At 44.4% G+C, this 57671-nt stretch carries 42 protein-coding genes and 1 pseudogene (1 of these 43 only partly in view); 25 read left to right on the top strand and 18 right to left on the bottom strand.

Translation table 11 applies throughout. The features are described 5' to 3' along the window. Together NBH07_RS15845 and NBH07_RS15840 are read left to right on the top strand one after the other, a co-directional pair. Positions 1-72: the 3' end of an AAA family ATPase gene (locus tag NBH07_RS15845; RefSeq protein ID WP_005867516.1), read on the top strand. The gene continues 966 nt to the left of window position 1, outside the view; 72 of the gene's 1038 nt are visible here — the last part of the coding sequence; the start codon falls outside the window, past its left edge; its stop codon occupies positions 70-72. After that, on the top strand, positions 65-616 hold the full coding sequence (locus NBH07_RS15840) for a hypothetical protein (RefSeq protein WP_005867515.1): 552 nt from the start codon (positions 65-67) through the stop codon (positions 614-616). Before NBH07_RS15845 ends, NBH07_RS15840 begins: the two co-directional genes overlap by 8 nt. Before the next feature lie 262 nt (positions 617-878). Here the strand turns inward: NBH07_RS15840 and NBH07_RS15835 are convergent, their stop codons facing one another. Next, complete coding sequence (locus NBH07_RS15835) at positions 879-4043, bottom strand: DUF6383 domain-containing protein (protein ID WP_009016878.1); 3165 nt, start codon at positions 4041-4043, stop codon at positions 879-881. Between the two features lie 818 nt (positions 4044-4861). On the opposite strand from NBH07_RS15835, the gene NBH07_RS15830 reads away from it, so the two are divergent. Both NBH07_RS15830 and NBH07_RS15825 read left to right on the top strand, forming a co-directional pair. Further along, positions 4862-7564, top strand: coding sequence for a S9 family peptidase (locus tag NBH07_RS15830; RefSeq protein WP_009016877.1), 2703 nt, complete (start codon positions 4862-4864; stop codon positions 7562-7564). Between the two features lie 315 nt (positions 7565-7879). Beyond that, on the top strand, positions 7880-8212 hold the full coding sequence (locus NBH07_RS15825; RefSeq protein ID WP_008772819.1) for a type II toxin-antitoxin system PemK/MazF family toxin: 333 nt from the start codon (positions 7880-7882) through the stop codon (positions 8210-8212). Here the strand turns inward: NBH07_RS15825 and NBH07_RS15820 are convergent. Then, positions 8209-9186, bottom strand: a complete 978-nt coding sequence (locus NBH07_RS15820; RefSeq protein WP_005867510.1) for an ATP-binding protein — start codon at positions 9184-9186, stop codon at positions 8209-8211. The genes NBH07_RS15825 and NBH07_RS15820 overlap by 4 nt on opposite strands. A gap of 18 nt (positions 9187-9204) precedes the next feature. Continuing rightward, on the bottom strand, positions 9205-9780 hold the full coding sequence (locus NBH07_RS15815) for a response regulator (protein WP_039848538.1): 576 nt from the start codon (positions 9778-9780) through the stop codon (positions 9205-9207). A 158-nt stretch (positions 9781-9938) separates the two neighbouring features. Here NBH07_RS15815 and NBH07_RS15810 point away from each other — a divergent pair, with 158 nt between their 5' ends. Further along, positions 9939-12302, top strand: a complete 2364-nt coding sequence (locus NBH07_RS15810) for an ABC transporter permease (protein ID WP_009016875.1) — start codon at positions 9939-9941, stop codon at positions 12300-12302. A gap of 19 nt (positions 12303-12321) precedes the next feature. Here NBH07_RS15810 and NBH07_RS15805 read toward each other — a convergent pair whose 3' ends face one another. The 3 genes from NBH07_RS15805 to NBH07_RS15795 are packed head-to-tail and all read right to left on the bottom strand — an operon-like array spanning position 12322 to position 15525. After that, positions 12322-13584, bottom strand: coding sequence for an LVIVD repeat-containing protein (locus tag NBH07_RS15805; RefSeq protein WP_009016874.1), 1263 nt, complete (start codon positions 13582-13584; stop codon positions 12322-12324). A 20-nt stretch (positions 13585-13604) separates the two neighbouring features. Continuing rightward, a complete protein-coding gene (locus tag NBH07_RS15800; RefSeq protein WP_039848537.1) occupies positions 13605-14987 on the bottom strand; it encodes a porin family protein in 1383 nt (460 codons plus the stop codon). Then, positions 14974-15525 carry an RNA polymerase sigma factor gene (locus tag NBH07_RS15795; protein WP_008772825.1) on the bottom strand — a complete coding sequence of 184 codons (552 nt, stop codon included), beginning with the start codon at positions 15523-15525 and terminating at the stop codon, positions 14974-14976. Before NBH07_RS15795 ends, NBH07_RS15800 begins: the two co-directional genes overlap by 14 nt. Before the next feature lie 101 nt (positions 15526-15626). On the opposite strand from NBH07_RS15795, the gene NBH07_RS15790 reads away from it, so the two are divergent. Continuing rightward, positions 15627-16445 (top strand): hypothetical protein, encoded by an 819-nt coding sequence (locus NBH07_RS15790; RefSeq protein WP_005859539.1) that lies wholly within the window; start codon positions 15627-15629, stop codon positions 16443-16445. On the opposite strand, the gene NBH07_RS15785 is transcribed toward NBH07_RS15790, so the two are convergent. The 9 genes from NBH07_RS15785 to NBH07_RS15745 form a co-directional block, all read right to left on the bottom strand. Further along, positions 16398-17510, bottom strand: a complete 1113-nt coding sequence (locus NBH07_RS15785) for a DUF4249 domain-containing protein (protein ID WP_009016872.1) — start codon at positions 17508-17510, stop codon at positions 16398-16400. The genes NBH07_RS15790 and NBH07_RS15785 overlap by 48 nt on opposite strands. Positions 17511-17514: 4 nt before the next feature. Then, on the bottom strand, positions 17515-20271 hold the full coding sequence (locus tag NBH07_RS15780) for a TonB-dependent receptor (protein WP_009016871.1): 2757 nt from the start codon (positions 20269-20271) through the stop codon (positions 17515-17517). 140 nt (positions 20272-20411) lie between these two features. After that, positions 20412-21434, bottom strand: coding sequence for a DUF4249 domain-containing protein (locus NBH07_RS15775; protein ID WP_009016870.1), 1023 nt, complete (start codon positions 21432-21434; stop codon positions 20412-20414). Between the two features lie 3 nt (positions 21435-21437). Further along, entirely contained in the window at positions 21438-24101 is a 2664-nt protein-coding gene (locus tag NBH07_RS15770; protein ID WP_156682809.1) for a TonB-dependent receptor, read from the bottom strand. 13 nt (positions 24102-24114) lie between these two features. Further along, positions 24115-24960: a FecR family protein gene (locus NBH07_RS15765; protein WP_005867493.1), complete on the bottom strand. Its 846-nt coding sequence runs from the start codon at positions 24958-24960 to the stop codon at positions 24115-24117. Positions 24961-25161: 201 nt separating this feature from the next. Continuing rightward, positions 25162-25971, bottom strand: a complete 810-nt coding sequence (locus NBH07_RS15760; protein ID WP_005867490.1) for a porin family protein — start codon at positions 25969-25971, stop codon at positions 25162-25164. A gap of 88 nt (positions 25972-26059) precedes the next feature. Then, positions 26060-26572 carry an RNA polymerase sigma-70 factor gene (locus NBH07_RS15755; RefSeq protein ID WP_005859552.1) on the bottom strand — a complete coding sequence of 171 codons (513 nt, stop codon included), beginning with the start codon at positions 26570-26572 and terminating at the stop codon, positions 26060-26062. Positions 26573-26721: 149 nt separating this feature from the next. Next, on the bottom strand, positions 26722-27774 hold the full coding sequence (gene trpS, locus NBH07_RS15750; RefSeq protein WP_005867488.1) for a tryptophan--tRNA ligase: 1053 nt from the start codon (positions 27772-27774) through the stop codon (positions 26722-26724). 82 nt (positions 27775-27856) lie between these two features. Beyond that, positions 27857-28159 (bottom strand): PAAR domain-containing protein, encoded by a 303-nt coding sequence (locus NBH07_RS15745; protein ID WP_009016867.1) that lies wholly within the window; start codon positions 28157-28159, stop codon positions 27857-27859. A gap of 99 nt (positions 28160-28258) precedes the next feature. Between NBH07_RS15745 and NBH07_RS15740 the strand changes: the two genes are divergently transcribed. Both NBH07_RS15740 and NBH07_RS15735 read left to right on the top strand, forming a co-directional pair. Next, complete coding sequence (locus NBH07_RS15740; protein WP_005859559.1) at positions 28259-29200, top strand: DMT family transporter; 942 nt, start codon at positions 28259-28261, stop codon at positions 29198-29200. Between the two features lie 129 nt (positions 29201-29329). Further along, positions 29330-30592 (top strand): DUF4933 domain-containing protein, encoded by a 1263-nt coding sequence (locus NBH07_RS15735; protein WP_039848536.1) that lies wholly within the window; start codon positions 29330-29332, stop codon positions 30590-30592. A gap of 7 nt (positions 30593-30599) precedes the next feature. Here NBH07_RS15735 and NBH07_RS15730 read toward each other — a convergent pair whose 3' ends face one another. Then, on the bottom strand, positions 30600-31772 hold the full coding sequence (locus tag NBH07_RS15730) for an ATP-binding protein (protein ID WP_009016865.1): 1173 nt from the start codon (positions 31770-31772) through the stop codon (positions 30600-30602). A 929-nt stretch (positions 31773-32701) separates the two neighbouring features. Beyond that, complete coding sequence (locus NBH07_RS15725) at positions 32702-33709, bottom strand: winged helix-turn-helix domain-containing protein (protein ID WP_229040590.1); 1008 nt, start codon at positions 33707-33709, stop codon at positions 32702-32704. Between the two features lie 192 nt (positions 33710-33901). On the opposite strand from NBH07_RS15725, the gene NBH07_RS15720 reads away from it, so the two are divergent. From NBH07_RS15720 to NBH07_RS15655, 14 genes are all read left to right on the top strand, one after another. Next, positions 33902-34120: an NVEALA domain-containing protein gene (locus tag NBH07_RS15720; RefSeq protein ID WP_009275352.1), complete on the top strand. Its 219-nt coding sequence runs from the start codon at positions 33902-33904 to the stop codon at positions 34118-34120. 8 nt (positions 34121-34128) lie between these two features. After that, positions 34129-35178, top strand: coding sequence for a TolB-like 6-bladed beta-propeller domain-containing protein (locus tag NBH07_RS15715; RefSeq protein ID WP_009016862.1), 1050 nt, complete (start codon positions 34129-34131; stop codon positions 35176-35178). Positions 35179-35190: 12 nt separating this feature from the next. Then, on the top strand, positions 35191-36045 hold the full coding sequence (locus tag NBH07_RS15710) for a DUF1573 domain-containing protein (protein ID WP_009016861.1): 855 nt from the start codon (positions 35191-35193) through the stop codon (positions 36043-36045). A gap of 206 nt (positions 36046-36251) precedes the next feature. Then, positions 36252-36482 (top strand): NVEALA domain-containing protein, encoded by a 231-nt coding sequence (locus NBH07_RS15705; RefSeq protein WP_005859565.1) that lies wholly within the window; start codon positions 36252-36254, stop codon positions 36480-36482. 187 nt (positions 36483-36669) lie between these two features. Continuing rightward, on the top strand, positions 36670-37722 hold the full coding sequence (locus NBH07_RS15700; protein WP_005859567.1) for a BF3164 family lipoprotein: 1053 nt from the start codon (positions 36670-36672) through the stop codon (positions 37720-37722). Between the two features lie 95 nt (positions 37723-37817). After that, positions 37818-38678, top strand: coding sequence for a signal peptidase I (lepB, locus tag NBH07_RS15695; RefSeq protein ID WP_008779164.1), 861 nt, complete (start codon positions 37818-37820; stop codon positions 38676-38678). Between the two features lie 6 nt (positions 38679-38684). Further along, positions 38685-40094, top strand: coding sequence for a transglutaminase domain-containing protein (locus tag NBH07_RS15690; RefSeq protein ID WP_009016860.1), 1410 nt, complete (start codon positions 38685-38687; stop codon positions 40092-40094). 2 nt (positions 40095-40096) lie between these two features. Further along, positions 40097-41905 (top strand): O-antigen ligase family protein, encoded by a 1809-nt coding sequence (locus NBH07_RS15685; RefSeq protein WP_009016859.1) that lies wholly within the window; start codon positions 40097-40099, stop codon positions 41903-41905. 100 nt (positions 41906-42005) lie between these two features. Then, complete coding sequence (locus NBH07_RS15680) at positions 42006-43073, top strand: efflux RND transporter periplasmic adaptor subunit (RefSeq protein ID WP_008772846.1); 1068 nt, start codon at positions 42006-42008, stop codon at positions 43071-43073. Positions 43074-43100: 27 nt separating this feature from the next. Beyond that, on the top strand, positions 43101-46166 hold the full coding sequence (locus NBH07_RS15675) for an efflux RND transporter permease subunit (RefSeq protein ID WP_009016858.1): 3066 nt from the start codon (positions 43101-43103) through the stop codon (positions 46164-46166). Beyond that, positions 46163-47656 (top strand): TolC family protein, encoded by a 1494-nt coding sequence (locus NBH07_RS15670; RefSeq protein ID WP_008779160.1) that lies wholly within the window; start codon positions 46163-46165, stop codon positions 47654-47656. Before NBH07_RS15675 ends, NBH07_RS15670 begins: the two co-directional genes overlap by 4 nt. After that, the gene (locus NBH07_RS15665) at positions 47646-50876 is read left to right on the top strand and encodes an efflux RND transporter permease subunit (protein WP_008779159.1); all 3231 of its coding nucleotides are present in this window, start codon (positions 47646-47648) and stop codon (positions 50874-50876) included. Before NBH07_RS15670 ends, NBH07_RS15665 begins: the two co-directional genes overlap by 11 nt. Before the next feature lie 52 nt (positions 50877-50928). Further along, positions 50929-52275 carry a glycoside hydrolase family protein gene (locus tag NBH07_RS15660; RefSeq protein WP_008779158.1) on the top strand — a complete coding sequence of 449 codons (1347 nt, stop codon included), beginning with the start codon at positions 50929-50931 and terminating at the stop codon, positions 52273-52275. A 44-nt stretch (positions 52276-52319) separates the two neighbouring features. Then, positions 52320-52676: a DUF6078 family protein gene (locus NBH07_RS15655; RefSeq protein ID WP_005859585.1), complete on the top strand. Its 357-nt coding sequence runs from the start codon at positions 52320-52322 to the stop codon at positions 52674-52676. 105 nt (positions 52677-52781) lie between these two features. Here NBH07_RS15655 and NBH07_RS15650 read toward each other — a convergent pair. Then, positions 52782-54501: pseudogene (locus tag NBH07_RS15650) on the bottom strand (PD-(D/E)XK nuclease domain-containing ATP-binding protein). 360 nt (positions 54502-54861) lie between these two features. On the opposite strand from NBH07_RS15650, the gene NBH07_RS15645 reads away from it, so the two are divergent. Genes NBH07_RS15645 through NBH07_RS15635 form a run of 3 tightly spaced genes read left to right on the top strand, consistent with a single transcriptional unit; the run spans position 54862 to position 57566 of the window. Further along, positions 54862-55278, top strand: a complete 417-nt coding sequence (locus NBH07_RS15645) for a hypothetical protein (protein WP_005859592.1) — start codon at positions 54862-54864, stop codon at positions 55276-55278. Then, a complete protein-coding gene (locus NBH07_RS15640; protein ID WP_229045736.1) occupies positions 55275-55925 on the top strand; it encodes a hypothetical protein in 651 nt (216 codons plus the stop codon). The genes NBH07_RS15645 and NBH07_RS15640 overlap by 4 nt, the downstream gene beginning before the upstream one ends. A 3-nt stretch (positions 55926-55928) precedes the next feature. Further along, on the top strand, positions 55929-57566 hold the full coding sequence (locus NBH07_RS15635) for a S8 family serine peptidase (RefSeq protein ID WP_009016855.1): 1638 nt from the start codon (positions 55929-55931) through the stop codon (positions 57564-57566). The last annotated feature ends 105 nt before the right edge of the window (positions 57567-57671 follow it).

Genomic DNA, 57671 nt, shown 5'->3' with positions numbered 1-57671 from the left:
AGCAATCCGATTCTGGAGGAATATGCAGCCTTTTACGACTTGGAACAACAATTCATCAGCAAATATGAGTAATTTTCAGGAAAGCGGCATAAATTTCAAGTTTCAATCTCCCAAATGGAACGTTGTCAAGTACGACGAACATTTGGCGCACAAAAAAGTAAGCAATGCCTTGCAGCCTACCAAAGCGGTGGACTTTTTAGGTATTCATGACAACAGACAGTTGTTTTTGGTAGAAGTAAAGAATTACAGAGGGCATACACACGATGCAGAGACTCAGGAAGTGCTTCAGGCAAAAGGCGAGGAATTAATGCGCAGGATTGCTGTCAAAGTTAGGGACACAATCGCCACGGTAACTAATTCTGCTCGTTTTTCGACCAATGATGAGGATTTTTTTACCCGGATTAATCAGTTGCTACTTGATAATCAGAAAAAGATAGTCATTATTGCCTGTATAGAACTAGACATTGCTGGTGAAAAAGAACACAAAGCCCGTATGAGTGTCTGGATGCAAAAATTAAAGCAAAAGTTGGCATGGTTACATGCGGCTAAAATTTCCATCAATCCGATTGAAAATATCTCTGCTGTCTTGCCGGATACGGAAATCTTGTTCGTGTAATCTCCCGGCAAACTTTAGTGACCTTTGTTGCCGGTCTTTTATTAGTCCGTCTTTTTCTCTTCTGTGGATTCCCCAAAAGTAAGCCCCGATCGAATAAACGACCGGGGCTAATTCTTTTCCCGCTTTCCTTCCTCACGGAAGTACTAAGGGATGAACTTTAATTTATTACTTTAGTATTAATATTAATCCATTCCCGCTTGTTCGCCCTCACGGGATACTTGGGCCGAGGCCCTCACGGGAACTTAATATCGTCATTATATTTTTATTTAACTATTGTCTTAACAGCGTTCTCGCCTTCTACGGCTACTGCGATGATTCCAGCAGGAACAGCGATCGTAGCGTTGTCGGAAGCAAGAATAGTCTCGGCTACTACCTTACCTAAGATATTAGAGATAACCACCTTCTTACCGGCTGCGCCTTGGATCTCTACGATACCATTGCCACCTATTACCTTAACACCGGCAGCGCCATCAGCTACAGACTCGTTGGAAGTAGGATCACCAGCAGTGATCGTGAACTTCATGGCGCTATTCTTATCAGTACCCCAAGCCAATTTGTCGTTGAGGCCATATAAGTAACGACCTTTCTCCTTAACGGAACGGATCACATACATACCCTCATCGTCAGCGCATTGGATAATCTGAACCTTGAAGTTATCCAAGCCGCCTAATACGCCTTCGTCGTCAGCATTTTTAGCAACTTTCACTTCCTTACCCTTTACTACCGTAGAGATCGTATCGTTGTTTGCCTCGATAGAAGCAGACTTGAAGATAGCCTTAGTAGCTTTTTCAGCCCATTCATATTTCTTGTCGTACATGCCGTCCGCTACATAATAGTCCACAGAATCCTTCGGATTGAACAAGAACAAGCTTCTATTAGGATCTTCCGTACCCTTAGAGATATAGAAAGAAGGAACGATCGCTTTCGTATCGGTTACGCGCAAATAGAATGAGTATTGCTCATTATTCACTACGATACCCTCTTGGTTCTCGTTCAAGGAGATATAGTTGCCTAACTCGCTTACCAATGAGATATGGCCATTCTTAGCGGGATAGCTGATTTCCGGAGCTTCCTCGATCAAGTAAGTCTTTAATGTCATGTCTTGATTATTACCCGGCAATGCATAAACTACGGATGGAGTTGTATACACATACTCGTCATTGTTATACTTAACAGCTACTACTGATTTCGTAGTCTTGCCAAATACAGTTGTAACATTCGCATTCGTACTTGATACAGGAATCAAATAAACAGAGCCATCAGCAGCTTGTTTAATAACGAACTTAGCCGCATCTGCCGCAGCCATAACGTCTGCACCGTTAACATGGGTACTAGTACCTGTACCTTGCGGGAAATAGGCATTAGTCTCTATACCATCATTGATATAGCGCAATTGATAAGCATAAGCATAGCCTTTATCGCCCTTAGCCTGTACGGTCACGTGGTTACCTCTATTGTAAACGAAGCTACTCTCGATGATCGTCTTCGGAGCCTCGTCTTTGATCAATTGCCATTGAGCGGCATCGGATACGCTGTTGGCGAACTTACCATCAGCATTCAATTTGTAGACATTACTATTATTGTCTTTTGTAACAGCGGTATACCATTTATTGGAAGTCACGTTGTTGTCGCGAGCGAAAGCCATTGTTACCAAAGTCTGGTCATCTACGTTCAAGAAACCTGCGTATGGATCAACTTCTTCTACTTTCGTCAACTCCACTAACAGACGCTTAAACTCTACGGTCTGAGTCGAAGCAGTCTCACGGTAGGTATTCTCATCAACATAGATAGGAGTGATATCCCGAGTTGAAGGAACAGCTGTCTCATATACATTCTCACCCAAATCTGTTTTAGGGAACAATGTCGTAAGGAAATGATCACCTGTCTCACGATTCGTGAAAGTGATCTTATAAGTATCATCCACGCTTGTAATCATCCATTGATAAGCCGGAGTCTCTGTCTGTGACAACACCTTCGCTTTTGCGACAAGCTCAAAACTACCATTATCAACCGCAGAAGTCAAATATTTTCCATATACGCTCTTCACATCCCCTTGCTTACCGCTCAATACACGGATCGTATAAACAGCTGCCTTAGCCTCCTTGTTCAACAACTCGATACCTTTCTTCGTACCGGCAACGCCCAACTTAAAGATGAACTTATCCGTCTTGTCTGAAGTGTTAGAGATCGTAGTCAAGTAGAAATTATCATTATGCTGCAAAATCTCCAACTTGATTTGAGCATCCTTATGATCGGCCTTGCTACCTTGTATTCTGAAACGGAAACGATCCAGATTCAACTCATACGGATAAGATTCCACGTAACTCTTTTGAACACGGAAACAAGCGTTATGGATAGAAATCTCGTCACCTTGTGTCTTCCAAGCCGCACCTGTTCCTACATACAGGTTCAAGTCACCAATTTCCTTCTCTACCAAAGAGAAACCATCACCATTCGCACGTCCGGCGTTCGTTCCCTCCATTGTCTCTGTAGAGCTTGCAACCAAAACCGTAGCGTTCAACCACGCATTATAGTCCCTAACCACTTGGTCACTATTATCTAAAGCTGGAGCATTTTTCGTAAAGAAGTACATACCGGCAGGAATCTGCAAGTCTGAAGAAGATCCTGAATACCCCGGGTATTGTGTAGCATCAATCGTAATTGGGCGAGCCAAATAACGAGCTACCACCATTTTGTCGTTAAACAAGTTACCGATAGGTTCTTCACCTTGATCTTTAAGACGTTTAGAAACGAAAGAGAAACCAGATGTATTGTACAATGCGTTCAATTCCTCTGAATTCGTCAACAACTCAGACTTAACCTCGTAAAAGATCGGAGCCGCAATCGTCGTAGATACTGTTGACACATTACTACCCCAATTCAAGCCGTTGAGAGGAGTAGAAGATGAATAAATATACAAATTGTTATTCGTGCCAGAATATGCACCTCCCGTAAGAGCAGAAACAGAAGATCCATCAAATACGAAATCCTTATTCGTATTCTTATCCTCTACTTTCGTGTTTTTCTCTATAGCCGTAAAGCCGACATTAACCCTTAAAAGCTTTCCTGTCTCAACATTCGTAAAATTGTAAGAGAAGAAGCCTTTCGGAGATTCAGTTATGCCAACAGTCCAAACATACTGTTTAACATCATCATTATCAGCAAGAGGCGTAGATAATCCTATCGTAGACTCTGTAATGGTGCTACCCGATAGCTCATGACCATAAGCCTCATTATTCGTCTGATCATTAACAAATACATACTGGTGTCCAGCCTTCAATTCCGTAGCAGGCGTTGCGGTAAACGTCCCCTGTCCATTCACAAAGCCAGCCAATTGCTGAATAGAACTTTGCGCCCAAGCACTACCGCACAACGAACCCGCCATCAGCAGACCCGCCGTAAACAATGTAGAAATCTTTCTGTTCATAAATCGAAAATTTAAATATTAATAATAGTGTTAATTGAATATCTATCAAATCCTTAATCATCCTTCGTCTATACCGAAACGACTAGTTTAAACGATCGTTTAGATCTTGCGTTTTTAAAGGAGGAAAAAGAGAGGTTCGTCTGCCGAATCGGTTGTTTCGTAAAGGATAGGCTATTCTATTGATAAGAAAGCCGATAAGGGGCAAAAAAAATAGCAAGGAAGGGTTGCAAGTGTCAAAGAAACGCGTACCTTTGCAAAAGACTAATCTAAACGATCGTTTTCACCGTTCATTTTCATGTATATAATATAATGTACGTGCGTACATTGAATAAAGGCTTACTAAAAATCTTCCTACAATAAATAACATATTCAATATAAACTGCCCTGTTTTGGGTCTCCCAAGTGAATAACTAACGGCTTGTCGAGTGAATAACTTACGGCTATACCTAGTGAATAACTTACGGCTTGGGAAGTGAATAACTAACCACTTACAAACCTTTTTTCCTACCGTTGACCAAAGGAATTTCCTATCACCACAATGCCCATTATAAGGTCTTTACAATAGGCATTGTAACACCTTTATAATGCCCATTGTAAGCCGCTTATAACTGCGATCATTAGAACGCTCAAAAAGGGCACTGATAATCAATACATTAAAAACGCCATTACCTTGTCCAGAAAACACGTACGACTTTTACAAAAAACACGTACATGTTTTCTCGGAAACACGTACGTGTTTTTCCAGAAGCAAATTCCGGTCAAAAGCAACAAAGATTCTGATAAAGCCATTATCTTTGTTTTAAAATCAATACATAACCATGATGAGACACTTAAAGTACTTGGCTTTTGTAGCATGTCTGGGAAGTCTTTCCCCAGCCTTCGCGCAAAACGCCTCTAAAAGCCTAACAGTTGATGACCTAGTCACTTGGCAACGAATCACGGACCGGGAGATCTCGGACAACGGAAAATGGGTAGCTTGCAAGATGGAACCTTGGGAAGGTGACGCTACCGTTTATTTGTATGCGGCCCAAGGGCAAGAGACCGCCACTTTTTCTCCGGCCGATAAGTTCGCGTTCTCCGCTTCCTCGGGTTATCTGGTTGTCACGCAAACACCCGGAAAGTCTACGGTAGATTCCCTGAAAGTATTGAAGACGAAAGAGGACAAGATGCCGATGAACACCTTGGTAATCTATTCCGTCGCCGGTAAAAAGGAGACGATAGACTCCCTCAAAACCTTCAAATTAGCGGACGAGGCGGATTGGATCGCTTATCAAAGAGGCCGGAAGGACTCCACGTTGTACGTCCGTTCGCTGGATGGAAGCAAGACCTTCCAGTTCCCGACCGTAACGGATTTCCAATTCGCCAAGAAAAGCGGTATGCTATATTACACGAGCGCGGCGGAAGGAGAAGCAGGTATATTCACCTTGAACCCGGAGAAAGGAAGTCCGGCGCTCATCAAAGAGGGAAAAGGCGTATTCAAACAAACCACGTTCGACGAGAAAGGGGAACGGCTAGCTTTCTTATATTGCGCCGACAAAGATTCTTCTTACAAAGCGTTAAGCTTATGGCTATCCGAACATAACGCTCCCGCGAAAGAAATCGCCACCCGTGGAAACAAGGCTTTCCCCGCTGAATGGGTAATCAATGAGAACGGGATGCTTCAATTCTCGAAATCCGCTTCCCGTCTGTTCTTCGGTACCTCACCGGGGCCGAGGCAAAAAGACACGACCCAACTAGCCGAGAATCGTCCGAACGTACAGGTTTGGAGTTGGGATGAGCCCGTACAATATACCGTACAGAATTATAACAAGGAAAAAGACTTAAAGAAAAGCTATCAAGCGGTTTATAATCTGGGCAACGGCTCTATCTTCCAATTGGCGAATGAGGAATTACCGAATATCCAATTGGGTAACGAGGGTGACGCAGCCTTGGCGCTCCTTTCCACTTCCCGTCCCTATTCTTTGTCTTCCATGTGGGAGGCCCGCACACGCAGCGACTATTATACCGTATCGTTGGATAACGGGGAGCGCAAGCAAATCGCCCAAGCGGATTATGGCCGTTTCCACCTCTCCCCACAAGGTAAATACGCATATTGGTATGGCGAGACGGATAGTTGCTGGTACACGATCGCCTTGGCGGAAGGTAAGCGATATCGCCTAACCACCCCGGAAAGCTTCCCGGCTTGGGACGAGGACAACGACGTTCCTAATCATCCTTATGCGCATGGAGCCGCCGGCTGGACCGCGAACGATCAAAATCTATTGATCTATGATCGTTACGACATCTGGAAATTCGATCCGACCGCAGCTACCTCACCGATCAACCTGACCGTGAACGGAAGGAAGGAGAAACTGTCCTACCGCTTGGAACAACTGGATAAAGAGGCTCGCTTTATCGACCTCGGCAAACCGCAATTATTAAAAGGATTCAACGAGACCACGAAAGGATACGGATTCTATAACGCACGCCTCTCTGCTCCAGCAGCCCCGAAGACCTTGCTGGCGGGCAACTATATGTTGCGATCTATCAACAAGGCGAAGAATACGGATGACGTGATCTATACGATGGAAACCTTCCAGCAATACCCGGATATCCACTATTCGACCTTGGCGTTCAAGAAATCCGTGCAATTGACACACGGAGACAAACAGCAGGAAGGTTTTATTTGGGGTACCGCCGAGTTGGTATCATGGATTTCCTTGGACGGCCGTCCACTGGAAGGTGTCGTTTATAAGCCGGCGAATTTTGATCCGAACAAGAAGTACCCGATGATGGTAAACTTCTACGAGCGGAATTCGGAGACTTTATATAATTACCGTATGCCGGAACCGCATCGTTCTACGATCGATTATCACTTATACAATAGCAACGAATATGTCATCTTCAACCCGGACATTCGCTATGTAGATGGTTATCCGGGAGAAAGCTGCTATAACTGCTTGATGCCGGGTATCACCATGATGATCGCCAAAGGATATATCGACGAAAAAGGGATCGGTGCGCAAGGACATAGCTGGGGAGGTTACCAAGTAGCTTATTTAGCGACTCGCACGAATTTATTCTCCGCTATCGAGTCTGGGGCGCCTGTCGTAAATATGTTTAGCGCTTATGGCGGTATCCGTTGGGGTTCCGGCATGGCCCGCTCTTTCCAATACGAGCATACACAAAGCCGTTTAGGAGCTACGCCATGGAGTTCTCCACTTCGTTATCTGGAAAACTCGCCGTTGTTCACGATGGATAAGGTGCAGACCCCAATATTGATCATGCACAACGATGCCGACGGCCATGTGCCTTGGTACCAAGGTATCGAGTATTTCGTTGCCATGAAACGGTTAGGTAAACCTTGCTGGTTACTGAATTATACAGGCGAACCGCATTGGCCCACGAGAATCGCAAATCGTGTAGATTTCCAACGCCGCATGTTCCAATTCTTCAACCATTACCTAAAGAACCAGAAGATGCCTAAATGGATGTCCGAAGGCGTACCTGCCGTAGAACAACCATTTGAGTTGGGGTATTGATCAGACAATCTTATAAGAGATTATGGCCAAAGCGATAGTTATATCATAAGCTTTAGCCATAATCTCTTTTTCCATTTAAACAGGAGATCTTTTGAAATAAATACGTATATTTGCCAATAACATAAAAACAAAAGATATGAGAACGACAAAAACCAGACCAACTAGAAATGTTTCGTCGCCCAAGATGGCTAAACACAACATTTCCAACCAAAGGAAAAGCGATAGCCAACCTTTCAGTCCTATGAATGAGAAAGATTTATTTCTAGCCCATTCCAGACAATCCATGGCAGCATATATATCCAAATATCTCATCGAATGAAAATACATCAACGAGATGTTGTAGAAGTCAATTATCTATTTCCTAATGGAATAACCAAACCTCACATGGCTATCGTCATCTCAAACGATGATTTGCAAGCAGCTGAAGATTTCTTTTACCTAGCTATGATATCTTCCAAAAACTATAATCCACAATATACATTTCCTTTAGAAGACTCTATGCTAACAAAAAACTTAACAAAGAAAAGCTTCGTTATTTGCCAATTAATAGGAGGTTACACTGAACGAGACGTTGTGAGAATATGCAGCCATGTAAAAGCCGAGCCTTTCAACTTGATTGTTGAAAAAATCAAGAAAGTCATATTCTAGAACGTCATACGAAACTCGGTACGGACACCAGGCAAGGAATCAACGGTTAAATCGCCGCCATGCAATCGCATTATGCGGTGGGAGATACTGAGACCGATGCCGCTACCACCGGACTTCGTAGAGAAAAAAGGCGTAAAAATAGCAGACAATAGTTCCGGAGAAATGCCGGGGCCATTGTCTGTTATAGTTATATATACCCTACCATCAGCCTCCAAGGCTTCTACGGAGACGATGGCATCCGCTTGCCCCTCTATCGCCTGTAATGCGTTACGGATCAAGTTAATCAGAGCCAGCACAATCAAGTTTTGGTCCGCATGTACCGTTAAAGCTTCCGCAGAGGAGAAACGAATACGGTCGCTACCCGCCTCGGCACACAACAACCGTTCCATCTTCCGAAATAAAGAGGTTATAGGCACCTCGGTTCTTTCCGGCTCCGGAAGATGCGTCAGACGATGGTAGGAATCCAAGAAAGCGGATAGATTTTTCGCTTGCCCATGAATAACCTCCAAACCTTCCCGTAATTGCTCCGGAGTATATGTATCGGAATATTTCAACAGATCAGCAGATAAGGAACGGATTGGCGTAATCGAATTACGAATCTCATGCGTCAGTACCCGCAAGATGCTCTCGTAATACAAGCGCTTCTCTTCCATCTCATTCTGGTTTTGACTGAATAGGAGGATAATCCGATTCATTTCCGCATATAAGTCCTTTACAAAGGGATCATTCGTTTTATCCGGGTATCGCAAAGTTGTATTCCCATTACGAACCGACTCGAAGAAAATAGCGATCTTACGATTTGTACCGTTTATCCACTGGATTAGCAACAGAGTTATCAACAGGATAACACACAGACATACAAAGGATAAAAAATAAGAAATACCGGTTATCAACAATACAGATCCAAGTAACGCAAAAAGTACGATTAAGGAAACGCTCCCTATAATCTTCAGATATAAATTCCGGTTAACCATGGTTACTCTCCTTATAATCTACAACCCGTATTTCCGCATCTTATTATAAAGGGTCTGGCGGCTAATATCCAATTGTTGAGCCACAAGCGTCAGGTTCCCTTTCTTTTCTTTCAATACCTCGGCGATAAACTGCCGCTCCATATCCTCCAACGTACAAGGATGGGAGACTAGAGATTCTGCCACAGAGGAAATCTCTCTCTCATCTGATTCCGCACGACGTTCCAAGACGTGGGTAAGTGCTTGAATCAAATTCTCGTTATCCCAAGGTTTCACGATAAAGTCCGAGGCTCCCCTTTTAAGGGAAGATACAGCCAACTCGATATCCCCAAAAGCGGTTATCAAGATAACGGCCGGAGGATTCTTAAGCTCCAAAATACGATCCAACCAGAAAAGCCCTTCCCCACCGCTTTGCTTTCCAGCGCCGAAGTTCATATCCAGTAAAACCATATCTACATCTCCATTCCGTAAAAGGGCAGGCAATAGAACAGGAGATGATACGGTAACGATCGTCTTAAACTCATGGGACAGGATCGTCCGCAGACTTCTCAATACCACCTCATTGTCATCTACGACTATAATCTTCGCGTTACGCATGAAGCCTCCTCTTTTTTTCGCACGCAAAGATACGATCTTTTCCCGGCTCTCAGTGTCCAATATTTAGACAAATCCAGTCCTTTACGAACGTTTCCTCCGATTTTATTTGCCATATTCCACGCAACCGGATAGCTTTGAACCAACAAACAGATAAAACCATGGAATCCATATCTCTAAAACTTATATTCCGTAGCTGGTGGCGAAACAAGACGTTCGCCGTCATTTCCTTATTGAGTCTGGCGGCAGGCATCACTTGTACCAACCTACTGATCTCATACGTCATTTATGAATCTAGGATAGAAGCCCATAATCCCAATAAGTCGCATATCATCTATATGGCACAAGACTCTCCCTTGACCTCCGGAGAGAAAGTATCTTTTATTAAAGGGAAGATCCCTGTGCAGCTAAAAGACCAATACCCTGAAGTTGAGGATTATTTACGACTGAACATAGACAATGCCGCCTCCATCACGATAGGAGAAAAGCGCTTCAACCCAATCTCGATCGTCAGAGCAGATCCCTCCTTTCCTCGCTTTTTCCCTTACAAGGTAGTGGCAGGAGATATAAACAAGGCATTAACCCAACCAAACGCAATTGCGTTGACCGAATACCAAGCGAAGATATTCTTCGGGAACGAGGATCCTATCGGTAAAACCTTCTTGGCAAAGTACGCTTATGAGAACGAGACGATTACCTACGAGGTCGCCGCCGTTATCAAAGAGTACCCTCAATCATTCTTTAAGTTCAACGCATTGGCAGGTACTACCTCCCAATTCAATGGCGGCCCTACCTTATTACTGGTAAACGATCTCTTCAACATCGATACGTTCACTCAAAAACTAAAGGATGATAAGGTACCTACTTTCAACGGAACCGGACAGTATTATTTCTATACCCTCCAAGAGAGTTATTTCCAAGAGCAAACCTATACACAAGAATACATCCCCTATATCCACCGAAACCAGAAAGACTTACTGTACGTTGGTTTGTTCTCAGCCATCCTAATCCTCGTGATCGCCTGTTTCAATTATGCCAACCTAAGTTTCTCCCGCATTTTGCAACAGGTAAGGATGATCTACACCCAGAAGGTGATGGGAGCATCGGCTGGGCAAATCCATCGCCAGCTATTCTTGGATACTTTCCTTACCGTGCTGATCGCTTTCTTTTTATCCTTGTTACTTACACTAGATTTCCTGCCGGCTTTCAACCGGATCGTTTCCGGACGTATCTCCTTGGGATTTTTCTTTAGTGGACAGGTCTTACCTGTGATCGTGGCACTCATCCTAGCTCTATCCATTATCCCCTCATTATATATGAGCCATAAGATCAACTCCCTTTCCCATTCCGAGTATAAATCATTCACCACCGGTACCCGGAAGCGGACAATCATAAGCGGGCTCTCCATCTTACAATTCGCCATCTCAATAGCTCTGGTATTCGCCACGCTAACCGTACGGCAGCAACTAACGCTCACTCAGACAAACGGTGAACGTTACCGGGACCTCATCGAAATAGCCGACTGGAGTGGGAACCATATACAGACCTTCTCTGAAGAGATCCGGCGTTATCCTTCCATAGAAGAGATGTGCCTTTCGAGAAGCGGGATCATACAGTTCAACTTGCGGACAATGGTCTTGAAAGACGAAAACGGAAACGAACTAAATTATACGCTAGGCCAATACGAAGGTGATAGTACTTTCCTAAAGGTTATGAAGATAAACATTCTTCAAGGACTCTCAGAGCGAGAGGCTCTAAAACAATACAGCACACCCGTCTATATTAACGAACAATACGCACGTTTGCTCGTGCCCAAAGGCGAGAATCCCGTGGGTAAGCCTGTCCGCCTTTACGACACTGAATTCGGGAAGATGGAAAAGGAGGGAGAACCGATAGCGATTATAGCAGGGATCGTGGAGAATCTATATACAGGAACCTTACGACAAGAGGTTTACCCTAGCTTGACCTACCTAACGCATACTCCCCCCTATAACCTCGTCCAAATCCGACTGAAAAAGGAGCGCAGAGCCGAGGCTCTAGCTTTACTGCAACAAACATGGGAAAAGATCAACCCCAACGTACCTTTCGAATATCAAGATATATACGAGGAATTTATGTTATCTAACCGAAAAACGATCGAACTGGCACATTTGCTCATCATGTACTCGATCATCAGCCTCCTGCTAACCGCCTTCGGATTATTCGGCATGGCTCTCTATGCCATCCGGCAGCGTACGAAAGAAATCGGTATCCGTAAGGTAAACGGGGCTACGGCCGGGGAGATCTTGTATCTATTAAATCGTCGGTTTATCGGCTGGGTAGGGATCGCTTTCGCAATTGCCGTTCCTATCACGTGGTATTCGCTGAGTTGTTGGCTGGAGAATTTCGTATATCGGGTGGACATATCCATAGGAACATGCCTGCTGTCCGGCGGTATCGTATTGATGGTTACGCTACTGACCGTAAGCAGGCATAGTTATAAGGCGGCATCCCGCAATCCGGTAAACACCTTGCGAAGCGAATAGCGAAGAGGAATATTAAACTCTATTCGCCCATTGGCAATTTACTTAACTGAGATATCGCCTGTAAATTGGAATAATCGTATTGGTAAAGGCCATCATCGGCGATCATCATCAAGGTATTCTTGAAAGGGATTACGTCGTAACCCTCCATTCCGGCATAATGAACAAGCTGATTAGCCATCAAGGTCATAGGATCTTTCGCGTTGAAGACCTTTAAACCTTCGTCGCAGAGGAATAAAGTACCGTTATCGATACCTAGTCCTTTCGGGCATTTCATGCCATAAGTAACCAGCAAGTTCGGTTGGTCCACATCACTTACGTCTATGAGCATCAGTTCATTGGTATTTTGCCCGCAAGTATTTCCGGAATGCACGGTCACATACGCTAAGTCATCCTCCACGACAACCGGATCACAACCAAAGACATGACTTACGGAAGAACGATACTTAGGCGCTAGCGGATCTTCCAGCGAATAGATCAACATGCCGGTCGGAGTTCCCATGAACATCTTATCTTTATAGTTGAAAAGAGTCTCGACACCACGTTGCAACCAAATGTCGTTTGTCGTCAAGACAGGCTTGTCTCCAGACAGGTCGAAAACACACATGATATTCTGTTCTACCGTATATAAGTACTTACCATAAATAGAAAAACGAGCCATAGATCCGTTCACGCCCTGCGTGGAAGTACCCGGCGCCGCATCGTTCGCCATCAGATCACCGCCATAACTCGGATAATGGTAAATGGTTTCCTCCCGTTCCTTCGGCTCCCAACCAACCACGACACCTTTCGCTCTCGCTTCTTCCGAATAACACATATTATAATCGAACCCATAGCCATTCTCTATGGTCGGAAGCGCATAACGGAAAGCGTTCTCCACACGACCTTCCAATTCAGGTCTCTCCGGATCGGAGATATCGAACCAGACCAGATCCACATACGAATCCGCATACAATTTATCATCCTTGATCGAGAGATCCTCGTTACCGATCAACTCTACAAAGCCCGCTATCCGGGGAGATGCCGGATTCCTGTTATCCACGATATGGATGCCCTTATCCGGGGAAGAAATATACAGGTAATCCTTATAGAAACAGATCTTACCCCGCTTGGTGATTGGCACCACCTCATCCGTCACCTTCACTGAATTCCGAAACTCGGAGATCGACATGAATACCGGTTCGTTGATAGCATACCGCACGACCTCCATTCTCACTCCATCATCCTTGCATCCCATTAAGACGCAAAGGCTAAAGGCAAACGCCCAATAAAAAAGTTTCCGCATAATTATAATAGATTTAATCATTAAAAAGCATATCGTATACCTGCGCTCAACCCAAATCCCAACGGCTTGTCTGTACGAATACTAGCCGGTTGATCACAGTCGAAATAATGGGAGAAGCGAGGCTCGAAATAGAGACTCCAATCCCCATAGAAACGATAAGCGGCACCGACCGAGGCATTCACGGACCATTGCATACCGTGGATGCCCTCCTTTTTGCTCTTAGAGATAGTCGTTCCGTTTCCGGCGATATAACCGCTATGCACGGCCTGCAAACCCTTCTCCATCATAAAGCCTCCGGAGAGATAGACATTCCATCGCTGATTCTTCCATACATAAACCACCAGATTCAAAGGAATACCCAGATAATGCAAAGACGATTTCACCTCTGACGGGAAATCCCCTCCCCTCTTGAATGTAGTGGATAAATACGTATACATCAATCCACTTTCCACGGCTATACGCCGGCTCAAATCCTTCCGTACCGTAAAACCAAAAGATATCGGAAGGGAGTAGCTAACGTCCGGATAAGATTCGAACGAACGATTATCCAAGAAGTTCTCATCCACCTTAGAACTCCGTAATACCGGGGCATTACGAAATGAGACCGTTTGGGAAGGCGTATTGCTATTCTCCTTCTCATCATCGTCTTTATCCGGCTTATCCGGATCAGGATCTTGGGAAGGAACATTCATATCTCCCGGAGAAGAAACATCACCATAACTCATATCCGTATTTAAAAAGCTATCTACATAACCACTAGAGCCAACGGCGGCGGCCAATAACCACTTATTCCGTTTACTCTTCTTGGCTTTCTTTTTCAAAGAGGCTTTTCGTCGGGGACTCCGTTCGCCTTCCGGTAGAGGAACCGTAGAGTCACCTCGCTTAACGACTATGTCCGTCGAATCCTCGGACGCATCCTCCTTCGCAGACGGTTCTTCTACGATAGCCGCAATCGCATCCTTCTCAATAATCTCGATAGTCTCACACTTCTCATCCTCCCGGATCGTTTCCTTTTCCCCGACAATAGCGGAAAGCTTAGCCTTTTTTTCCCATTTCAGCACTTTCGCTATACGTTTCTTTACAGGCTCTACAGGTAAAACGGGATGCTCCGGAAGAATATTCATTTCCTCCGCTTTCTCCGATATCTCTTTCTGAAAGGGGCTCAATTCCTCCAATGGCATCTTCTCCGGGGAAGGTAGCAGCCAAATAACCAAGGCCAGCACTGCGGCGGCGGCCAAGCCTCTCGTCCACAACCAACCCCGTGATCTCGCTCTTCGGTTCATCCGGGCCTCCACCTCATCCCAGCCGCCAGCATCTACCGGCAACCGGTGCTCTTCCAAGCGCTGCCGCATATAGCCGCTGAAATCATCCAGCCGTTCGTTATGATCCTTATCGTCCCGCATTTTCATGCCTTATTAAAGATTGTACACTCTTTTGCAAAGCGTTCCTCGCCCGGATAAACTGGGAACGGGAAGTCGCCTCCTGTACATGCAGCATCTCGGCGATCTCGCTATGCGTATATCCCTCTATCGCATATAAGTTGAAGACCGTACGATATCCCGGCGGCAATTGGGCCACGCAAGCCAACAAGTCGTCCGCCGATAAACGGTCCAATACGGAATAGTTGATATCTTCCAAACTGTCGTCATAGCCGTCCAGGCCTACACTTAGCCTCGTGTTCTCTGAAGACCGGAGATATTCAAGAGCCGTAGTGACAAAGATCCGCCGTATCCATCCCCCGAAAGCCCCGGAGCCGGAATACGACCGGATCTTCGTAAATATCTTCACGAACCCGTCCTGCAGAAGATCACGGGCCGTCTCCCTGTCACCCACGTAACGCATGCAAACACTCATCATAGCAGGAGCATATTGCTCGTACAATTCCTTACGAGCCCATGATTCGCCTCGCATACATCCATCGATTAACAGTTGTTCATCCATAAGTACTTATGCTCTCTATTATATGGATGAAATAGGTATCCTAAAAGTTGCATCTTATTCAAAAAAAAGTTACCTTCACATCAAAAATAAGAGGAGAGTGTATGAGACGAGGATTATTTATATTCATGGCATGGATATGTGTCGTTGGAATTCAGGCACAGTCTGACTTTTCGTTTATTTTAAATAAAGAAGGTAAAATCATCGTCCTGCCTAAAAACAAGACGTATGAGTTGAACATCCCGAAAGCCTCTTATAAGACATTTACCCCTGCGGGGACACGGGATATCGATATTAAACTGCGGGAGTTCACGCCCGATATTCCCCATACGTCCCTACAAGAGCGTCCGATGGATATGCAGATATCTTCCGCCGCCTATCAGCCGTTCTTTAACGTATATACCCCGATGCTTCGGGAGGTATCGCCTATGGCGTTGGATTTCAATGAGACTTATATGAAACGGCTAAACGAAAGTTTCGATCTTATCGCTAACGGTGTTCAATATACATGGCCGGGAGTCGGAGGCATGACGATCATGAACGGGGGTATTTCTTGGCACAGCGGCAATTGGAGTCTTTATGGCGGAGGATTCGGTGGTCGTTTCTTTAGTCCCTTCAACCCTAGTCCCGGAATAACAGCCGGCGCAAACGTACAAGTGGAATATCAACCTACGGACTGGTTGAAACTGAAAGGATGGGGACAATACGCTTATTACGCCGACGAGTACAACAATCCCCATATGCTTAGGAATCCCTTTTTCTATCATACCCAAGTGGGCGGCTCAATGGAGTTCAAGGTTACTGATAATTTCTGGATGGGAGCCGGTATCAACTATGAATACAACCCGGTACGACGGAAGATGGAACCACAGTTCCTAGTCTATCCCGTCTTCAAATCGGGCCGCTTCAAGATTGGAATGTGAGGAAGACGCTATTTCCGTCTCAAACATTCCTACATGGCAACTGCCTAGGATACCGACACCACCGTCTATATTGCTAAATACACGGATCGGTTCGGCCAGACCGCCATCGATCAAAAGGTTCGAAACTGAATCCGTGTCTTTATCTTGCAAAACTTTCAGATATCGATAGTATTCCGCCGAGATAGCATATAGGTGTACCCGTAGGTGCTTGGGTGGAATCGGAAGGAAATCTTCCTCATTTAGATCTTCCATCCCTATCGAATCCGGGACTACTTTTAGCGGGTATGATCCATAATAAGGTTCATAATAATACTCATCCGTTAAGTGCAAGGTATATTCTTGCCCGTTTATTAACTCATCAGAAAAGACCTTTCCATCATACCCATACATCCAGTCATTGCCAAAGATTTGATCCAAGGCCGTCAACGATTGGCCAAAAACAGGTTCAGTCGCATAGTTTGGACTCACCGAGAACCATTTATATTCTCCTGTATATTCCTTAGCTATTCCATCAAAAACAGGAATGCCCTCTTCCATACGAAGTAAATAATAATTCTCCTCGGCAGGGTTATCTTTGAGCGTTACCTGATAAATCGCATTCTGGTGAGAACCGAAAGAACCAGCTACCGTGGCATAGGTTACCCCCGCTTTCAAGACCCGGGCGGGCGCTGGCATGACTGTCTCGGCGCTTGCCACACCATATTCCGGATAAGAAGCTTCCACACGGATACGATCCCCTTTCACCGGTATAAAATCAGACTTAAAATACCCTTTCGTGTTAAATGCCTCATCCCCCTCCTGAAAGCTCATACGCTCTTTAAAAACGCCATTCACGAATAAATTCACCTCGGCTTTATCCAAAGTCACGTTCGGATGATCATCCGTGAAAAACCAAGTACGGGAGACACTTACGGTTAAGGGTTCGCCGGTTATAGCGACACAGTTCACTACCAAGGTAGGATCCGGCCGTAAGGATTCAAGGTCGATCTCCTTGATGCAAGACATCAAACCAAACAGGCTTACTATACAAATCGTATTTATTAGAATATTCTTTATCTGTTTCATCTTCCTAGAATTTATAAGTATATGATAGGGAAGGTATGATAGGCATAATACCTATCAACTTAAAACAAGGTTTTGTTTTACCGCTATAGGGAGAAGAAGAATCTGGGACTAAGTTATTCGTTCGTTCCCAGCTATCACTTTTATAGACCATAAACGGATTCATCCGGCTATATACATTATAAATACTGATATTCCAGATGCCCATTCGCCCCTTCTTCTTCGGACGGTAAATATTAAGTCCCAAATCCAGACGATGATAAGCCGGCATCTGGTAATTATTACGACGTGTATACAAATCCACCACTTCCCCGGATGGTTCCCACCAGTTATTCATCTTGTATTGGTTGGAAATAGTAAGCGTACCAGCTTGCTCATAACTCTCCAACGACAAGGTCATTCGATTGCCGGAAGTATACGTCCAAGCGGCTGTCAGTTCCACCTTATCCGACAGTTTATGCGAAACCACGATATTCAGCTTATGCCGGTTATCGTAACGTGCCGGAAAGCGTCGCCCGTTATCGATCTCATCGAAACGCCGATCCGACCATGAAAGTGTATATCCTATCCAACCGGTCGTACGTCCGCTTTCCTTGCGAGCCAAGAACTCCACGCCATACGAACGTCCCTTGCCAACCGCCATTTTTTCCTCCCAAGCCGCCGTACCGGGCAAGAAGGAATAGCCGTCTTTATAATCCAACAGGTTCTTCATCCATTTATAATACCCCTCTACCGAGAAACTATAAGAACGCATCAGATTATAATAGAAACCAGCGGAGACTTGATCGCTGATTAAAGGTTTCAACTTACGGGTAACAGGCATCCACGCATCCGTCGGCAAATTTATATAACTGTTGCCCAATAAATGGATATATTGCCCCATACGGGCGTATGAGGCTTTGAAGCTAAGATCGTCACGTAGCAACCATCTCAAGGAAGCGCGAGGCTCCAATAATGTATAAGCCTTCCGCTCCACATTGAACAGGCTAAACCGAAGCCCCGCATTCAAACGCAAGCTAGGTAAGACATTCCAATCATCCTCTCCGAAGACAGCCGCCTCACGGGCCCATAGCAGATCATTCGTATATATTTTCCCTATATTCGAAAACTCCAGCATACCGGAACCGGCTGCTTTCACCTCATTATACTCCGGGCGGAAACGGTGCATCAAGAAATCCCCTCCAAAACGAATCACATGCGACGTAGAAGGCGTGTAATCAAAAGAGGAACGGACGCCCATATCCAAGATAGAGGTAGAACTACTCGTTTCCGATGAAGAAGAGAGATAATTATCTTCTCCTTCCACACCATAATTATATTCTTTTGAACTCCGTACATTCGAGCGATACCGTGAAAAGACCCCGGAAACCCGTCCGAACAAACGGTTATTGAAGACATAAGTCCAGCCCAAGGTTCCCATCAAATTACCCCAACGCAGCGATGAATGGGTACCATCCGTATAAGGGACTTGCTCTTCTTCTGTTGAGAAATCCGTTCCCCCTCCTTTTAATACATCATTCCCGTTATATAAGCTGAAAAACATCCGGCTACGATCGCTGAAACGATGATTAAGCTTTAAATTCAAATCGTGAAAAGCGTAACGAAGATTTATTTTATGACCGTCTTTTCGAACCTTATTTGCTATCGCTATCGCTGGGGCAGAGAGTACATCCAGCCACGAGCGTCTAAGCGCTATCTGAAAAGCCGTGCGATCCTTGATGATAGGGCCTTCCAAGCTCAGATTACCGGAGATCAGCCCGATCGTAACGCTACCATGGTACTCTTTCATATTGCCCTCTTTGGTATGGACATCTACCACAGACGAGAGTCGCCCGCCATATCTCGCAGGGAAACCCGCCTTGAAAAAGTCCAGATTACGGATCGCCTCCGGATTGAAAGCGGAGAATAGCCCGCCGACATGATTGATCTGGTAAACCGGATTACCGTCTATCAAAAACAGATTTCCATCTTGGTCGCCGCCACGAACATATAAACCGGCCAGTCCCTCTGTCCCACTGGCTACACCCGGAGTCAGTTGCAAGGTCTTCACGATATCGGACTCACCAAACAGGGTCGGTGTCGCCTTGATCGTCTTCTGGCTAAACTCCATCGTTCCCATCAAGGTGTTATTTACAGACAAACGATCCCGCTCCGAAGCGGTAACCACCACTTCCTCCAGACGGGCGTTCGGACGCAACTCAATATTTAATATAGTATCCCTATCCAATTCCGTGAAATTAAAGGAACAGCTCTCATAACCAATGTAAGAAGCATGCAAGCGGATATTCCCCGGCGGAAGCGTCAAACTGAAAAAACCATAGCTATTCGTAGCCGAGCCTTTCCGGCTGGCGACCTCATAAACAGAGGCTCCGATCAGAGACTCCGAGGACGCTTGGTCCCTCACGAAGCCGCTGATCGTTACCTGTCTCTGTCTACGCTTCAGAATCACGATCTTTCCACTCACCTTATACACGATCGGATACGACTCGAACAAGCGGGTCAAACAATCCGTCAATGTCTCATCTTTCACTTGGAAACTGATCTTCGGAAGCTCTTTCAACAAAGAAGACTCATACGAGAAGGTCACGCCCGCCTGTCTTTCGATCTCTGACAAGACCTCCGGCAACGAAACCTCCTTCATACGCAACGTAATCCGGGGATCATCCTTCGTCTTGGCTGATTGGGCCAAGAGGTCTGGAACAGGCATAAAAATCATCCAGCAAAAAATGGCCATAAGCCATTTATTCATCCACTCTGTCATCATTCTACTTTATTGAGTTCATTGATAAGACAGGATCTCCCGGAAATACCCCTATCAAGGAAAAGCCTTTTTTTCATACCTCGTGAACTTACCGCTTCATGATGTATGAACCGGCAAGCACAGGTCGTCAACGCGGGATGGGCTTATCCATCCCAAGGATTCCAATAAGGAGGCACCGTGTCTCTCGGCATCGTGATACGCAATTTATCCTCTTGATATCCGGCGACAATCCCAAAGCCGTTCTCCACATTCGAATACGTATCGGCAGGCTCTATCAACGCCCCGAAATTCGCGTCGCCGATCGTGATAGAGTACCCCCTCATAATCTTCATATATCGATAATAATCCTCGGAGATAGACAACAGGCGCACATCGTAATGAACGTCCATAGAAAGGGTATCACTCTCATACGAGTATTCAACAGGAAAAACAGAAACCTTAATAGCATTCGTATTAACCAGATCCTCCCCTCTAAATACACCCATACAGTAACGCCCATCCATCTGGCTCGTGATAGGACTACCTCCAAAAGACTGGAAAACAGGATCCTCATAATCCACGCTAAAACCAGAATAATACCAACTATATCCTCCTAAGCTACGGAAAGAGGTTACGGTACGGGTACTATCCCCCTTCCGGAAGTCCAAGATCTGCTCCACGATTAAACGATAATAGGAATCCGTCTCAACCCCGATTTTAACAGAGAAACGCAGATATTCGGCATAGCAGGCAGAAGATCGATAGGATAAGGTATCCACCTCATAAATCCGTGCCCGACCGGGGATACGAGTTTCCCCGGATACCGGCTCATACCCATCGGCCTCGGCCTCTATACGCAAACAATCCCCCTGTCTCACGAAACAACCGGGCAGAACATATTGCCCCCGTGAATGTATAGAATCTTCCGGCAGGTCATCATTGCGCATAAGACCTTGAAACTCATCATTGACATAGACACGGACTTTTGCGTCGGATAGCTCAAAATCGGGAACGCTATCCATGATAAACCATGTTTTCGAGAGATGAGCACACACCTCCTTTCCGGGACATACCGATGCGTTCAGTACAATCCGATCCGGCAGATCCTCCAAATCAATCTCCACATCCCGAACGCAAGAGACCATCAATAATCCTAACACGAACAGGTAAGGTAAATATCTTCTCATAAGCTAGAATTTATAAGTATAAGAAACCGAGGGCATGCAATAGAACAAAATCGTCTCCTGTAGCACTACATGATATCGCTGATTTATATCCTGGTTTACCATAACCTCCGTCATGAAGGGATTCGGTTTCAAATACGTATTGTATATACTTATGTTCCAAATCCCCATCCGACCCTTCTTTTTATATCGATAAAAATTCACGCCCAGATCCAAACGGTGATAAGGAGACAATTGATAATTATTACGAGCGCTCAAACCTGAATTCATCGGTCTGTATGAATCTACTCCGGCATACCCGTTCTCTTTCTGATAAATCGGAGACAGATATTTATACTCCGGCAAGCTAATATGGTTTCCTGAGGCGAACACCCAAGCTCCCGTTAACTCCACCTTCCGGGATAACTTACGAGAAACGACCACATTCACCTTATGCCGGTTGTCGAAGCGAAACGGGAAATGACGCCCCTTATTCACGGAACCATCCGGAAACCACCGATCCGACCAAGAGAGCGTATACCCGATCCATCCGGTTGTCTTCCCATTTGTCTTTTGCGCCATAAACTCCACACCATAGGTCTTACCCTTTCCCAAACCGACCCGGTCTTCCCAACCGGAGAAATGTGTCTCAACCGGCCAATGATCCTTATAATCAATCAAGTTATTCAACCGTTTATAATACCCCTCGATCGAGAAATCATACATCCGTTTCAGATTATAATAAAGCCCGGCAGTAATCTGGTGAGAACTCATCGGAGGGACTTGCTCCGTCACCGGGACCCAAATATCCGTAGGCTGGTTCACATAGGTATTCGATAATAAGTGGACATATTGGTTCATCTTACTGTAGGATATCTTCGCCGATAGATCCGGGCGGAGTAAATAACGTGCCGACAAACGAGGCTGAAAAGAATGATAGATCTCATTCTCTACATGAAACAAGGTATACCGCAATCCGGCATTCACCCGCAAGCGATCCATGACCCGCATCTCATCCTCGGCAAACAAAGAGAACTCATGCCCTTTTATCAAGGAATAATCATACAAAAGATCATACATAGGACTAACCAACGAATCTTTCACCCATGATCTTTGCTGGCTATTCTCCGGACGAAAATTATGAAACAAATAATCCGTACCCATCCGTATCCGATGATTCATTGACGGGCTGTAATCCACCGATAAACGAACACTCAAATCCTCCATTTCCGATTTATAGTGGCTCTCTCGTTTGAACGATTCTTTCCCCTCCTTACCTGCATAAATTTCATATCCCCCCACTTCCTGCCGGATATGAGAACGAAAACGGCTGTAACCCACCATCAAATTACCAAACAGTTTTTGCCCGAACACGTAGTTCCATCCAGCAGAGCCGATCAAGTTTCCCCAACGCCACAGAAACATATCCTCGGAATCCCCATTCTTCTCCTTACTCCCTTGCCTGAAAGCATCTTGCCCCATATAAAAGCTCAGATAGGCACGGCTCCGATCCGAGAAAGAGAGGTTGAGTTTCGCATTAATATCGAAGAAATGATAACCGAAAGCATCTTTGATACTACTGTTCTTATTGACTACAGCCAAAGCCGGCGCCGTTATCAAATCCAACCACGTACGGCGTACCGAGACATTAAACGAGGAGCGATCCTTAACAATCGGCCCCTCCAGATTGGCCCGTGCGGAAAGCAAACCCACGGAGATATTCCCGTGATACTCCTGCCGGTTACCGTCATTCATACGGACATCTACAACCGACGAGAGCCTTCCGCCGTATTCCGCCGGAAAGCTCCCTTTATAAAACCGGGTATTCTTTATCGCGTCCGGGTTGAACGCCGAGAAAAACCCCAACAAATGGTTCACATGATAGACCGGATTTCCATCCAGCAGATACAAATTCTCATCGGCCCCGCCCCCACGCACATACAAGCCGGTCATTCCCTCGGTGCCTACCGCCACGCCCGGCAACTGCTGTAAGGTCTTCACCAGATCCGCCTCCCCCAGCAAAGCGGGCATCGACTTCACCCGCTCGGCAGGTACGTCGATCACCCCCGCACGGCTACTCAATATCTCGTAGCGAGGCCGGGTCCCCCGAATAACGACCTCGCCTAACGAGGCCAATGACCTCAACGGGAAGTCGATCATCGTATCCCTTTGCAAATCGATCTCTATCTCCATCGCCTTAAAGCCCACATACGAGGCCCTAAGGCGAACCCTACCGGGTGGAAGTATCAAGCTGTAAAAGCCGTAATTATTAGACATCGTCCCTCCCCTCGAACTTTTCACCAGAACCGAGGCCCCCAACAAACTCTCATACGAGGCTGAATCCCTGACGAATCCGCTGATCGTATATTGACGGGGCTTTCGCTTTAAGATGATATATTGCCCCGTAACCCGATAGATAATCGGTAATGGGGAAAATAAGCGCTTCAAGCAGTACGACAAGGATTCATCCCGGACCGACAGGGAAACCTCTGGCAGCTCTTTCAGCAGAGAGGACTCGTACGAGAAGAACAATCCGGTTTGTTTCTCAAGCTCCATCAATATATCCAACAGGGGAACCTGCCGCATATCCAACGTAACCGTCGGCGTAGGTTCGGGCATCTGCGCATATAGATGTCCCATCCAACCGGGAAGCAAAAGAATCCCTATCAGCCATACAACAATAGATCTCATAAATGATCTGATTTTATTTCTTCGAAGTGGAAACCAAACGTGCGTCCAATGTCTGGTTAACAACCTGCAAGACATCCTCCAAAGGCAGATTATTAAAAGTAGCGGTCAATCTCGCTCCCTCATTCTTTGTCTGGTTCGCAATCTTGACTTGATAATAATCACTCAAGTCCTCAATCACCTTATCCAGCGGTGTCTCCATAAAACGAAGTTGCCCTGTCCTCCAAGCTAACTTGTTCACGTCTTCTTCCGTCACTACCGTTATCTCCTTGTTCTCCATAGAATACTGAGCCGACATTCCAGCGGTAAGTATCACATTCTCCTTTTCCTCCCCGGCGGTAAAACATACCTTGCCGGTAACTACATTGACTTCCGTAACGGTAGGCTTCTCATCTATCTGGAAACTTGTTCCCAGCACCGTAACTTCCGTTTGGCTCGTTTTCACTGAGAAAGGGCGTGCCTCGTTCCTCGTCACTTGGAAAAAGGCCTTTCCATTCATCTCCACGGCACGCCTCTCTTTATCATATCTCTTCGCGTCATACCGGATCCATGAATCGCCGGCCAAAGCGACCAAGGTACTATCCGGAAGGTAAACATCTTTCATTTGTCCGGGGGCGGTAGTAATCGCAACCCAATCCGGGGCGTTTCTCTCTACCGTAAACCATGTCCCCAGACCTACGAGCACTAACACGACAGCGGCCGCCCCGATCCAATACCGGCGAAACGAGACCTTCCGGCTAATCACATGCTCAGAAGCGAACTTCTGCCATGCCTTATCCGGGTCAAGGCTTCCTTCCCGATAGCGTTTCGCTACGAAACGGATGCGTTGTTCCAATTTATTGTCATGCTCGTTATTATTCATAACTATTCCTTCTATTTAATAAGTCCTTCCAGTCTCATACCATTGGAATCCGACATTTGGGGCCTGCCCCTTCTTCAATGGAACTCCCACGCTCATACTCGGCGAGATCCTAGACGATACGCAAGATGAGAAAATCATCATCGACACCGCGAATATAAATACCCACTTTATACAAACCATCGCTTTCATCCTATTTTCTCTTTAAAATGTGTATCCCAAGGTAAAACTAGCCGTATGATAGTTCAGACCTATGTTATAAGCATATCCCTTGTATTGCTTATCTATACCCAGATCATAGCCAACCTTAAAAGCGACCCGTTTCACCTCTATACCAGCCTCTATGGTAGCTCCCCAGTCAAAACGAGGCGCTACCGCATATCCTTGGCCGGGATTAAACGGGTTATATGATATTTCCTTATTATAGGGCAGCTTTCCTTTTAAAGAATAATCACTTTCCTCATACGTCACTTTTCCTCCCAAGCCAACCGCCAAATAGGGACCGACCGCCAAATGTAACCGAACATCCTTACTTACCTGCCAATCGAAACGAGCCAAGATCGGTAATTGGATATATTCACGATGCTCCTTCTGACTGCGATGCCTTATACCTTCTACATCAAAATCCTTAATTCCATAGGTATCATAATAGAAGCCCGTAAAGCCGTAACCATTACCATAACCGTATCCCCACAGATTCAAATAATCACTGGAAACGGGATAGAGAAATATACTCGTACCTTCCCGTCCCCCATATGGACTCTCACTAGTTCCATAAATCTCACTATAAGAAGACAGCCCCTTCCCCCGTCGCACATAATACAAACCGGATTGAAGCGAGAACCAGCCCGATCCGAATGTATAAGAGACTGCGGCCCCAGCCTTAAAGCCTACCTTAGCGGCATCTCCCTTATACTTTGTCACGTTCATACCGGCTTCCGGCGTCACTTTCCATTGCGCTTGGGCCGAGATCACGCACGTCATCAACATCACAAATACCACCAACTTCCTCATATACTCTCCATGCTTTAATGAAATAAACAAGTAACCTTTATCTCTAAGACAGAGAAATATGAAAAACCCCCATTCCTTTCTATAAAATTTATCCGAAAAAGAACATATAAACACGGATAGCGGTCTCTCGCAAAGCTTTCAATGCCTTGCTCATCTGGTTCTCAACCGTTTTTACCGATAAATTCAATTCCTCCGCGATCTCTTGGTATTTCAAGCCATCCCGTTTGGATAACAAGAAAATCTTCTTCCGTTCGGGAGGTAACCGATCGATAGCATCCCACAGGCGGGCGTCACGCTCCGATCGCAGGATGTCTTCCTCTTCCGAGGTATCTTCTACGTCGGGTAACTGCTCGGTGGCCTCAGCGTTTACGGGTTGTGAGGTAAATGAAAGAGAACGGTTCCTCACCGCTTGATATAAATAAGCCTTGAGATTCCCGATCACATTACCAGCCCGGTTCTTATCCCATACATCCGCGAAGGCCTGTTGCACGATATCCTCGGCATCGTCTACCTGATCGGTATAACGAAGCGCAAACAAACACAAGGGCTTATATAAACTCTTGAAATGATGTTCAAATTCTTGGGTGGTAATAGCAGCCATACGTTTGTTATCTGTAACTATTCACCGCAAAGTAACAACCTTTTCTTTTTAACAAATCGCTTTTCAGGTTCTTTATAATGGTTTTAATAAAAAGAAAGCGTTTAAGGACTTATCCCTAAACGCTTTTTCTTATTTTTAATTAATAAGCATCAATATGGACGAAAACCGATAATCTGGCGTACCTCATTTAAAGTCTTAGAAGCGCTCTCACGAGCTTTCTCCGCACCCATACGGGCTACCTTATCCAGATATTCCGTATTGGCGGCCATATCCAAGATACGCTCACGGATCGGAGCGCAGAACTTATTGATATCCTCGGCCAACTGCTTTTTCATATCGCCGTAACGGATCTCGCAATTATTGTATTTCTCATTAAAGAAATCATAGGTCTCTTTCTCGGAGACAATTTCCATCATCGTGAATAAATTGGCGATCGGCTCGGGCTTCACGCTATTCGGCTCGGTTGGTCCCGCATCGGAAACCGCTTTCATAACCTTCTTCTTGATTGTTTTCTCATCATCGATCAAGTAGATCGCGTTACCCTCACTCTTGCCCATCTTACCGGAACCATCCAAGCCCGGTACTTTCACGGACTTATCGCCCAAATGGAACGAAGCTGGTTCCGGGAAGAAATCTACTCCATAGGTAGAATTGAAACGGCGGGCGAAACGACGAGCCATTTCCATATTCTGCTCCTGATCCTTACCTACAGGAACCTTCAACGCCTTATGGATAATAATATCGGCGGCCATCAAGGTCGGGTAAGTCAACAAACCAGCGCTTACGCTATGTTTATTACCTTCATTAAAAATCTCTTTCTCTACATCGCCTTCACATCCTTCCCGGCTGATATGCAACTGCTGACGGGCCTTATCCTTAAAGGAAGCCGTACGCATCAACTCGCCGATACCGGCGTTCATATTCAAATATAGATACAACTCTACCACCTCCGGCACATCGCTCTGAATATAAATGGTAGCTTTTTCCGGATCGATACCACAAGCCAGATATTCCGAGAGGATCGTCTTTACGCTATTTCGTATATTGTCAGGATGCGGGTGAGTAGTCAACGAATGCCAATCAGCGATAAAGAAGAAGCAATTATACTCATCTTGCATCCGCAAGAAACTCTTTACCGCGCCAAAGTAATTGCCTAGATGCAGATTACCTGTTGGTCTGATTCCACTTACTACTGTTTCCATGTCTTGTTATTTTTAGTTTTCAAGTGGCGGCAAAGATAGTAATATTCTCACAATATACATATATTATATGCCGCAGATCCTCCTAACCACCTATTATAACGGTGGGACATCCCAATACGATTTGCCCTCCGTGAGCTGTCGTATCTCCCATTCTGGCGGCAGGTTTACCGCAGATCATCACGGTGGAAGATCCTTTAATGATCGTATCCGGAGGACCTACGCAAACGCAACTATCCCCCATTACCGCCGCCGGTAGCTTGCCGATTAGAACAGTCGCCGCTCCCGGCCCTACGATAGGACCGCCTACATGGGGTATCGGTGATGGCCAAGCCGGGGTTTGCATAGGACATGTATGCATATCTGTCAATCTTGCTGCTGGAGGCATATTTATTACTTTTTAGTTAACGATTTATTGAAATGATAATCTACAAATATATAATATTTATCATGAATATACTACTTTTGCGCGCTAATATTTTTAATCATGAATGCAAAAGCAAAAGGATATGTTCTAGGGGCTATCGCCGCCGCGACTTATGGAATGAACCCCTTGTTCGCCCTACCCTTGTATAAAGCCGGTATGAATCCGGATTCAGTCCTGTTTTTCAGATATTTATTCGCGATCCCGGTATTGGGTATCATGATCAAAGCGAGAGGGCGGAACTTTAAGTTGAAACCCAACGAGATCGTTCCTTTAATCCTCATGGGGCTGTTGGTTTCCTTCTCTTCCCTAGCGTTATTCCAAAGCTATAATTATATGGAAGCAGGCATCGCCTCGACTTTGCTGTTTGTCTATCCGATCTTAGTGGCGCTGATCATGGCGTTTGTCTTCAAGGAGAAATTAACGTTACAAACCATCTTTTGTATCTTGCTGGCATTAGGCGGTATCGGCTTACTTTATAAAAGTGGCGACGGAACGACTCTTAGTTTAACCGGTGTCCTGTTGGTCATGGCTTCCGCTCTTTCCTATGCTATTTATATCGTAGGCGCGAATCGTCCGCTATTGAAGAATATCGCTACGTTGAAACTTACGTTCTATGTCTTGCTTTTCGGAATGACCTTGTTTTTAGTCCGTATAGATTTCGGCAGGAGCCTTCACATTGTCCATGATTGGTATTTATGGGGTAACCTGATCGCTCTAGCCATATTCCCAACCGCTATCTCTTTCCTTTGCACGACACTGGCGGTCCAATATATCGGCTCCACCCCGACGGCTATCCTCGGAGCTTTGGAACCGTTGACCGCCGTATTCTTCGGAGTGACTGTCTTCGGTGAATCATTAACGTTACGATTGTGTTGCGGAATCATCCTGATCATCCTAGCCGTTACCCTCATTATCGCAGGAAGTAACGTAACAAGCCACCTAGTTCGTTTTCGAAAGCTTTTCCCAAGGCTTCCGCTTAAGAAAAAGAACGCTAAATCATAAAATCATATACAGGCATCATTTCTAGATACTATTCTACGGGGCTATCGCAAATCTATGATAAATTCGTAAAATCATTTGTTACAATCAATTATTTTACATATGTTTGCGAGAAACAATACGTATCCAATCATGATCACCAAGTTCTCAACATGCTTATTGTTCCTTGCATTGCTCTTGAATAGTTGCCAACAAAGGAATCAACCCACCTCTCCCCAATATGAAGCGGAGTATAATCGTTCGACAACTCCGGCCCTCATTGATATAGAAAAGGCGCTGGACCATCCAGCGATGTTGAAACTGAGTCAAATAGCCTCTAAGCTGGAATATTATAATGTTGGAGACGCTCGTTACACGGTAACACAAGCGATCGCTATTCCGGATAGCGACGCTTTTATCACATTCAATAACCCACGTATTTATTATCGTAAGCAAGGCATTCCCAGCAAACGATATGGATTTAAGGCCTTGGATTATAAATGGAACCATGGGATGAACGGCCTTAATCTATTTTACGACAAGAAAACAACCCGTATGTACTGCGCCTTGAGCGGCCTCGACCAAGACAATAAAAAAGATTCGACCACATTCAACGATATAAGGCCATGTATCGGGGAATTACCCACATTAGATACGATGCTGACCATTCAGAATTATATATTCCCCGAAAACCTGCCTACCAAATATTCGATAAATGCGGATGCCAGTCAAATAGTAGGCTTCTCCTCCTCGGGATATATGCTTTGTGATTACGCGGAAGGCTCTAAAATCCCGAAAGGAATAACGACATTCAACCTTCGAGGAGATACGCTTTGCAAATTCATCCTTGCGGATGCCAAAGATATTAACGTCTCTCCGGATACGATCACCCGGTTTCAAACCTTTTATTGGAATACGGATCAAGACCGAATAAATTTCTTGATTCCTTATCGAGATACGGTATACCAGCTTTCAAGTTCCCACTCGATCACCCCTTTATATGCGCTTCATAAAGACAATCAAGATAAACCGACCGGTCTTCGTTCTTTCTTGGAGAATCCGAATGGGCTATTTATGGGAGTCTTTCAAAAAGGTTCTCCCGCCATCTATAATTGGCTGGGATGGCTGGACGATTACAAACCGGTTATCACCCATCGAGTAGTCTATCTCAAGAAAGAGAAGAAAACATACGCCTTACCCAAAAGCTCCGGAGGATTTATCAATGATATAGATGATGGACTTCCGTTCTGGCCAGACGGACAAACCGATGACTGTGTTTATATGATTCGTACCGTCACCGAAATGCGTGAGACCGTTAAACGCACAGGCTCCTCCTGCCAAAAAGACCTGATCAAATTCTTAGACGATCCTAAAGTGTTCGAGAGGGATTATGTAATGATCGTGGCAAGACCTTGATGGATATTCAATAGATAAAGCCAAACATCCATAAAGGAATCATATTGCGGAAAGCATATTCTATGTCATCTTTCACCACATACCCATCCGCCGCTTGCTTGATCTGTTGCCGCATCTTATTCTTTCCCCCAATCTCAAAGGTTCGGCCATCTATCTCAAAGTCTGAAATCGCAGAAGAAGTAACGAAGCATACGACTCGCATCCAAGATAGAAAAACCGTCTCACGCACGGAACCGATATCCGGTACCTGCTCCGACAACGCATAAGCCAGATTCGTATTATTCAGATAGATCTTCTCTACTTTCTCCAATAATTTCAAGCCCTGCGCTTTTTCTCGCAGTAAATTAACCAGACCTGCCTTCTCCAAATAACTCATGTAGTCGGGCAACACATTCCGGCTGATATCCAAATCTCTCGCCAACTTCGTATAATTTGGTTTGAAAGGGACACTTTGAGCTAATACATATAATAATTTCTTCAACTTTACGGCAGAAGCCACCGTCATATCCGCAAAAATCGGAATATCAGATTCCACCATTTGGTTAATCACGCTACGCAGACGCAAGAGATATTCCGTATCTTGAAAAAATGGATAATAACCTGTCGATAAATAATCATTAAATAATTTGAGTGGACGAGCTTCCTTATAAGGGAACTCAACCTTCCCAGCAAGAATCTCTTCCAACGAATACGATGGAAGCTGCCACCCCTGCGATATATTCAAATATTCCCGAAAAGAAAGTCCGGGTAATCTATACTCTACCTTCCTGCGACTTAAATCCGCACCACCTTTCTCCAGATCAAGAATAGACGAACCTGTATAGATAACTTGAAGACCAGGAATTTGATCGTATATATTCTTCACCTCCCTAGACCAATCTTTGTATTTATGAATCTCGTCAATATAAAGTTTTTTCCCACCCAGATTATAAAATTGATAAGCCATGTCGAATAACCGATACTTGGTAAAATAGAAATCATCTGCCGTAACATACAAAGACTCATCCTCACGATCATACAATTTGATATGCTGCAACAATAGGGTAGTCTTCCCAACACCACGAGCACCTAAAATCGCAACCAATCGGCTATCCCATGCGATCTGATCGTGAAGAAAACGCACGACTTCTGTCGAAGTATGCTCTAATTGAGTTCTAAAGGAACGAAATAAGGTCTCCATATCGATTCATGTTTAAAGGACAAATATACAAAATTGCACATCGTATCGTGCAATTTTGTATAAAAATTGCACATCGTATCGTGCAAATACCTTTATATAAATTGCCCTAAGGCTATCTGCTTAAAAACGCTCTCGTCCCACTCACTATTAATTTACCACCCTATCCTTTCCTATAAATAATCAAAAACATCTACAACATCTACAACTTCGCATATAGACATCTGGTTATATGATGTTTAACCCATGATTGCAGATAAAAAAACATCTACAATAATCCGATCCTATCTACAATCACTTACGCTTTTTCACCACAAAACAGAACGATCTTCTTACACTCGCCGTATTTCATCACTTCAGCAGTCTTCTTGATACCTATAAAGCATTAACATACAATAGCTTACAGTTTTTATTGGCAAAAACAAAAGTTTTCCAGTTATAAAACAAAAGTTTCATAGGCGGAAAACTTTTGTTTCCCTAGGAAGAAACTAAAGTTTCCTATAGGAGAAACCATTGTTTTCCCTACGAGAAACAACAATACCCCTGTATGTTAACGTTTTTAGTTGACTACTTAGCGTCTTATTTATAAAGCAGGTTGACCAGTTTGCGACTTAGTAATAAAAGAGGTTGACCATGTTCTATCTTATTCATGAACGAGATTCACCCGGACAAAAATAATTAACATTGTTTGCACAAATTCATTCAACTCACGATATAAATAGGTGACCTTAGACTGGCAAGCCTCTTATTCTGGGACTATCAGCTAAAAGTCAGCCCAAAAGATTGGCAATCCTAAGACCAATACAGACTTAGCTAAGTAATATATACTGTGTTGGGCAAGTCAGTATATATTACTTAGCCAAGTCAGTACTACTGCCGATAGCAAGCTCATCACACAAATAAACCATCAAATGAACGTTGAGATAGAGAATTTACTCTCCCGAAACGATCTTTAGCGAATATCCTTTACCCCGAGCACTCTCTATCACCAAACCCGGAATAGGAGACAAATCCTCTTTAAGCCTTTTAGCCGTAGCGGTAAGAGCGTCTTTGGACACACTTCCATCAGGCCAGATTTCTTCTTTCAGCCGATCGGACTCAATGAAATATCCTTTATGTTCTAATAAAATACAAAACAGTTTCAGCCGTTGATTTGCCAATTCGATACGATGCCTATGATAATGCAATACGCCATGTGTTTCATCGAACAAGATATCTTCTGTTATTTGTATCATCTCTTTAGGTGCTTCTTGTAGCGGTAAGATATTTATCCTTGGTCTTTTCCATGTCAAGACAATCGCAATAACCCAGAGAATAACCATTGCCAGAATCCAAAATATATTTCGCAAAAACACTTCACCTACTATATAAAGGAAAGGAAATTGAACAAACGCTTGTAAAACGATCGTCCGATTCGCTCCAAAAACAATATCTTTTAATGGTATGAAAGATTGATAAAAAGAAGTATCTGAAGAGCTACATTCCGTCTTGTCTATAAAGGTATAACAAGTTACGGTCTGAGCCGAAATCGCATGTTCATACAAAGATGCACGAAAAGCGCTATCCAGCAAGGTTACTTGAATCGGATTCTCCATAGACAAACAATGTTGGAGACAAAAATCAGACTTCTCCTGTGAAGACATCCTCCGTGCCACCTCCTTATTATTCCTCATATGTATAATCGCATCGGCAGTCTTGATTGTAATGCTATCTCGTTCCAATCGATTAGCGCCTGAATAGGAAAAACAAAAAGCATCCCCTAAATCTTTTATCCGCCTATTTGTATCATCTTGAACTGCCCGCTGAAATAACGTTTGAGACTCTTCTTGTAATTCATACTTTACATTTTGGTATGATTTATAAAAAGACAACAAGCAAATCATCGTCATCAGAACAAATACACTCCACTTCCAATAAAATTTCCAATTTTGCTTCTCCATAATTATTCCTCGTTGAAACTGCAAAGATACGTTTTCCATCCCTTTCTACGAATAAATTCATTCAACTCGCAAGATGAAAGATGACTATAGGTAGACAAAAGGCTTATTTTTCAACTGTCAGCTAAAAGTCACCTAAAAAGATTGGCTATCCAAAGACCAAGCCGTACGTTTATAACAAAAATTAGAAACGACATGAAACAAATTACTTTCAAGAAAGCTTTCGCTATCATTTTCATTTGCGCCTTGTGTGCTTCGTATTTTCTTTTGAAAGAAGGAAAACAAAATTTCTCAGATCTTACTTTCTCTAATATTGAAGCGCTAGCTTCCGGTGAAAGTGGATCCAAAGATTGTTATATGGCTGGCTCTCTATCATGTAATGGAGGATATTACAAATATATATACAACCGTTAAAACAACACATGAACTACTACGTGTACATAGTTCTATTAATAGGTAGTCTGGTATCCTGTTCGGAATCCTCACGGCACTTCCCCCGCTACGAGGATTTTCCCGATGAAAAGGCATTAAATGCGCAGGTTATCCACCTAGATACCGCCTTGTTCCGCTATCCTTTCCGGGTAGCGGTCAAGGATGGTATCGCTATTATCATGGACTTGCACAACGTAGATTATTTCTTCCATGCCTTCTCTTACCCCGAATGGGAATATATGACATCGTTTGGCAAACGAGGCGAGGGACCCGAAGAAATGGTATCGGCAGATTGCTTCCGGTTTATCTCCAAGGATTCTATCTGGACGCTCGATGCGAACAAAATGCGAACAACCCGGTGGAAGATTGAACAAAATATGAACAACATCATCCCCGTAGAAACGATCGATATGGACAAGCGGCTGGTTAGGGCATTGGACTTTTACCCGATGGAATCGGGCTTTTTGGTATCTGACTACCTCGGTGAATATAGACAAAAGTGGACAGACCGAGAAGGGAAATGGATTCACTCCGCTAATCAGATCCCGACTGAAAATAATTATGAAGACATCGCACGCCCTGCATTGGCGCAAGCGTGGCGAAGCTTCTTCGACTATAATCCCCAAAAAGGCATCTTGGTCATGGCAACCCAACTAGGAGAGGCATTAGAAATATACAACTTCACAGATACTACACAAACCGTACGGTATGGGCCTAATGGAGAACCTCAATTCGCAATCTCACGATCGGAGGGAATTCCAACCGGCATCATGGGATTTAGTGATGTCCATATCACAGACCATTTCATTTATGCCGTATTCCATGGGCGTAGCTTCAAAGATATCGAACAAGCATACCTACGAGGGGAAGAGATTGAGGATGGAGGACGATATATCTATGTATTCGACCTCAAAGGAAACCCCGTCCGGAAATATGTGCTCGACCATGCCATTTACGGTATCAACGTAGATGAGGATACGGGAACGATCCTCGCCACGGATGTAAACAGCAACGATCCGATTCTTTCATTTAAAATATAACGACAAAATATCATGAAATACTTAAATCTAATCATACTATTATTATTCCTTCTAGCTTGCCAAGACAAGAAAAAAGACGAGATCAAGCATTTAGTATCCGAATGGCAAGGAAAAGAGATACGATTTCCGAAAGACATGGTCTTTACACGGTTTGCAACCGATACGGTAGACTTCACCCTGCCAAAATCCCCCCACAAGGTGCTGGTTTTCGTGAATTCCATAGGATGTACCAGTTGCAAACTCCAACTGCACCGATGGAAAGAACTGATTCAATACACCGACTCCATTACCCAAGGAACGGTTCCATTCCTGTTTTTCTTCCAGTCCGATGATAAGAAAGAAATACGGTATCTATTGAAAAAAGACAATTTCGACAAACCTATCTGTCTGGATCAATCCGACAAGCTGAACGAACTAAATCATTTCCCGGCCGATGGGAGATTTCAAACCTTCCTATTGGATAAGTACAATAAGGTCGTAGTGATAGGAAATCCTATCCACAACCCGAATATCCGGGAGCTATACCTAAAAGAGATCACCGGAAAACAACCCGCTTCACAAATACAGACCACCGTGAAAGTGGAAGAGGCATCCATACAGCTAGGAACTATCCAAATGGGAGAAAGCAAAGAAGCTGTTTTCCGATTAACAAACACAGGAAATAACCCGTTAGTCATACTAGACGCGGCTACAACCTGCGGCTGTGCCCGCCCATCTTTCGACAAACATCCTGCCAAGTCGGGTGAGACCCTTCAAGTAAGAGCCATCATGACACCGAAAGACAAAGGAGTCTTTGACGAGACGATTACCGTGAAATGCAATACGAATCAACTGATAAAATTAAACATTCGGGGGATGGCTCAATAAATAAAAGAGAAGGGAGAGCTTGCCGGATATATTGGAACGATCACAAGCAAGCCTCCCACCCCACTTTTACCCATGAAGCAGAAAGGAGGTGACACAAAAGTAGTAAATTAAATTGAAAGAGGAATTCGAGAATATCCTTATTTTGCAGAAGAATAGTAAGCAAGAGATTAAATTCTCAAAAACATAAACTATAAAAAAGAAATATCATGAGAAAAAAGATTTTAGGAATAGCCGTAATGGCAGTCGTAGCAGTAGCTGCGGCATGGAACATCAACCAGAGTGAAAACGAGATTAAACTCTCTGATTTAGCGCTTGACAATGTGGAGGCATTGGCTAGTGGGGAAGGTGGAAGCGGATATTGCAGTTACTCTGGGGGAGGATGTATTATCAAATATTCCGATGGGACATCCACTTACATACCGGGACGTTGGAACTAAAATTTAATCAAAGGAGGGTGTGCCAAAACGAAAAAAATCACAATGGAATACAGTCGGTAAATCAATGGAATGCAGATGTTTTCTCATTGATTTTTAATTTGTATTTCATAGACTCTAGGTATCTTGAGCAAGAAGAAAATGTGTTCAATCCCTTAATTTGGCATGCCCTCCTTAAAAAATCAGTATCATGAAGAAATACATTATCTTACATCTTTCACTCATCCTATTAGTATTCATCGCTTGTACCGATGATCAAAAACAAGATGACAAAAACATAACCTTCCAGAGAAGTGATTTCAAAGTCCGAAAATCACTATCCGGAAAAACTATTGAATTTGACAGTCTTATTTTACGACCTTCACAAATCCAATTATTCGACTCCTTCCTAGTTACTTGCAATCAAGGGGCGGAAAAACAATTCCACATCTTCAACCTCAATACGGCACATAAGGAAGGAGAATGTATTCCTGTAGGACAAGGGCCTAAAGAGATGATGACACCATGTTTCGTCAATCGGAACGATTCCGTAGTCATTTTTGATATGATGACCTCTACGATTTTCACTTACTCTATCCCGGAATTTACCAGTGGAAAAGAACCGGAATACGCCAGCCGTATCTCCCTAGATACAAAACCGCTATGGAGCAATATTCGAAGCTTGGGCAACGGGTTCTTAGGCGTATCCTATCAAGAGACGAGTCCTGGATTCCTTTTTGATCAAACAGGTAAGAAAACGATGGATTTCGGTACTTATCCTAAAACTGAGCAGGAGTATACTCCTGCCGAATTAATCAATGCGTTTCGGGCAGACCTAACCACCAACCGAAAAGAGAAGGTTGCAATCACTCACTACTTCACTGATTTAATTTGCATCTATAACGTGAACGGGACCTTGGAAAAACAATTACGGGGACCGGATCATTTCGCATCTGTTTTCAAAGAATTTAGGGATGGAGACATTATCGGAAGTAAAGCGAGCCCGCAAACTTATAGAGACGCTTTTTATAGTCCTGTAAACGTGGGGAATAGTTTATTTGTTCTTTATAATGGAAAAATGGTGACAGAGCCTAATTACAATATATTATGCAAAGAATTATTTGTAATCGGATGGGACGGTAGCCTTGAATGCCATTACACATTAGACCAAGGAGTCTCCTCCATCGCTGTAGACAATCAAAAACGGAAGATCTATGGTATCAGTGATGATCCGGAATATCATATCGTAGTGTTCGACTATTGATGACTGATATCCAAAGAATTTGGATTTAGGAAATGAGGCATGAACATAAAAGAATGGGAATAGAAAAACGTATATACAAAACAAATATAAATCAGATGTTACGATATCTGACACTTATATTTTATGGGGTATTTGGTATTGGTTGCATATACGCATTCCTCCTCATCTTCTGTTTCAGCACGTTCAAAATCCCTTCCGATTCCATGGAGCCTCAACTCCAAACCGGAGATCAAGTATTAGTAAACAAATGGATAGCCGGACCTAGGTTATTCAATATTTTCGCATCTATGAAAGGGAAGCGGGTAGATATATACAGAGTACCCGGAGTCGGGCAAATCAAACGGAATGATATTCTCGTATTCAACTACCCGCATCCCTATTCATGGGAGCGGATCGAAATGCACATCATGCAATATTATATCAAACGCTGCCTCGGGTTACCGGGAGACTCCATCCGGATCGAACAGGGATTCTACCGAAACAACCATACAAAAGAGCCTTTGGGGAATGTGGAAAGTCAAGCGAACTTATCCAGACAAAAAGCGGATCGGATGCCGGACGGTGTCTACCGTTGTTTCCCTTTTGATTCTACATTCAATTGGAATGTTCATGATTTCGGTCCTTTGTATATCCCCCGAAAAGGGGATAGAATTACCGTGAATCAAACAAATTATAAGCTATACAAACAAATGATCGAGTGGGAATCAAAAGATTCCCTATCGTGGAAAGATAGTAAAGTTTATATAGGAGACAAACAGGTAAGACAATACCAGTTCCAAAGCAACTATTACTTCGTGGCCGGAGATAAGACAGAAAACTCTAGAGATTCCCGTTATCTCGGACTTATACCGGAGGAATTTATCGTAGGGGTAGCTTGGAAAGTGTGGAAATCCGTTGACCCTTACACGGGGGAATACAGAAAGGGACGTTTTTGGAAAAATATTCGAAACAATTGAAGAATTATGAATAAGCTTATTTTATATGTATGCGCTTGGATCTGTCTGCACTCTTGCGGTTTCTCAAAAAGCCAAGAAGAAAGTATGTTGGAATATGCGTTGTCGCAAGCCGGCGATAACAGGAAAGAGTTGGAATATGTCATCAAATACTATGAAGGGGATTCGTTAAAAAGAGAGGCCGCCCGCTTTTTGATACGCAATATGGTCTATCATTTCGGATATGAGAAGCGAGAGAGGGTATCAGACATCACCACCCTATCCTCGGACTATCTAATCCGTAATATCGAGCTGGCGTTTCAGGCGTGGCCCAAGCCCTGGAATAAATCGGTAAGTTTCGAGAATTTTTGCAGGTATATACTTCCCTACCGGGGGTTATACGAACCGCTCTCCGGTTTACGTGAGGAGCTGATGCGGACGTACCTCCCTTTGCTGGATAGTTCGCATATTGATAACACGTACGATGCGGCCGTGAGGTTACAAAAGATACTACGAACCCGAGTCACCTATCAAACGGAGATACCCATCCACTATCCAACCGCAGAGGAGATCCACCGGACAGGGGTTGGACGTTGTGATGGGGTAGTCTTGTATGGTATCCAGCTGATGCGTGCGGCCGGTATTCCCACTGTAGCAGAACATACGATCTGGACTCGTAGGAACGGGGAACATTATTGGTGCGCATTCTTAAACGAGGATGGGCGATTCCTACCTTTCGCTCCGGAGTACGAAGGCCCGGATTCCTTGATCTACAACCTAACCAAGCCGTTCTTGACCCCGGCCAAGGTTTACAGATACGGATTCGCCCCCTTACATCCGGTAACGACCGAGTCGACCGATGAATACCGTACGTTCTTAAAAAATCCGTTATTGACCGCTGTCACGGAGCAATACCTACCACCTGTCGCAGATATCCATACGACTTGCGACCTCCCGGTGAGATCAAAAAGAGCACCTATTTACCTCTGTACCTATAATCATGGTAACTGGAGGCCTTTCGCCATGAGCGAACGGATCGGCAACCGCTGTACCTTCCCGAAGATCGTAGGCGATGATGTGTTTATCATCGCCGAATATGACAAAGAGGCTTATGGCTCACTACGCTTCATCACATCCCCTTTCCATGTGAGCAATACGGGGATCATCACGAAAATTAAGCCCGATCCGGCCCGAACCGATTCCATCTTTATCGCCTCGGACAACCCGTATCAACAGCAAGTGCCGTATACACTCGCTTATTGGGAACAGGAACAGCAGTGTTTTAAAAACGGATATTTCCCGACAGACACGATACCCGGTGGCATCCTCATTCGCAAGATACCTAAAGGGAGCCTGTTGAAAGCGATGATCTCGCGACCGGAAAAGGCTGCGGAAGATCGTATCTTTTTGGTGGAAAACGATACGGTAAAAAGATATTAACCATGAAAGAGCTGTTGAAACTCGGCGTATATACCCTACTCGGGACACTTTTGCTAAGCGCCCCTTTCGCAGGATTGGGAATGCTATCCACACACTTGGTGACAGAGAAAACCTTTTGGATTCAACTAATCGCCCTGTTCTTATCCGCCGTGTCCCTACAAGGTTTGTGGTTGAATCCAAGCAAGGGGCTGTGCCCATGGACTTACGTGGATATCCTCCCCCTTTCCCTCTTGGGGCTTATCCTCCTCTCTTATCCCTACTCCATACACCCGGAGCCGGAAAAGCTCCTGTTTATCGGACAAATGGTTGTCTTGTGGTATCTGCTTCGGCAGGTGTTCCATGAATATCCGGTGCTCATAGGATATTTTTCAATGTTCTTTATCGCGACAGGCCTTATAGAAGCCATCTGGGGCTTCCGTCAATTACAGGGATGGGCCTATTCGAACCATTCCCTGTTTCGGCTGACCGGCTCTTTTTTCAATCCGGGGCCTTATTCCGGATATTTGGCGATCACATTACCGGTGGCTCTTGGCATCTTGCTGGAACAGTCCAAACGAAATATGCCCTATTACCTGTCCATGGGATGTATAGGCACAGCAATCGTTGTACTTCCTGCGGGAATGAGCCGATCGGCATGGATAGCGGTGGTCGTTTCTTGCGCCTGGGTATATGCCCTGTACCGCCTTGACAGGAAACAGGCAGCGACCAGACTGAGACAACACAAAAGGTGGTATATCATAGGCGGTATCCTAGGCGGCATATTGCTTCTTGGCGGGAGCGCATCACTCTATACATTAAAGAAAGATTCGGCAGACGGAAGGTTTCTGATGTGGAAGATCACGACGAAAGCGATACAAAAACAACCGATTACAGGTACCAGCCTAGGTGGGTTCCCTGCCGCTTACGCTGAAACACAAGCGGAATACATGGCTTCGGGAAAAGCGACTGAACAGGAAAAGTTGGTTGCCGGATGCCCGGAGTACGCATTTAATGAATACTTGCAGATTGGATTAGAACAGGGGTTAGTAGGATTAGCCCTATTTATAGGCTGGCTGGGGCTTCTATTTTATAAAGGAATAAAGAACAAAAGGTATGCTTGTTGCGGGGGATTGATGTCTCTGGCTATATTCGCCTTCTCTTCTTATCCATTACAATTGCCGGAGTTTTGGGTAGTATTGATATTCCTAGGGGTGATGAGCGTAACACCGGACAAGGATGAGATCCGTGAGAACCAAGCCGAATCAAATGGCCATAGATGGGGCAAACAGATATTTTTTATGGGAATCGCTATCCTTGGAATTGGTTTGTTCTGGATGCAAAAAGATCATTATAAGGCTTATCAACAATGGAATAAGGCGCAAATGTTTTACAATAATAAAGCTTACGAAGCGGCCTTGGAGGTATATGAACCTTTGTATCCATTATTGAAGCATAAACCGGAATTCCTTTTCGAGGCCGCTCAATCTCTTAGCAAAACCGGACAATATGAGAAAGCGAATGAATATCTGGAGAGAGCTGTCTTATTAAGCTCCGATCCCATGCTTTATTACGTAATGGCTAAAAATGAGCAGTGTTTAGGTGAATACCGACAAGCGGAAAAGCACCTGTTACATGCCATTGATATTTTACCGGAACGTATCTATCCGTATTATCTGTTAATGAATCTTTATACGGAACCATCTTATTTTCAACCTGCAAAATTGAAAATGGCGATTGATTCCGTATTAACTAAGAAACCCAAAGTGGAAAGTTCCGCTATTAAAGAAATGAAAGAGAAAGCACGAAGTATGTTAAACAACACATCAATATGAATACAATATCCTTATTTTTATAGCAATTACGACTACATCGTAACAATAAATACTTATATTTGCGAATGATAAATTGTACAAACCGATCAATCATACGAGTATGAAATACTATAAATTGTTGACCTTTACGCTTTTATTCTGTTTAAGCGCATGCGGTGGAGAAAAGAAAGATACAGATGCCACACAAGATTCCGTAGAGACCGTATTGCCGGATGAGGCGAACGAAGTCACGATCATGACATTGAAGCAAACGGAATTTAATCATGAGTTGATAAGCAATGGTAAATTATCCGCTCGCAAGTTGGTGGACTTACGGTTTGAGTCGGCGGAACCCATCGCCCGTATCTACGTGAAGAACGGAGACCGAGTAAACAAAGGACAGAAAATAGCGGAACTCGCTACTTTCCGGCTCACGAACAAAACAGCGCAAGCCAAAGATGCCCTAGAGAAAGCGAGGCTTGAATTAAAAGACGTATTGATCGGTCAAGGATATATGCTGGAAGACTCAGCGAAAGTCCCGCCTGCGACGCTCAACCTAGCACGGGTAAAAAGTGGATATGATCTGGCGCTCGCCCAATATCAACTTGCCCAATATGAGGAACAGAACGCGACGCTAATCGCGCCTTTCGACGGTATTATCGCAAACCTTTTCGCTAAACAAGAGAACGTGGCGTCTACGACGGACGCATTCTGTACCGTTATCGATCCTCATAGTCTGGAAGCCTCTTTCACCGTATTGGAAAGTGAGTTGCCGCTTATCCAAAACGGAGATAAAGTGGAAGTTACCCCTTTCGCCACCACCAGCTTAAAGACTGAAGGACGTATATCCGAGATCAACCCGCTAGTGGATGAGAACGGGATGGTACAAGTGAAAGCGGCGGTAAACGACAAAGGTAAATTATTCGAAGGCATGAATGTACGGGTTAGCGTACAACGCTCGCTTGGGAAGCAATTGGTCGTACCTAAAACGGCTGTGGTATTACGTTCCGGAAAACAAGTCGTATTTACTTTAGTTGATGGGCACGCTTATTGGAACTACGTGCGTACCGGACTGGAAAACGCGGATAGTTATACCCTTTTGGAAGGATTGAAAGAAGGGGATGTCGTGATTACAAGCGGCAATATTAATCTGGCGCATGAGTCACCGGTCAAGGTAATTGAAAATTGAGAATTGAGAATTGAAAATTAGTCGCGTATGATTCGCTTCCTGCTACAACGTCCGATAGCGGTATTGATGGCTTTTACGGCCTGCTTTATCGTGGGGTTGGTGACTTATTTCACCATACCGGTCTCCTTATTGCCTGATATCGCCATACCTGAGATTACCGTTCAGATATCCGGACAAAATACATCCGCACGGGAATTGGAAAATACTGTCGTAAAGCCGGTCCGTTTGCAATTGATGCAAGTGGCAGGATTACGGGATATCCATAGCGAGACTCGCGATGGAGCGGGTATTATCCGCCTTAGCTTCGACTTTGGCACGAATACGGATCTTGCCTTTATAGAGGTCAATGAGAAAATAGACGCCGCCATGAATTACCTGCCCCGTGAGGTAGAACGTCCACGGGTGGTCAAGGCGAGCGCTACGGACATTCCGGTGTTTTGCCTCAACCTCACACTCAAGACAATTGAAAATGATGCCGCTTTCCTCGATCTTTGCCAATTCGCGGAAACAGTAATCAAACGAAGGATCGAACAGTTGCCGGAAGTCGCAATGGTGGATATCACGGGCATATTAGGACGGCAATTACAGATCGTACCGGATATGAAGCTCTTGGATATGGCTGATATTACGTTAAATGATTTGGGATCAGCCTTGTCTGCCAACAATATAGAGCCGGGAAGCATGACCGTACGGGATGGTTATTATGAGTACAATATCAAATTTTCTACCTTATTACGTACACCGGAAGACGTACAAAATATCTATATCCGTAAGAATGACCGGATCTTCCAGATAAAAGATCTGGCAAAAGTAGCTGTCGTACCGGAAAAAGAAACCGGCTTATCGCTAGCCAACGGGGAAAGGGCCGTTACATTAGCCGTTATCAAGCAAGCGGATGAGAATATGGACAATATGAAAGAGGCGCTCGCCGAGGTTACCGACTATTTCAAGTCCATTTACCCGGATATCGAATTTACGATCACAAGAAACCAGACGGAGTTATTGGATTATACGATTTCCAACCTCAAACAGAACCTATCGTTAGGTTTCTTGTTTATCTGCATCGTGGCAATCCTTTTCCTCGGAGACGTAAAAAGCCCGGCGGTAATCGGATTGAGTATGGTAGTCAGTATCATCATTAGTTTCTTGTTCTTCTACCTTTTCAATATGTCCTTAAATATCATTTCCCTATCCGGATTGATTCTGGCATTGGGTATGATGATAGACAGTTCCATCATCGTGACGGAGAATATAGCGCAATACCGGGCAAAAGGAGATAATCTGGAAGAAGCGTGTATAAAAGGAACCACAGAAGTAATCACCCCCATGCTTAGTTCCACATTTACCACGATCGCTGTATTCGTTCCGCTGGTATTTATGAGTGGTATAGCGGGAGCGATTTTCTTCGATCAGGCGTTTGCTGTTACGGTTGGTTTAATGGTCTCTTATTTCACCGGAATCATGTTACTGCCTGTACTTTACAAATTAGTTTACAGCATACCGGAGATCAAGCATTCCTTTTTCAATCTGAAAATAAACAATTTAATCAAGGAGCATACGCTGGATCGATTCTATGACGGAGGTGTCGATTTCATATTCAAGCATAAGACCACCAGCCTACTATTTGTAGCTGTCACCATCCCCCTTTGCGCGATCCTATTCTATGCGATCCCCAAAAGCCGGATGCCGGAAATCGATCAGAATGAGTTAATCGCACATGTTGAATGGAATGAGAACATCCATATTGATGAGAATAGAAAGAGAGTCACCGAATTATTTGGTGAGGCCGATCGGTTAGGCGCGCAACACACGGCCTATATCGGACAGCAACAATTCCTGCTTAACCGAGACAGAGAATTATCCATCTCGGAAGTAGAACTTTATTTTAAGACAGAAGAGACCGATGCTATCGCTCCTTTACAACAAGAAATCTCCGCTTGGGTAAAGCGAAATTACCCGACAGCCGTATTATCGTTCTCTCCGCCGGAGACTGTGTTTGAGAAACTGTTCGTAACCGGTGAGGCCGATATCGTAGCCGAGTTCTATGCCCGTAACAAAGAACAAGCTCCGGATGCCCCTACTTTGCAAAAACTAGAGAAAACACTAGAGAGTAAGACCGGTCTCGCTCCCGTTGGCGTAGCTTTCGAGAATCAATTAAACATATCCATAGACCATCAGAAACTATTACTTTATAATATCTCCTATGAAGAGGTCTACCGGGTACTTAAGACGGCCTTCAAGGAAAATGAAGTCGCTACCTTACGCTCTTATCAACAGTATTTACCGATCACGCTAGCCGGAAACGAGCAAACGGTCGATCATATCCTACATAATACGTTAATCCGTACGCAACCGGACGAAAACCAAAAGACGAATCATGTCCCTCTTAGCGCAGTAACAAAAATTACTCCCGGAGAGGATTTGAAGATACTCACCGCTGGAAAGAACGGGGAATATATTCCTTTTAGCTTCTATCAAGTAGAGAATGCGGAACAGTTAATGGAAAATATTCGGGAACTCGTACGCAGCGAATCCAAAGATAAGACGAATTGGGACATCGATTTCTCGGGAAGCTTCTTCTCGAACCAACAAATGCTGAATGAATTGGTCGTCATCTTGTTCATATCCATCCTCTTGATGTATTTTATCCTAGCGGCTCAATTCGAGAGCTTCTTGCAGCCCTTGATCGTCCTGCTGGAAATACCTATAGACGTAGCCGCCTCCTTACTGGTATTATGGATATGCGGGCATACCTTAAACCTGATGAGTGCTATCGGTATCGTGGTAACTTGCGGTATCATCATAAACGACTCTATCTTGAAACTGGACGCAATCAATGAGCTTCGGAAAGAAGGTGTACCCTTGATGGAAGCGATCCATGAGGCGGGTCGTCGCCGTCTGCGCCCGATTATCATGACCTCATTGACAACTATATTCGGTATGGTACCGCTACTATTCACGTTCGATATGGGAAGTGAGTTGCAAAAGCCACTCTCCATTGCCATGATCTCGGCGATGCTGATCGGTACGGCTGTCAGTTTATTTATTATCCCTTTGGTTTATTGGTTTATCTATAGGAGACATGCATTATGAAAAAAAGATACAAGAGGACATTCCTAGTTTTATATGCGTTCTGTTCGCTATTAGTCGGAGGAGTATCGGCCCAATCGCTCGTCCTTTCCCTTGAGAAGACGATCTCATTGGCCGCCGATAGCTCGCTGGAGGCTTTTCGTACGAAAAACCTATTCTTATCCGGTTACTGGGAGTTTCGCAATTACAAGGCGGAGCGACTGCCTAGTCTTACGTTGAATATCACGCCCGCCGAATATTACCGGGATATCACGAAACGATACGATTCAGAAAAAGACATCGACGAATACCGTAAGCAACAGTCCTTTTATGCGGGAGGAAACTTAAAGATCAAACAGAACTTCGATATGCTGGGTGGTAGTTTCTTCGTGGACACGGATCTGGGGTATATGCGCTATTTCGGCTCGAATACTTATAATCAGTTCACCTCCGTTCCAATCCGTATCGGATACAGCCAAGATTTATTGGGATACAATCCTTTCCGGTGGGAGAAGAAGATAGAGCCTCTAAAATATGAGAAAGTAAAGAAAGAGTTGCTTTATAATATCGAGACCGTCAGCGAGCAAGCCACCACCTACTTTTTCTCTTTAGCCATGGCTCAAGTAGAATATGATATGGCTAAAGAAAATGTAGCGACAACCGATACGTTATACCGTACCGGCCAAGAGCGGCATAAGATCGCGGCTATCAGCCAAGCGGATTTACTGACACTCAAGCTGGATGCGATCAATGCCCGCAACACGTTACAAAACGCCGATATAGCCTTGAAACGAGCCATGTTCAGTCTGGCCTCGTATCTGAATTTCGATAAGAATACGGAGATACGGCTTCGGTTGCCGTCACGCCCCCATGATATGGATATTCCGGTGGATCAAGCATTGACGTTAGCCCGGGAAAATAACCCCAAGTTTCTGGAAGTGCGGCAAGAGGTACTAGAGGCCGAGCAACAAGTAGATAAGACCAAGAAGGAAACCTTATTCAACGCATCCTTAAATGCCAGTATCGGTTTCAATCAAGTAGCGACCCAGTTTAAGGAAGTTTACAAGAATCCGCTACAGCAGGACTTGGTATCGATCTCTATCTCTATTCCCCTTATAGACTGGGGAGTACGGAAGGGTAAATACAATATAGCCAAAAGCAATCTAAATGTTACGCAAATATCCGCACGGCAGACGGAAGTCACTCTGGAGGAAGACGTTATCATGACTGTCGGCGATTTCAATGTACAGCAAAACCTGATCGCCAGCGCAGAGGAGGCTTTGGACATCGCAATCATGGCCTATAACGAGACCAAGCAACGTTTCATGATCGGCAAAGCGGATATCAATAGCCTTACGCTCTCCTTGAACCGACAACAGGAAGCGCAACGTAATTATATCACGGCCTTGCAAAATTATTGGTTGAGCTATTACAAAATACGTAAGCTCACCTTACATGATTTCGAGACAGGCATCTCATTAGCCAACGAATTTGATTACGAGCATGGGTTCTAAGCCGAACATATCATCCTTTACGATCATCGTCACCTTCCTTTGTATCGCATTGGCGGGGATCGCTTTCGTGCCTTTATTGCCGATCAAGCTATCTCCCTCCCGTACGCTGCCGAAATTAAGTATCAGCTATAATATGCCCTCCAACTCAGCGAGGGTTATCGAGATGGAGGTAACCTCACGGTTGGAGGCGATGCTTGCCCGTATCAAAGGAATCAAAGAGATCTCCTCGACCTCGGGAAACGGATGGGGAAGGATTACTTTAGAACTAGATAAACATACGAATATAGATGCCGCACGTTTTGAGGCATCAACAATTGTTAGACAGACGTGGCCGGACCTTCCGGAAGAATTAAGTTATCCGATTTTAGAGATGAGCCGTCCGGACGACAAGGAATCACGCCCGTTCATGAGTTATACCTTGAACGCTTCCGCTACCCCGATATTCATCCAGCGATTCGCCGAGGATCAGATAAAGCCCCGGCTTAGCAGCGTGCAAGGTATTTATCGTATCGATGTAAGCGGAGCGACCCCTATGGAATGGCGCTTGGAATACGATAGCCGCCAGCTACGGGATCTGGGGATCACGATAGAGGATATCCAATCGGCGATCAGCCAATATTACAAAAAAGAGTTCCTTGGAACCGCTAATATGGGACAAGGAGATACCAGCAAGGAATGGATTCGTCTGGCGTTAATGCCGGAAAAGATCACGAATGGGTTCGAACCATCGCATATCACCGTCGCAAACAAAGATGGTAGCTTAATCCGGCTGGATCAATTGATAAAGGTAACCCGGCAAGAAGAGGCCCCGCAAAGTTACTACCGGATCAATGGTTTAAACTCTATTTACCTGTCTATCCGTGCGGAAGAGACTGCCAACCAGTTGCAATTAGCCAAGAAAGTGAAGGAAGAAATGAAACATATCCGCACCTTGCTTCCTCCCGGTTACGAGATCCATACCAGTTACGACGCTACCGAATTTATCCAAGAAGAATTGGATAAAATCTACGTCCGTACAGGCTTGACCATCTTGATCCTCTTGCTCTTCGTTCTGCTGATTACCCGGAATGTACGTTATCTGTTCTTGATCATCATCAGTTTAAGTATCAACCTGTGTATAGCCGTCATCCTTTATTATTTATTAGGGTTGGAGATGCAATTGTACTCGCTGGCGGGTATCACGATCTCTCTCAGCTTGGTGATCGATAATACGATCGTGATGACCGATCATATCCGGCACCATCATGACCGGAAAGCGTTCTTGTCTATTCTGGCGGCCACTTTGACGACTATGGGCGCCCTCGTGATCATCTTCTTCTTGGATGAGAAGATACGGTTGAACTTACAGGATTTCGCTGCTGTCGTGATCATTAATCTGGCCGTATCTTTGTTCATCGCGTTATTCTTGGTTCCGGCATTGATCGACAAGATGAATTTGCACCGGAAGAAAGTCGCTTCTTCTTCCCCAAAAGCCCGGAGTCATTGGAGACAACATCCGGTGGTCCGTCCGATACGGTCGTTCATACACCGTTTCCCAGTCTATTTCTCTCATTATTACCGGGCGCAGATCCGTTTCCTTTGCAATTGGAAAAAGCTGGCTTGCCTTATTCTAGTACTGGCTTTCGGACTACCGATATTTTTATTGCCGGAGAAGATCGAGCCGGAAGAGAAGGATCTATCCGCAAGGGACTCTTTGTGGATCGCTCGCTACAATGAATTCGCGGCGAAAGGTATTTGGAAGGAAACGATAAAACCTATCGTCGATAAGAGTTTGGGAGGAACCTTGCGCCTATTTGTCCAAAAGGTATACGAGGGAAGTTATTTTACCCGGAATGAAGAAACGGTATTAAGTATCAGCGCTTCCATGCCGAACGGTACGACCCTTGATCAAATGAACCACTTGATCAACCGAATGGAGGCTTACTTGAGTACCTATAAGGAAATACGGCAATTCCAGACCAGTATCTATAACGCACGTCAAGCCAGTATCAACGTCTATTTCACCCGTGAGAACGAGCGAAGTGGTTTCCCCTACACCTTGAAAAGCAGGGTGATTAGCAAAGCGTTGGAATTAGGTGGTGGAAGTTGGGGCGTATGGGGACTTATGGACCAAGGTTTCAGCAATGATGTCCGTGAGAACGCAGGTTCTTTCCGGATCGAGATGTACGGATATAATTATGACGAGTTATACGAATGGGCGGAGAAACTACGGGAGAAATTGCTTACGTATCGCCGTATCAAGGAAGTATTGATCAATTCCGAGTTTTCTTGGTGGAAGGATGATTATCAGGAATTCTACTTCAACTTGAATAAATCCCGTATGGCGCAAGCGGATATATTGCCTATCGATTTATTCGCGTCTATCCGGCCTGTTTTCGGTAAAGATATCTACGCAGGTACCATCGTCGTTGATAACGAGACGGAAAAGCTAAAACTTTCTTCTCGCCAATCAAAGGAGTTCGATATCTGGAGTATGCAATATGTACCTCAAACCATCCGTGATAAATCCTATAAGTTGTCCGAACTCGCTATCGTCGAGAAAAGCCAGACCCCTCAACAGATAGCGAAAGTAAACCAGCAATACAGGCTCTGCCTGCAATATGAATATATCGGAGCCTCCTCACAAGGCGAGAAGATACAGAAAAGGGAACTTAGAGAGTTTAACAAGATCCTGCCTATGGGATATACGGCTAAAGCGGAAAAGAACTATTGGTCATGGGATCAGAAAGATAATAAACAATATGCGTTATTATTCTTGATCATCGTTATTATTTTCTTTACGACCAGTATCTTGTTTAATTCCTTGAAACAACCGCTGGCGGTCATTTTTGTCATACCGATCTCTTATATCGGGGTATTCCTGACCTTCTATTGGTTCAAACTGAACTTCGACCAAGGTGGATTCGCCTCCTTCGTTTTATTATGCGGTATCACGGTAAACGCCAGTATCTATATCTTAAACGAATATAACCAAATTCGGGAACGGATACCCGCTATTTCCCCAATCCGTGCTTATCTAAAGGCATGGAACGCCAAGATCACACCGATTTTCCTAACCGTTATATCGACCATACTCGGATTTATCCCGTTCATGCTAGGCACCGATAAAGAAGCCTTTTGGTTCCCGCTCGCCGCCGGAACGATAGGCGGCCTTATCATGTCTATCCTAGGCATCTTCTTTTATTTACCGATATTTACGCTGAAAAAAGAACGGCATTAAACAGGAATACGTATCTTTAACGGATAAATCGTTAATCAAATTCATTAAACTTATGAGACACATAAATTATTTAGTATTGCTTCTGGTAGCTTGCTGCGTAGGTGCTTGCAGTTCCCCGAAAAATGATACGAAAGATGCTTATCCGATGTTCTGGACTTGGTTGGATTACCAGCCCGGAATGAATTTCGACTCCATCTGTACGATCATGAATGAGGCGGGGATAGACGGTGTCATGCTAAACGCCCCTACTCCGGATGATTATCGGGCCGCTATTCCCATCGCCCAGAAACATGGTATAGAGGTCTACGCTTGGTTATGGACGATGAATCCGGAACATGACCGAGACGCTATCTTAAAAGAACATCCCGAATGGTTCAGCGTAAACCGCAATGGACAAAGCTTGGCCGATACGACCGCTTACGTGGATTACTACAAATTTATGTGCCCCGCCTTACCCGAGGTACGGGAGTTTATCAAGAAGAAAATAGAGGCTTACTGCGAGGTAGAGGGTTTGAACGGTATCGCTATCGATTACAACCGTTTCGTGGATGTTATCCTGCCGACTACCCTTTGGCCGAAATACGGTATCGTGCAAGACCAAGAATATCCGCAATGGGATTTTGGTTATCACCCGGCCATGATCGAGAAGTTCAAGGCCGCTTACGGATATGATCCAAAAGAACAAGAAGATCCCTCGCAAGACGAGAAATGGCTCCAATTCCGTTGTGACCAGATTACCGAGGTCGCTAATATGATCGCCGACGTGGTTCACTCTTACGGCAAGAAAATGGCAGCCTCTCCTTTCCCTACGCCCAAGATGGCATCCAAAATGGTTCGTCAAGACTGGGGGAAATGGAATCTGGACATTGTCTTCCCCATGGTATACCATAACTTCTACACGGAAGATATTAGTTTTATCTCAGACTGTATGATAGAGGATGTCCGGGATAAGAACCCGAAAACCACGCTTTACTGCGGACTGATGGTAGCCGACGATATAGAGAATGCCATGGATGCCGCACTGAATCATGGGGCGGAAGGAATCTCTATCTTTACCGTATCCGCTTTGCGCACTCCGGAAAGCCGTGCGATGTTCAAGGCTTATGCAGATAGTGTTCGTGCGGTTCGTGCCGAGAACAATGGGGTGAATCCGGCTTTATCCAAGAGCACCAAAGTAACGAATCCTTTCGAGAGCATGGATATCTTGAATAGGATAAACGCAAAGATCAAAGAGCTCGCCAACGTGCCTATTCCGAATATCGCCGATTATAAATTGGTGAACGAAAAAGGTGCCACGAAATACTACGAGGTCAAAGAGCTGAACACAGGAAAGACATTCTGCGTAGACTTTTACTTCTACGGAGGTATTCTTTCCGGATGGAATGTTACGGTTAAATAAGTACTTGATAATAGCTATTTTTACGCGGCCTACCTCGTAAATTCATGAGGCAGGCCGCATGCGTAAACACCCCTATTCCAGAACGCCGAAACAAACAATCACCTTTAACGAGGAGACACCTCGCCTCATTGAAGGGAACTTGCCCTTATTACCGTCCGAACAAGAAAGTACGCTATGCTGCGGGATTCGTAAGCCTATTGGAGAGCTTGCCACACAAACAGATGCTCTCCGTTATCCCGGGACTCATGAGGCACTTCAGCCGGCGCACTTACTACCGTGTCCGCAAGGGAGAAAGGCCGCTCTCACCCTCCGAGCAACAGGTCGTATTGAATGCGCTTAAACGCTGTGGGGTGAAGGAACCAAAAGACTTCGACGCTTATTTCGAGGAGTACGACTGGTAAACCAAGGAAGAGAGGCTTGTGCCACTACCCATGTTACGGATGTGCCAATAGCATGGCACATCATTGGCACCACAAAGTACTATTAATAAAGCAATTGGGATAATATCACGGAGTCACCTCCCAGCATTTCCATCCTTTGTTGGCACAGATATATACAATGTAGGAACGGACATGATAGTGTGGGAACTTCACCTTGGTATCCTTGGCGTAGGCGAGCACTTGCGCCACGTCCTCGGGACGGGGATCGCTGAGCGCCAGCATGCGCTCCGCTTCTTTCGCTTTGAAATACTTGAATTCCGCCAACCGGTCGTCCTTGTAATAGTCCGTGCCGGGGATACCGGTCATCTCGAAATCGGAACGTCCCGCCGAATTGTTCTGCTCGATGGCGAACGTATAGCAGCTGCTCAGGTAACGGGAACAAAGCTCGAAGAAGGAGCAACGGATGAAATTCTCGTTGATCTTGTCGAACACCTGCGCAGGGAACTGACCGAGGTATTGCTCGAAGTAGTTTTGCACCAGCGGCTCAAAACGACGCTCCTCGGTGAAACGCTCGTAAGTGGGGACATAGCGTTGGGCATTTCCCTCGATATGATTCATCTCGTTGTAATAGTCCATGTAGATGCTGCGCATCGTGAGGTTGGGCAGCACCATGCGGTAATTACTCCGCAGCGTGGTCATGCCCAGATAAAAGAGGCTGACCGGATAGATGCTCTTGTCGAAGAATTTCCTCTTGTTGAACTTGCTGGACAGGTCGGAAACGTTATAGGACAACTCATCATCGATCACCAAGGCGTCCAGCATCTCCTTGGCGTTCTCAAGGGAAAGAGTCAGATGACGGATCCAACCGATATCCGTACGCAGGTTCTCATCCACCAGCTCACTAGGGATTCCACCTTTACGAACGGCGAATTTCTTGAAGAAATAGGTCAGGATCGTGGAATTGAACAAGGGTTCGGCCTCCGGCAAGAAGCGATAACCATCGTAATTATTCACGATCAATTGCCAAACATCATCGAACCGATCCTGCCCCTCCGTATAGGTATCCAGCACGTAACGCAAGTAGACCTCCGCTTCCTTATACGTGAAGCCCAGCATACTCAGGAATTCCGGTTCCAAGGTCAGGATCTCCGCTATATTATATCCGCTTGTCAAGTCATCCATCGTAACGGGAAGAACCCCCGTGCAGAAACAGGTACAGATACTCCCCTCGCCAATACCCGCCTTGATCACCTTGAAGAAGGTGCGCAGGAAACTGTCCTTCGTGGTTACCTGCTCATAGAGCGGATCCTTGTAGGCCGTCAATAGCTGATTGGTGAAATTATCGTACTCATCGATCAGCACATACACTTTTGGCAATCCATGCTCGCGGGCGTACCCCAAAGCTTCCTCAAGCATCTTGGAAGCATCACCACGGCTAGAGAACCGGAAGTCCTTAAAACAAGTCCCGGTTATGCGTCACCATGATCTCCACCGCAGAACAATTCAGGTCATTGAAATTCCGTTCCAACCCCTCCATGTCATCAGCCATCACCATCTTGGAGAAATCATAGCGCACGACCATATACCGATTATGTTCCTCCGTCGGGTGCTCACCGATCCAAGTCCTGCCGAACAGCTCCTCGAACCGATCGGCCTTGGTGCGGTCATAGTAACACGCCAAGGTAGAGATAAGCAAACTCTTGCCGAAACGCCGGGGACGGAGGAAAACAGGAGCGTTATAATCTTCCAAGCTCGGGATGAAATCGGTCTTATCCACATAATAATAACCACGTTCCCGTAAATCTACGAAATCCGCTACCGCATAAGGAATCGTTATCCGTGCCATAAGCTTTCTTTTTTCAGATTAGTCGCACAAAGATAAAAATAAAAAGTGAGATAAAGTTATATCCTTCACGAGGCAGGCTAGGCGAAACTATAATTCTGAATATTCACTTCTAGTTGAATCTAGGACCTAAAATATTCTATATTTTTTCTTGCACGCTTAATTTTTTTTGATAACTTGTGCACATACTAGAACGTAGATAACGTTTATCATTCTGCTTACAGGTCGCTTTTCGTATAGCTATATTGCAATATAGCAAACGAAAATGAAAAAAACCGGTATAATCACTTATCCGGTCCCTCTCAATTAATTCATCAGTTACATGACTATCCAATAAATTTGTTTAACTTAAAATTCAACTATATGCAAAAACTAAAAACAAAAATAACAGGACTTGCATTTTTCTTAGTCATAGTATGTATAAGCTGTGATAAAGATGATAGGCTGGTCGGCTTTGTAAGCATGATTGCGCTCGAAAATAATAATATCTGTCTTGTAGCAATTCATGAAGGTCCGAAGCTTGGTGTAACCGGCTTGAATTTCTCGAATGCCATACAACTGTATATCCCCGATAATCGTACAGTTAAGCTTGCCTATACAATAAAATTCAATTGTAGAGCTTATGATCCAGCCATAGATGGTGTGATATTGGATGCTTTTACCATACCTCACCCTTCGGAATCTTATGACCCACGGGACCCAAACTCTGAATATCTTTCGAACAAAGTCCCTATGTATATTGCTGAAAATGTTGAAATAATTAAATACGAACTGGAATGAAAACAAATAATTTGATATATCTTTTAGTGATTGTGCTTTTGTCTTCAATACATTGCGATGTTAATGCGCAATATTATTGGTCACAAAATAGGAAAATCGCTTTAACCCCAGACTCATCACACCTTGTGTTGAATATAGAAGCCGATTTAATCCGAACTCCAATGCTAAGTTCGGATTATAAGGGATTTAATGAAATATCGCCGAACATCATTGTAAAAGAAAATAAATCCAATATCTTTTCTGAAAATGATTTTAAAGCATACGAGTCGGATCCTTTAGTGAAAAGAGCTTCTCCTGCTTATTTAGTAAATGGAACAGATACATTGTATGTAACTAATCATATACTGCTTAAGCCTAAAAATGGCGTAAGTATTGATTCTATATTAGCAGGTATGAATGAGATAGTAGAAGTTGTTGATCAAACTAAATATGGGGTTTACACATTATCCGTGAATCAAGGGTTTGATGTTTTAACTTATGCCAATATAATATATGAGAATGGTTTGGTCGATTTTTGTCATCCTGACTTTATAATGAGAATAACTCAATTTCTGAATGACCCTCTTTATAGCGAACAATATTATTTAAATAATACGGGACAATTAGGTGGGACGTGGAATATCGATATTAATGCTCCTGAAGCCTAGAGTATGACAAAAGGTAGTTCTTCGATAAAAGTGGCTGTTATCGATCAAGGTGTGGCAGGGCATGAGGATCTGGGTGATAGACTTTTGCCGGGTTTTACGCCGGGTTTAGCCAATGGGAATGGAGCACCAGTCTCAAATAATCCACATGGAGAATGCTGCGCTGGTATTATTGGAGCTTCTCATAACAATTTAGGTATAGCAGGGATTGCCCCTCTAGTGAAAATAGTCCCTGTTAATATATTTTATAGTCAATCTAGTTCTAATATTGCAGCTGCGATAAATTATGCGTGGGATGATGCTGAAGCAGATGTTATTAGTAACTCTTGGGGTGGTTCTGTAGCTGATGCAATTACCTCAGCCATAAATAATGCTAGAACGAATGGACGCGGTGGACTGGGATGTGTAGTTGTTTTTGCAGCAGGAAATTCTGGTTCCTCTGTTTCGTTTCCCGCAACTGTTAATGGGGTTATCGCAGTTGGCGCAGTTGATAAAAATGGTGCTTTGTGTTCTTATAGTGCAAGAGGTTCAGAAATTAATCTGGTTGCACCTTCTGGTGCCTTGGATTATACAGGGGATATTCGCACATTGGATTTAATGGGGAGTGCCGGGCTTTACCCCGGAAATTATCTCTCTACTTTTGGAGGAACCTCAGCGAGTTGCCCTCAAGTTTCAGGCGTTGCAGCACTCCTACTATCTATTAATCCAAAATTGACAGAAGCTGAAGTTCGAAATATACATGGACACTCTGCCAGAAAAATTGGATCTTATTCTTACTCAACAGTTTCAGGACATCCATTTGGAACTTGGAATGCCAATATGGGATATGGTTTGCTTGATGCAGAGGCGGCTGTCCGAGAAGTATATCCCCAAATATCCGGCGATAATTTAGTGCCATGTACCGGAAATAAAACCTACACGTTAAATCGTAATTATAAGGGGAATTGGACATTAGGAACCAGTGGCCTACAAATTGTAAGTGGAGGACAGAATAGTAATTCAATCACGGTTCGGGCTATCTCTAATCCGGGAGGAACAATGAGTGGTACGATTTATGCGAATGTGGTACTTCCTAATGGCTCTTCAGTTTCTGTAGCGAAAACTGTTTCTATCGGTGCCCCATCCATAACTTCCGTGTCCGGTCCGGATCAAGTAGGGGCTGGTGGTAGTGCATCTTTTACGGCTAGCCCTATATTTATGGAAGACGAAGGGAATTATCAATGGATGGTCAGTCCAAACACGGCTAGCATGTCTGCCTATCGGTATTCAAACAGTGTTACCTTCTCCGCACCAGGAACTTATATTGTGGGCTGTCGTTCAACCAGCACTTGTGGAACACCCGGGTCTTATGTGATAAAAACAGTATCTGTTACGGGATATTATTATTCTGTTTCAACTTCCTCATCCACTCATATGGTTAATATTTCAAAAGAAACTCAAATCCAAGATCAATTCAGTGTTATGTTAGAGACTAGGCCAACCTATACTCTATATAACCAATCAACCGGAGCATTAGTAAGGGAGGGGACATTCTTGAGAGAAGGAGATCTCTTAGATTTTAATACATTACCTTCGGGCATCTATGTATTAAGACTCCAAATAGGCAATGATACTTATGAAACACATAAGATTGTTTTTAAATAATGGATGTGTTAAGCTGGATTTAGAGGCTGTTAAACACAGACAATACTATTTCAGCATAGATTTTCGCATTTAAGCTTTGTTCTTTCAGACATAATCCATACCTTT

The organism is Parabacteroides sp. B2-S-102 (assembly GCF_023656665.1).
Taxonomy (GTDB): Bacteria; Bacteroidota; Bacteroidia; order Bacteroidales; family Tannerellaceae; genus Parabacteroides; species Parabacteroides distasonis.
Note: the sequence above shows the minus strand (reverse complement) of the source record. Positions and strands in the feature narration are given on the sequence as shown.

Bases quoted from the DNA above. Each gene is read 5' to 3' on its own strand.
- NBH07_RS15840 (WP_005867515.1), top strand. From the start codon at position 65: ATGAGTAATTTTCAGGAAAGCGGCATAAATTTCAAGTTTCAATCTCCC.
- NBH07_RS15835 (WP_009016878.1), bottom strand. From the start codon at position 4,043: ATGAACAGAAAGATTTCTACATTGTTTACGGCGGGTCTGCTGATGGCG.
- NBH07_RS15830 (WP_009016877.1), top strand. From the start codon at position 4,862: ATGATGAGACACTTAAAGTACTTGGCTTTTGTAGCATGTCTGGGAAGT.
- NBH07_RS15825 (WP_008772819.1), top strand. From the start codon at position 7,880: ATGAAAATACATCAACGAGATGTTGTAGAAGTCAATTATCTATTTCCT.
- NBH07_RS15820 (WP_005867510.1), bottom strand. From the start codon at position 9,186: ATGGTTAACCGGAATTTATATCTGAAGATTATAGGGAGCGTTTCCTTA.
- NBH07_RS15815 (WP_039848538.1), bottom strand. From the start codon at position 9,780: ATGCGTAACGCGAAGATTATAGTCGTAGATGACAATGAGGTGGTATTG.
- NBH07_RS15810 (WP_009016875.1), top strand. From the start codon at position 9,939: ATGGAATCCATATCTCTAAAACTTATATTCCGTAGCTGGTGGCGAAAC.
- NBH07_RS15805 (WP_009016874.1), bottom strand. From the start codon at position 13,584: ATGCGGAAACTTTTTTATTGGGCGTTTGCCTTTAGCCTTTGCGTCTTA.
- NBH07_RS15800 (WP_039848537.1), bottom strand. From the start codon at position 14,987: ATGCGGGACGATAAGGATCATAACGAACGGCTGGATGATTTCAGCGGC.
- NBH07_RS15795 (WP_008772825.1), bottom strand. From the start codon at position 15,525: ATGGATGAACAACTGTTAATCGATGGATGTATGCGAGGCGAATCATGG.
- NBH07_RS15790 (WP_005859539.1), top strand. From the start codon at position 15,627: ATGAGACGAGGATTATTTATATTCATGGCATGGATATGTGTCGTTGGA.
- NBH07_RS15785 (WP_009016872.1), bottom strand. From the start codon at position 17,510: ATGAAACAGATAAAGAATATTCTAATAAATACGATTTGTATAGTAAGC.
- NBH07_RS15780 (WP_009016871.1), bottom strand. From the start codon at position 20,271: ATGATGACAGAGTGGATGAATAAATGGCTTATGGCCATTTTTTGCTGG.
- NBH07_RS15775 (WP_009016870.1), bottom strand. From the start codon at position 21,434: ATGAGAAGATATTTACCTTACCTGTTCGTGTTAGGATTATTGATGGTC.
- NBH07_RS15770 (WP_156682809.1), bottom strand. From the start codon at position 24,101: ATGAGATCTATTGTTGTATGGCTGATAGGGATTCTTTTGCTTCCCGGT.
- NBH07_RS15765 (WP_005867493.1), bottom strand. From the start codon at position 24,960: ATGAATAATAACGAGCATGACAATAAATTGGAACAACGCATCCGTTTC.
- NBH07_RS15760 (WP_005867490.1), bottom strand. From the start codon at position 25,971: ATGAGGAAGTTGGTGGTATTTGTGATGTTGATGACGTGCGTGATCTCG.
- NBH07_RS15755 (WP_005859552.1), bottom strand. From the start codon at position 26,572: ATGGCTGCTATTACCACCCAAGAATTTGAACATCATTTCAAGAGTTTA.
- trpS (WP_005867488.1), bottom strand. From the start codon at position 27,774: ATGGAAACAGTAGTAAGTGGAATCAGACCAACAGGTAATCTGCATCTA.
- NBH07_RS15745 (WP_009016867.1), bottom strand. From the start codon at position 28,159: ATGCCTCCAGCAGCAAGATTGACAGATATGCATACATGTCCTATGCAA.
- NBH07_RS15740 (WP_005859559.1), top strand. From the start codon at position 28,259: ATGAATGCAAAAGCAAAAGGATATGTTCTAGGGGCTATCGCCGCCGCG.
- NBH07_RS15735 (WP_039848536.1), top strand. From the start codon at position 29,330: ATGATCACCAAGTTCTCAACATGCTTATTGTTCCTTGCATTGCTCTTG.
- NBH07_RS15730 (WP_009016865.1), bottom strand. From the start codon at position 31,772: ATGGAGACCTTATTTCGTTCCTTTAGAACTCAATTAGAGCATACTTCG.
- NBH07_RS15725 (WP_229040590.1), bottom strand. From the start codon at position 33,709: ATGGAGAAGCAAAATTGGAAATTTTATTGGAAGTGGAGTGTATTTGTT.
- NBH07_RS15720 (WP_009275352.1), top strand. From the start codon at position 33,902: ATGAAACAAATTACTTTCAAGAAAGCTTTCGCTATCATTTTCATTTGC.
- NBH07_RS15715 (WP_009016862.1), top strand. From the start codon at position 34,129: ATGAACTACTACGTGTACATAGTTCTATTAATAGGTAGTCTGGTATCC.
- NBH07_RS15710 (WP_009016861.1), top strand. From the start codon at position 35,191: ATGAAATACTTAAATCTAATCATACTATTATTATTCCTTCTAGCTTGC.
- NBH07_RS15705 (WP_005859565.1), top strand. From the start codon at position 36,252: ATGAGAAAAAAGATTTTAGGAATAGCCGTAATGGCAGTCGTAGCAGTA.
- NBH07_RS15700 (WP_005859567.1), top strand. From the start codon at position 36,670: ATGAAGAAATACATTATCTTACATCTTTCACTCATCCTATTAGTATTC.
- lepB (WP_008779164.1), top strand. From the start codon at position 37,818: ATGTTACGATATCTGACACTTATATTTTATGGGGTATTTGGTATTGGT.
- NBH07_RS15690 (WP_009016860.1), top strand. From the start codon at position 38,685: ATGAATAAGCTTATTTTATATGTATGCGCTTGGATCTGTCTGCACTCT.
- NBH07_RS15685 (WP_009016859.1), top strand. From the start codon at position 40,097: ATGAAAGAGCTGTTGAAACTCGGCGTATATACCCTACTCGGGACACTT.
- NBH07_RS15680 (WP_008772846.1), top strand. From the start codon at position 42,006: ATGAAATACTATAAATTGTTGACCTTTACGCTTTTATTCTGTTTAAGC.
- NBH07_RS15675 (WP_009016858.1), top strand. From the start codon at position 43,101: ATGATTCGCTTCCTGCTACAACGTCCGATAGCGGTATTGATGGCTTTT.
- NBH07_RS15670 (WP_008779160.1), top strand. From the start codon at position 46,163: ATGAAAAAAAGATACAAGAGGACATTCCTAGTTTTATATGCGTTCTGT.
- NBH07_RS15665 (WP_008779159.1), top strand. From the start codon at position 47,646: ATGGGTTCTAAGCCGAACATATCATCCTTTACGATCATCGTCACCTTC.
- NBH07_RS15660 (WP_008779158.1), top strand. From the start codon at position 50,929: ATGAGACACATAAATTATTTAGTATTGCTTCTGGTAGCTTGCTGCGTA.
- NBH07_RS15655 (WP_005859585.1), top strand. From the start codon at position 52,320: ATGAGGCAGGCCGCATGCGTAAACACCCCTATTCCAGAACGCCGAAAC.
- NBH07_RS15645 (WP_005859592.1), top strand. From the start codon at position 54,862: ATGCAAAAACTAAAAACAAAAATAACAGGACTTGCATTTTTCTTAGTC.
- NBH07_RS15640 (WP_229045736.1), top strand. From the start codon at position 55,275: ATGAAAACAAATAATTTGATATATCTTTTAGTGATTGTGCTTTTGTCT.
- NBH07_RS15635 (WP_009016855.1), top strand. From the start codon at position 55,929: ATGACAAAAGGTAGTTCTTCGATAAAAGTGGCTGTTATCGATCAAGGT.